56 protein-coding genes (1 of these 56 cut by a window edge) are annotated in these 55228 nt (G+C 69.0%); 33 read left to right on the top strand and 23 right to left on the bottom strand.

The annotated features are described in order from the left end of the window. From coaE to ACDP63_RS06685, 3 genes are all read right to left on the bottom strand, one after another. Positions 1–39, bottom strand: partial view of a dephospho-CoA kinase gene (gene coaE / locus ACDP63_RS06695; protein WP_024842803.1) — the 5' portion only. It extends 558 nt beyond the left edge of the window; only the first 39 of its 597 coding nucleotides appear in the window; its start codon is at positions 37–39; the stop codon falls past the left edge of the window. Next, complete coding sequence (locus ACDP63_RS06690) at positions 36–884, bottom strand: shikimate dehydrogenase (RefSeq protein ID WP_024842802.1); 849 nt, start codon at positions 882–884, stop codon at positions 36–38. Before ACDP63_RS06690 ends, coaE begins: the two co-directional genes overlap by 4 nt. Positions 885–1036: 152 nt before the next feature. Then, the gene (locus ACDP63_RS06685) at positions 1037–1483 is read right to left on the bottom strand and encodes an RrF2 family transcriptional regulator (RefSeq protein ID WP_024842801.1); all 447 of its coding nucleotides are present in this window, start codon (positions 1481–1483) and stop codon (positions 1037–1039) included. 154 nt (positions 1484–1637) lie between these two features. Between ACDP63_RS06685 and ACDP63_RS06680 the strand changes: the two genes are divergently transcribed. The 9 genes from ACDP63_RS06680 (at position 1638) to ACDP63_RS06640 (ending at position 8842) form a co-directional block, all read left to right on the top strand. Beyond that, entirely contained in the window at positions 1638–2855 is a 1218-nt protein-coding gene (locus tag ACDP63_RS06680; RefSeq protein WP_024842800.1) for an NAD-dependent epimerase/dehydratase family protein, read from the top strand. Continuing rightward, positions 2852–3706, top strand: coding sequence for a glycosyltransferase (locus tag ACDP63_RS06675; protein WP_409927872.1), 855 nt, complete (start codon positions 2852–2854; stop codon positions 3704–3706). Before ACDP63_RS06680 ends, ACDP63_RS06675 begins: the two co-directional genes overlap by 4 nt. Next, positions 3703–4524: an NAD-dependent epimerase/dehydratase family protein gene (locus ACDP63_RS06670; protein ID WP_147427433.1), complete on the top strand. Its 822-nt coding sequence runs from the start codon at positions 3703–3705 to the stop codon at positions 4522–4524. The genes ACDP63_RS06675 and ACDP63_RS06670 overlap by 4 nt, the downstream gene beginning before the upstream one ends. A 242-nt stretch (positions 4525–4766) precedes the next feature. After that, positions 4767–5219, top strand: a complete 453-nt coding sequence (locus tag ACDP63_RS06665) for a GAF domain-containing protein (RefSeq protein WP_024842797.1) — start codon at positions 4767–4769, stop codon at positions 5217–5219. After that, complete coding sequence (locus ACDP63_RS06660) at positions 5197–5592, top strand: GFA family protein (protein WP_024842796.1); 396 nt, start codon at positions 5197–5199, stop codon at positions 5590–5592. The genes ACDP63_RS06665 and ACDP63_RS06660 overlap by 23 nt, the downstream gene beginning before the upstream one ends. A 49-nt stretch (positions 5593–5641) precedes the next feature. After that, on the top strand, positions 5642–6268 hold the full coding sequence (locus ACDP63_RS06655) for a LysE family translocator (protein ID WP_024842795.1): 627 nt from the start codon (positions 5642–5644) through the stop codon (positions 6266–6268). Then, on the top strand, positions 6265–6912 hold the full coding sequence (locus tag ACDP63_RS06650) for an RluA family pseudouridine synthase (protein ID WP_024842794.1): 648 nt from the start codon (positions 6265–6267) through the stop codon (positions 6910–6912). The genes ACDP63_RS06655 and ACDP63_RS06650 overlap by 4 nt, the downstream gene beginning before the upstream one ends. Positions 6913–6986: 74 nt before the next feature. After that, positions 6987–7919 carry an MBL fold metallo-hydrolase gene (locus ACDP63_RS06645; protein WP_024842793.1) on the top strand — a complete coding sequence of 311 codons (933 nt, stop codon included), beginning with the start codon at positions 6987–6989 and terminating at the stop codon, positions 7917–7919. 86 nt (positions 7920–8005) lie between these two features. After that, positions 8006–8842, top strand: a complete 837-nt coding sequence (locus ACDP63_RS06640) for an oxaloacetate decarboxylase (RefSeq protein ID WP_024842792.1) — start codon at positions 8006–8008, stop codon at positions 8840–8842. On the opposite strand, the gene truB is transcribed toward ACDP63_RS06640, so the two are convergent. The 3 genes from truB to rbfA are packed head-to-tail and all read right to left on the bottom strand — an operon-like array spanning position 8839 to position 10898. Beyond that, the gene (gene truB, locus ACDP63_RS06635) at positions 8839–9735 is read right to left on the bottom strand and encodes a tRNA pseudouridine(55) synthase TruB (RefSeq protein ID WP_028709791.1); all 897 of its coding nucleotides are present in this window, start codon (positions 9733–9735) and stop codon (positions 8839–8841) included. The two genes, ACDP63_RS06640 and truB, sit on opposite strands and share 4 nt — an antisense overlap. Position 9736: 1 nt before the next feature. After that, positions 9737–10492 (bottom strand): phosphodiester glycosidase family protein, encoded by a 756-nt coding sequence (locus ACDP63_RS06630; RefSeq protein ID WP_024842790.1) that lies wholly within the window; start codon positions 10490–10492, stop codon positions 9737–9739. Beyond that, positions 10482–10898: a 30S ribosome-binding factor RbfA gene (gene rbfA / locus ACDP63_RS06625; RefSeq protein ID WP_024842789.1), complete on the bottom strand. Its 417-nt coding sequence runs from the start codon at positions 10896–10898 to the stop codon at positions 10482–10484. The genes ACDP63_RS06630 and rbfA overlap by 11 nt, the downstream gene beginning before the upstream one ends. Positions 10899–10967: 69 nt before the next feature. On the opposite strand from rbfA, the gene dapB reads away from it, so the two are divergent. Genes dapB through trxA form a run of 6 tightly spaced genes read left to right on the top strand, consistent with a single transcriptional unit; the run spans position 10968 to position 20560 of the window. Further along, positions 10968–11774, top strand: a complete 807-nt coding sequence (gene dapB, locus ACDP63_RS06620; protein ID WP_024842788.1) for a 4-hydroxy-tetrahydrodipicolinate reductase — start codon at positions 10968–10970, stop codon at positions 11772–11774. Between the two features lie 24 nt (positions 11775–11798). After that, on the top strand, positions 11799–13217 hold the full coding sequence (tsaE, locus tag ACDP63_RS06615) for a tRNA (adenosine(37)-N6)-threonylcarbamoyltransferase complex ATPase subunit type 1 TsaE (protein ID WP_024842787.1): 1419 nt from the start codon (positions 11799–11801) through the stop codon (positions 13215–13217). Then, positions 13214–13885 carry a nucleotidyltransferase family protein gene (locus ACDP63_RS06610; RefSeq protein ID WP_024842786.1) on the top strand — a complete coding sequence of 224 codons (672 nt, stop codon included), beginning with the start codon at positions 13214–13216 and terminating at the stop codon, positions 13883–13885. The genes tsaE and ACDP63_RS06610 overlap by 4 nt, the downstream gene beginning before the upstream one ends. After that, a complete protein-coding gene (gene addB, locus ACDP63_RS06605; RefSeq protein WP_409927871.1) occupies positions 13878–16820 on the top strand; it encodes a double-strand break repair protein AddB in 2943 nt (980 codons plus the stop codon). Before ACDP63_RS06610 ends, addB begins: the two co-directional genes overlap by 8 nt. Further along, complete coding sequence (gene addA, locus ACDP63_RS06600) at positions 16810–20184, top strand: double-strand break repair helicase AddA (RefSeq protein ID WP_409927870.1); 3375 nt, start codon at positions 16810–16812, stop codon at positions 20182–20184. The genes addB and addA overlap by 11 nt, the downstream gene beginning before the upstream one ends. Positions 20185–20236: 52 nt before the next feature. Beyond that, positions 20237–20560, top strand: coding sequence for a thioredoxin (gene trxA / locus ACDP63_RS06595; protein WP_011749068.1), 324 nt, complete (start codon positions 20237–20239; stop codon positions 20558–20560). 3 nt (positions 20561–20563) lie between these two features. Here the strand turns inward: trxA and ACDP63_RS06590 are convergent, their stop codons facing one another. Then, entirely contained in the window at positions 20564–21484 is a 921-nt protein-coding gene (locus tag ACDP63_RS06590) for a hypothetical protein (RefSeq protein WP_024842783.1), read from the bottom strand. Between the two features lie 102 nt (positions 21485–21586). Here ACDP63_RS06590 and hslV point away from each other — a divergent pair, with 102 nt between their 5' ends. From hslV to ACDP63_RS06570, 4 genes are all read left to right on the top strand, one after another. Next, complete coding sequence (hslV, locus tag ACDP63_RS06585; protein WP_024842782.1) at positions 21587–22141, top strand: ATP-dependent protease subunit HslV; 555 nt, start codon at positions 21587–21589, stop codon at positions 22139–22141. A 168-nt stretch (positions 22142–22309) separates the two neighbouring features. Continuing rightward, positions 22310–23614, top strand: coding sequence for an ATP-dependent protease ATPase subunit HslU (hslU, locus tag ACDP63_RS06580; RefSeq protein WP_024842781.1), 1305 nt, complete (start codon positions 22310–22312; stop codon positions 23612–23614). Between the two features lie 54 nt (positions 23615–23668). Then, a complete protein-coding gene (locus ACDP63_RS06575) occupies positions 23669–23845 on the top strand; it encodes a PLD nuclease N-terminal domain-containing protein (RefSeq protein WP_074990552.1) in 177 nt (58 codons plus the stop codon). Between the two features lie 60 nt (positions 23846–23905). Beyond that, positions 23906–24979, top strand: a complete 1074-nt coding sequence (locus ACDP63_RS06570) for an alpha/beta hydrolase (RefSeq protein ID WP_024842780.1) — start codon at positions 23906–23908, stop codon at positions 24977–24979. Here the strand turns inward: ACDP63_RS06570 and ACDP63_RS06565 are convergent. Together ACDP63_RS06565 and ACDP63_RS06560 are read right to left on the bottom strand one after the other, a co-directional pair. Then, the gene (locus ACDP63_RS06565) at positions 24976–25572 is read right to left on the bottom strand and encodes a Smr/MutS family protein (protein ID WP_024842779.1); all 597 of its coding nucleotides are present in this window, start codon (positions 25570–25572) and stop codon (positions 24976–24978) included. The two genes, ACDP63_RS06570 and ACDP63_RS06565, sit on opposite strands and share 4 nt — an antisense overlap. A gap of 3 nt (positions 25573–25575) precedes the next feature. Then, positions 25576–26232, bottom strand: coding sequence for a Tim44/TimA family putative adaptor protein (locus ACDP63_RS06560; RefSeq protein ID WP_409927869.1), 657 nt, complete (start codon positions 26230–26232; stop codon positions 25576–25578). A gap of 112 nt (positions 26233–26344) precedes the next feature. Here ACDP63_RS06560 and ACDP63_RS06555 point away from each other — a divergent pair, with 112 nt between their 5' ends. From ACDP63_RS06555 to ACDP63_RS06545, 3 genes are all read left to right on the top strand, one after another. Continuing rightward, positions 26345–26920 (top strand): FxsA family protein, encoded by a 576-nt coding sequence (locus ACDP63_RS06555; protein WP_024842777.1) that lies wholly within the window; start codon positions 26345–26347, stop codon positions 26918–26920. A 49-nt stretch (positions 26921–26969) separates the two neighbouring features. Beyond that, positions 26970–27491 (top strand): protein-export chaperone SecB, encoded by a 522-nt coding sequence (gene secB, locus ACDP63_RS06550; protein ID WP_024842776.1) that lies wholly within the window; start codon positions 26970–26972, stop codon positions 27489–27491. Between the two features lie 147 nt (positions 27492–27638). Next, positions 27639–28247, top strand: a complete 609-nt coding sequence (locus tag ACDP63_RS06545) for an HD domain-containing protein (protein WP_409927868.1) — start codon at positions 27639–27641, stop codon at positions 28245–28247. 44 nt (positions 28248–28291) lie between these two features. Here ACDP63_RS06545 and ACDP63_RS06540 read toward each other — a convergent pair whose 3' ends face one another. From ACDP63_RS06540 to ACDP63_RS06530, 3 genes are all read right to left on the bottom strand, one after another. After that, positions 28292–28600 (bottom strand): H-NS family nucleoid-associated regulatory protein, encoded by a 309-nt coding sequence (locus ACDP63_RS06540; protein WP_024842774.1) that lies wholly within the window; start codon positions 28598–28600, stop codon positions 28292–28294. Positions 28601–28683: 83 nt separating this feature from the next. After that, positions 28684–29232 (bottom strand): ActR/PrrA/RegA family redox response regulator transcription factor, encoded by a 549-nt coding sequence (locus ACDP63_RS06535; RefSeq protein WP_024842773.1) that lies wholly within the window; start codon positions 29230–29232, stop codon positions 28684–28686. A gap of 52 nt (positions 29233–29284) precedes the next feature. Beyond that, a complete protein-coding gene (locus ACDP63_RS06530; RefSeq protein ID WP_024842772.1) occupies positions 29285–29926 on the bottom strand; it encodes an SCO family protein in 642 nt (213 codons plus the stop codon). Positions 29927–30017: 91 nt separating this feature from the next. On the opposite strand from ACDP63_RS06530, the gene ACDP63_RS06525 reads away from it, so the two are divergent. The 3 genes from ACDP63_RS06525 to ACDP63_RS06515 all read left to right on the top strand — a co-directional run bounded on the left by ACDP63_RS06525 (position 30018) and on the right by ACDP63_RS06515 (position 33773). Beyond that, on the top strand, positions 30018–31361 hold the full coding sequence (locus ACDP63_RS06525; RefSeq protein ID WP_024842771.1) for an ActS/PrrB/RegB family redox-sensitive histidine kinase: 1344 nt from the start codon (positions 30018–30020) through the stop codon (positions 31359–31361). A 75-nt stretch (positions 31362–31436) separates the two neighbouring features. Further along, the gene (locus ACDP63_RS06520) at positions 31437–33032 is read left to right on the top strand and encodes a PAS-domain containing protein (protein WP_024842770.1); all 1596 of its coding nucleotides are present in this window, start codon (positions 31437–31439) and stop codon (positions 33030–33032) included. A 102-nt stretch (positions 33033–33134) separates the two neighbouring features. Beyond that, complete coding sequence (locus ACDP63_RS06515) at positions 33135–33773, top strand: 5'-methylthioadenosine/S-adenosylhomocysteine nucleosidase (RefSeq protein ID WP_147427419.1); 639 nt, start codon at positions 33135–33137, stop codon at positions 33771–33773. 275 nt (positions 33774–34048) lie between these two features. Here ACDP63_RS06515 and ACDP63_RS06510 read toward each other — a convergent pair whose 3' ends face one another. The 6 genes from ACDP63_RS06510 to ACDP63_RS06485 all read right to left on the bottom strand — a co-directional run bounded on the left by ACDP63_RS06510 (position 34049) and on the right by ACDP63_RS06485 (position 41082). Then, positions 34049–35674, bottom strand: a complete 1626-nt coding sequence (locus ACDP63_RS06510; protein WP_409927867.1) for a mucoidy inhibitor MuiA family protein — start codon at positions 35672–35674, stop codon at positions 34049–34051. Between the two features lie 107 nt (positions 35675–35781). Continuing rightward, positions 35782–36804: an aspartate-semialdehyde dehydrogenase gene (locus ACDP63_RS06505; protein WP_024842767.1), complete on the bottom strand. Its 1023-nt coding sequence runs from the start codon at positions 36802–36804 to the stop codon at positions 35782–35784. Positions 36805–36905: 101 nt separating this feature from the next. Beyond that, complete coding sequence (locus tag ACDP63_RS06500; RefSeq protein WP_409927866.1) at positions 36906–37520, bottom strand: glycosyltransferase family 29 protein; 615 nt, start codon at positions 37518–37520, stop codon at positions 36906–36908. Continuing rightward, positions 37517–38563, bottom strand: a complete 1047-nt coding sequence (locus tag ACDP63_RS06495) for a glycosyltransferase family 4 protein (RefSeq protein WP_024842765.1) — start codon at positions 38561–38563, stop codon at positions 37517–37519. The genes ACDP63_RS06500 and ACDP63_RS06495 overlap by 4 nt, the downstream gene beginning before the upstream one ends. Then, on the bottom strand, positions 38556–39749 hold the full coding sequence (locus ACDP63_RS06490; protein ID WP_036747083.1) for an MFS transporter: 1194 nt from the start codon (positions 39747–39749) through the stop codon (positions 38556–38558). The genes ACDP63_RS06495 and ACDP63_RS06490 overlap by 8 nt, the downstream gene beginning before the upstream one ends. 76 nt (positions 39750–39825) lie before the next feature. Continuing rightward, positions 39826–41082, bottom strand: coding sequence for an MFS transporter (locus tag ACDP63_RS06485; RefSeq protein WP_147427417.1), 1257 nt, complete (start codon positions 41080–41082; stop codon positions 39826–39828). A 121-nt stretch (positions 41083–41203) separates the two neighbouring features. On the opposite strand from ACDP63_RS06485, the gene ACDP63_RS06480 reads away from it, so the two are divergent. Next, positions 41204–41791: a glutathione S-transferase family protein gene (locus ACDP63_RS06480; RefSeq protein WP_024842762.1), complete on the top strand. Its 588-nt coding sequence runs from the start codon at positions 41204–41206 to the stop codon at positions 41789–41791. Here the strand turns inward: ACDP63_RS06480 and ACDP63_RS06475 are convergent. From ACDP63_RS06475 to ACDP63_RS06455, 5 genes are all read right to left on the bottom strand, one after another. Beyond that, entirely contained in the window at positions 41767–42975 is a 1209-nt protein-coding gene (locus tag ACDP63_RS06475; RefSeq protein ID WP_167521801.1) for an NAD(P)/FAD-dependent oxidoreductase, read from the bottom strand. The two genes, ACDP63_RS06480 and ACDP63_RS06475, sit on opposite strands and share 25 nt — an antisense overlap. After that, on the bottom strand, positions 42972–44000 hold the full coding sequence (gene holA, locus ACDP63_RS06470) for a DNA polymerase III subunit delta (RefSeq protein WP_024842760.1): 1029 nt from the start codon (positions 43998–44000) through the stop codon (positions 42972–42974). The genes ACDP63_RS06475 and holA overlap by 4 nt, the downstream gene beginning before the upstream one ends. Further along, positions 43997–44482 (bottom strand): LPS assembly lipoprotein LptE, encoded by a 486-nt coding sequence (lptE, locus tag ACDP63_RS06465; RefSeq protein ID WP_409927865.1) that lies wholly within the window; start codon positions 44480–44482, stop codon positions 43997–43999. Before lptE ends, holA begins: the two co-directional genes overlap by 4 nt. Continuing rightward, the gene (gene leuS / locus ACDP63_RS06460) at positions 44469–47003 is read right to left on the bottom strand and encodes a leucine--tRNA ligase (RefSeq protein WP_409927864.1); all 2535 of its coding nucleotides are present in this window, start codon (positions 47001–47003) and stop codon (positions 44469–44471) included. The genes lptE and leuS overlap by 14 nt, the downstream gene beginning before the upstream one ends. Positions 47004–47078: 75 nt before the next feature. After that, entirely contained in the window at positions 47079–47594 is a 516-nt protein-coding gene (locus ACDP63_RS06455) for a DUF3576 domain-containing protein (RefSeq protein ID WP_024842757.1), read from the bottom strand. Positions 47595–47897: 303 nt separating this feature from the next. Between ACDP63_RS06455 and ACDP63_RS06450 the strand changes: the two genes are divergently transcribed. The 7 genes from ACDP63_RS06450 (at position 47898) to ACDP63_RS06420 (ending at position 54831) form a co-directional block, all read left to right on the top strand. Beyond that, complete coding sequence (locus tag ACDP63_RS06450; RefSeq protein WP_409927863.1) at positions 47898–48842, top strand: porin; 945 nt, start codon at positions 47898–47900, stop codon at positions 48840–48842. Between the two features lie 70 nt (positions 48843–48912). Then, the gene (locus tag ACDP63_RS06445; RefSeq protein ID WP_409927862.1) at positions 48913–49566 is read left to right on the top strand and encodes a YggS family pyridoxal phosphate-dependent enzyme; all 654 of its coding nucleotides are present in this window, start codon (positions 48913–48915) and stop codon (positions 49564–49566) included. A 110-nt stretch (positions 49567–49676) separates the two neighbouring features. Then, complete coding sequence (locus ACDP63_RS06440; protein ID WP_409927861.1) at positions 49677–50585, top strand: calcium-binding protein; 909 nt, start codon at positions 49677–49679, stop codon at positions 50583–50585. Positions 50586–50728: 143 nt separating this feature from the next. Beyond that, complete coding sequence (rpsO, locus tag ACDP63_RS06435; protein ID WP_024842753.1) at positions 50729–50998, top strand: 30S ribosomal protein S15; 270 nt, start codon at positions 50729–50731, stop codon at positions 50996–50998. A gap of 182 nt (positions 50999–51180) precedes the next feature. Continuing rightward, positions 51181–51624: a hypothetical protein gene (locus tag ACDP63_RS06430; RefSeq protein WP_409927860.1), complete on the top strand. Its 444-nt coding sequence runs from the start codon at positions 51181–51183 to the stop codon at positions 51622–51624. A 237-nt stretch (positions 51625–51861) separates the two neighbouring features. Beyond that, complete coding sequence (gene pnp, locus ACDP63_RS06425; RefSeq protein ID WP_024842751.1) at positions 51862–54006, top strand: polyribonucleotide nucleotidyltransferase; 2145 nt, start codon at positions 51862–51864, stop codon at positions 54004–54006. A 78-nt stretch (positions 54007–54084) separates the two neighbouring features. Then, positions 54085–54831, top strand: coding sequence for a glycosyltransferase family 25 protein (locus tag ACDP63_RS06420; protein WP_167521758.1), 747 nt, complete (start codon positions 54085–54087; stop codon positions 54829–54831). The last annotated feature ends 397 nt before the right edge of the window (positions 54832–55228 follow it).

Below are 55228 nucleotides of genomic sequence, written 5' to 3'. Positions count from 1 at the left end.
CATGCCGATGCCGCCGGTCAGGCCCAGCCGGTAGGTCATGCCAGCACGATCCGGCGCAATTCGTCATCGACCTCGGGGCGCTGGCCGAACCAGCGCTCGAAGCCGGGCGTGGCCTGGTGCAAGAGCATGCCCAGCCCGTCCACGATTTCGCAGCCGCGCGCCTGGGCCTCGGTCAGGAAGGGGGTCATCAGCGGCGTATAGACCAGGTCCGTGACCAGCGTGCCCGGCGCCAGCGCGTCCAGCGGCACCCGCAGCGGCGGCTTGCCCTGCATGCCCATCGAGGTGGCGTTGACCACGGTCATCGCGCCTTCCAGCATGTTGCCGGCCTGCGCCCAGTCATAGACCACGACCTTGGCGCCGAACTCGGACCGGATCTGTTCGGCCCGGATGCGGGTGCGGTTGGCGATACGCAGCTCGGGCACCCCGCTTTCCAAGAGCGAGGCGACCACGGCCCGCGCCGCGCCGCCCGCGCCGATCACTGCGGCGGGGCCCAGGCCGGGGATCCAGTCCGGCGCGTGCTGGCGGATATTGGCGATGAAGCCGTAGCCGTCGGTATTGTCGGCATGGATCTTGCCGTCGGCGCGGAAGATCAGCGTGTTCGCCGCCCCGATCAGCGCGGCGCGGTCGGTGACGACATCGGCCAAGGCCAGCACGCTTTCCTTGTGCGGGATGGTGACATTGGCGCCGACGAAACCCATGTGTGGCATGGCGCGCAGCACCTCGGCCAGATGTTCGGGCATCACCGGCAGCGGCACGTAATGCCCGGCGATGCCATAGCGTTTCAGCCAGTGCCCGTGCAGCCGGGGCGAGCGGGAATGGGCAATGGGCCAGCCGATGACCGCGGCAAGGGGCGCGTGCTTGGGGGCGGGCGTACTGTCAACCATGGCAGACCTGCGGTGCTTTCTCAGGGGCATCGCCCCGGCATCGGGATGGATCGAATGTCGCGTCACAACTGCTATCGGGCTGCCCTGGGGTCAAGCCGTATCGCCCTTCGCGACCTGGGCCATGGCAAGAATGCAACCCCCGTGGGCCGGGTTCAGACCACGCTCATCTCGGGCAGGCCGCCCTCGGCCACCAGATCCTCCAGCGTCAGCGACTCGATCAGCAGCAGATAGGACCAGAACACCTGGCCGAACATGCGGCGCAGCCGGCAGGTGGCCTCGTCCGTGCAATCCTCGCAGCGTTGATAGGAGCGGCGCGACAGGCAGGGCAGCGGCGCGATGGGCCCGTCCACCTGGCGCAGCAATTCGCCGATGGAAATCTCGTTGGGCCGCTTGATCAGCACATAGCCGCCCGCCCGGCCGCGGCGCGAGCCGACATAGCCGGCGTTGCGCAGCTCCAGCATGATATGCTCCAGAAAACGCTTGGGCGCGCCGGACCGCTGCGCGATCTCCTCGATCGTCAGGGCATTGCCGCCGGCGGCGACCTCGTCTGCCAGGGCCATCAGCGCCTTGATGGCATATTTCGTCTTCTGCGAGATCATAAAGGGAATCCTTAGTGTTCGCCGTGCCGTCATGCAACGATTTCGGCAAGAAATCGCAGGGCACCGCGCCTTCTGTTCAGGAACCATCGCCAAAACGCCATCGTTTTGTCACATTGACCGCGCATTTCTGCGGGGCAACATCAAGGAGTAGCTCATGCGCATCGCAGTTCTTGGCGGCGACGGGTTCGTCGGCTGGCCGACCGCCCTGCACCTGTCCAACCTGGGCCATGACATTCATATCCTGGACAACCTGTCGCGGCGCTGGATCGACACCGAACTGGGCGTGCAGTCGCTGACGCCGATGGATTCGATCCAGGAACGCTGCCGGATCTGGCACCAGCAGACCGGGCGGCGGATCCATTTCCACCTGCTGAACCTGGCCACGGAATACGAGCGGCTGAAGGCCTGGCTGGCCGAGCATCGCCCCGACGCAGTGATCCATTTCGCCGAGCAGCGTGCCGCGCCCTATTCGATGAAGACCGACCGCCACAAGGTCTATACGGTCAACAACAACATCAACGCGACGCATAACCTGCTGGCGGCGCTGGTGGAAACCGGCATCGACGCGCATCTGGTGCATCTGGGCACCATGGGGGTCTATGGCTATTCCACCATCGGCGCCCCGATCCCCGAGGGCTATCTGGACGTGTCCATCGACACGCCCGCCGGCCCGCGCGCGCAGCAGATCCTGTATCCGACCCGACCCGGCTCGGTCTATCACATGACCAAGAGCCTCGATCAGATCCTGTTCCAGTTCTATGCCCAGAACGACGGGCTGCGCATCACCGACCTGCACCAGGGCATCGTCTGGGGCACCCATACCGACCAGACCCGGCGGCACGAGCAGCTCATCAACCGCTTCGACTACGACGGCGACTATGGCACGGTGCTGAACCGTTTCCTGATCCAGGCCGCCATCGGCTATCCGCTGACCGTGCATGGCACCGGCGGCCAGACCCGCGCCTTCATCCACATCCAGGATTCGGTGCGCTGCATCGCGCTGGCGCTGCAAGACGCGCCGCAATCGGGCGAGCGGGTGCGCATCTTCAACCAGATGACCGAGACGCATCGCGTCCGCGACCTGGCCGAGCTGGTCGCGCGCATGACCGGGGCCGAGGTCGCCTATCTGCCCAACCCGCGGAAAGAGGCCGACGAGAACGAGCTGGTGGTCAGGAACGACCAGTTCCTCGCCCTGGGCCTCAAGCCGATCACCCTGGCCGAGGGGCTTCTGTCCGAGGTGGTGGACGTGGCGCGCAGATATGCCCATCGCATCGACCGCTCGCGCGTGCCCGCCGTTTCGGCCTGGACCCGCGACATCGCCCAGCGGATCGAGCATGATCCCGAAGGCAAGAGGCTGCGTTCGGTATCGTGACCGCGGAAGGCATCCACCCGACAGGCAAGGCGCGGTCCGACCGCGCCTTTGTCACCTTGGCGACCAATCGCGACTATGCGACCGGGGCGGCGGCGCTGTTCCGGTCGCTGCGCCGGACCGGCACGACTGCCGACCTGGTCCTGCTTTACACCGACCTGCCCCCCGACGCGGTCGAGGGGCTGCGGGCGCTGGGCGTGCGCCCGGTGCGGGTGGACCTGCTGCCCACATCGGACGGGTTCAACGCCCTGCATGCCCGCGACCGGCTGCACGGCGCCGCGCCCTTCACCAAGGGCGAAAAGCCGCCCTTTCACACGCCCTTGGACAATTTCGCCAAGCTGCGGCTGTGGCAGCTGGATTACGACCGCGTGGTGTTCATCGACGCCGATGCCATCGTGCTGCAGAATATCGACCGGCTGTTCGACTACCCGGAATTTTCCGCCGCACCGAACGTCTATGAAAGCCTGGCCGATTTCCACCGGCTGAACTCGGGCGTCTTTACCGCCCGGCCCTCGGCGGCGACATTCGAGGCCATGCTGGCCCGGCTGGACCAGCCCGGCCGGTTCTGGCGCCGCACCGACCAGACCTTTCTGGAAAGCCACTTCCCGAACTGGCACGGGCTGCCGGTCTTTGACAACATGCTGCAATATGTCTGGCTGAACCTGCCTCAGCTGTGGCGCTGGCAGGACATCCGCGTGCTGCATTACCAATATGAAAAGCCCTGGCAGGATCACGCCAAGGCCGAGGCCCTGCGCCCGCTGGTCGAACTGTGGCGCGCCCATGCCGGCGACGGGCCGGTGCCCGATCCGCGCGACCTGCCGCCTCCGCCCGGCAGCGCATCCGGTGCGGCATGAGGATCGCGCTGACCGGCGCCTCGGGGCTCGTCGGGCGCTGGATCCACCGCGTCGCGGTGCAGGCGGGACATGAGGTCGCCACCCTGCCCGGCTGGCGCCTGGGCGATATCCCGGACCTGGGCGGCTGCGACGCGCTGGTCCACGCCGCCTTCCAGCACGTCCCCGGCCGCTATCGCGGCGGCGAGGGCGAGGATGCGCAGGGCTTCATCCGCGCCAACCTGGACGGCTCGCTGCTGCTGTTCCGGGCGGCGCGGGACCGGGGCGTCGGGCGGGTGGTCTTCCTGTCCTCGCGCGCCGTCCATGACGGCCATCCCCAGGGCATGGCGCTGCCCGACGGGCTTTCTCCGGCCCCGACCAGCCTTTACGGCCAGGTCAAGGCCGAGGCCGAGGCGGCGCTGGCCGCCATGGCCGCGCCGGATTTCCGGGCCGCCAGCCTGCGCCCGACCGGGGTCTATGGGCCGGGCCTGCCGCAGAAATGGGCCGGGCTGATCGGGGATTTCCTGCGCGGCACCACGCCGCCGCCGCGCGTCGCGACCGAGCTGCATGGCGCCGACCTGGCCCGCGCCGTGTTGCTGGTGCTGGAGGATGCGGCCATGGCCGGCAGCTACAATGCCAGCGACCTGGTGCTGGACCGTCGCGTGTTGCTGGCCGAGGTTTCCCGCCTGACCGGCTGCACGACGCCCCTGCCCGCCCGCGCCGATGCCGCCGCGCTGCGCCGCCCGATCTGCGCGCGGTTGCAGGCGCTGGGCTGGCAGCCGGGCGGCATGGCGCTGCTGCGCCGGGATCTGCCGGCGATCCTGGATGACTTGCAGCCATAGGCAGACCTTCCCCGATCCGGTTCCGCCGGTTGCGGCAGGACGCGCCCTTGCGCAAAAGCGCGGCCTGTCATGGGCGTCCTGTGGTTCCGGTCGGTCTTTGCGGTGATGGCCGGCATCATCCTGGCCTGCCAGGGCGCCATGCCGGCGGGGCTGGGCGGCCCGGCGATACCGGGGCGGCTGGTGCATATGCCCAACCACTATGGGCCCGTGACAGGCCCGTCGCGCCCGGCTAGTCTGGCGCCATGCCCGATTACGACGACCTTGCCGCCCGCATCCGCGCCCTGACCCATGGCGAGACCGACGAGGTCGCGCTGATGGCGACGCTGGCCTGCGAAATCCACCACTCGGACGCGCGTTTCGACTGGACCGGATTCTATCGCGTCACCGCGCCCGAACTGCTGAAGATCGGCCCCTACCAGGGTGGCCACGGCTGCCTGGTGATTCCCTTCTCGCGCGGGGTCTGCGGCGCGGCGGCGCGGACGCGGCAGACCCAGCTGGTGCCGGATGTCGAGGCTTTCCCGGGCCATATCGCCTGTGCCAGCTCGACCCGCTCGGAACTGGTGATCCCGGTGATCGGCAAGGGCGGGCGGCTGATCGGCGTGCTCGACATCGACAGCGACCGGCCCGACGCCTTCACGCAAGAGGATGCAGACCGCTTGCAGGAGATCCTGGATGACACATTCGGACGCGACTGAATTCACCGGCCATTGCCTGTGCGGCGCCATCCGCTTCCGCGGCACCTATGACGCCGGCAACGACCTGAAGGCCTGCCATTGCAGCCAGTGCCGGCGCTGGTCGGGGCATTACTGGGCGGCGATCCTGCCGAAATCGCTGGAAATCCAGGGGCAGCCGAGATGGTATCGCGCCTCGGAGATCGCCCGGCGTGGCTTCTGCCCGGACTGCGGCAGCTCGCTGTTCTGGCAGCGCGACGGGTCCGAGATCATCGACGTGGCGGCCGGCGCCATCGACAGCCCGACCGGGTTGCGCCTGCTGGGCCATATCTTCGTCGCCGACAAGGGCGACTATTACGATATTGCCGACGGGCTGCCGCAGGATCCGCGCGAATAGTTGACGCCGCGCGCCGCCCGGCCTAGGCGGCAGGAAAAGGGGGCGCGCGATGATCTGGGACACGCTGGCGAATTTTCCGTTGCAACAGCTTCTGGCCTTCATGGCCGGAGCCCTGGTGCTGAACCTGGCGCCGGGGCAGGACGTGTTCTTCGCCAGCGCCTGCGGCATCCAGAACGGGCCGCGTGCGGGTGCGCTGGCCGGCTTCGGCGTCGGGCTGGGCGTGATCTGCCATGTGACGATGGCGACGGTCGGCCTGGGCGCGCTGGTCGCCGCCCATCCCGGCGCGCTGGTCGCGATCAAATATGCCGGCGCCGCCTATCTGCTGTTCCTGGCCTGGAAAAGCTGGAACGCGGGCGAGGTCGATCCCCGCGCCCGCGCCGCCAGCCGGCCCTGGAACATCATCCGGCGCGGCGCGCTGTCCAACCTGCTCAATCCCAAGCCGGTGCTGTTTCTGCTGGCCTTCCTGCCGCAATTCACCAAGCCGGAATACGGCCCGGTCTGGCAGCAGATCCTGGGGCTGGGGCTGATGTTCACCCTGTCGGGCACGCTGGTCACCATGGGCTATGGCGTGGTCGGCGGCCTGGCCGGCCAGGTGATCGGCAAGCGGCTGGGCATCGTGAACCGCATCGCGGCGGTGATGTTCGCGGGCCTGGCGCTGCGGCTGGTCTGGAAATGAGCTTTCTCTACCAGCCCACCGACGAACAGCCGCGGGTGATCCATGCCGATCACGAGATCCTGGTGGTCGAGAAGCCGGCCGGCCTGCTTTCGGTCCCCGGCCGGGGCGAGGACCGCGCCGATTGCCTGATCGAGCGGCTGCGGGGCGCCTTTCCGACGATCCTGCTGGTGCATCGGCTGGACATGGATACCTCGGGCGTCATGGTCTTTGCCCTGACGCCGCATGCGCAGCGCCACCTGTCCCGGCAATTCGAGGACCGGCGCACGAAAAAGACCTATGTCGCGCGGCTCTGGGGCCGGCTGGAGCCCAAGACCGGCACGGTGGACCTGCCGCTGATCGTCGACTGGCCGAACCGGCCGCGGCAAAAGGTCGATCACGAACAGGGCCGGCCGGCGCAGACCGATTGGCGGGTGGTCAAGGCCAGCGATGCCGAGACGCGGGTGCGGCTGATGCCCGTCACCGGCCGCAGCCATCAGCTGCGCGTGCATATGGCCGAGCTGGGCCACCCGATCCTGGGCGATCCGCTTTATGCGACCGGGGCGGCGGCGGATTTTCCCCGGCTGATGCTGCATGCCGAAAGCCTGCGCTTCAAGCATCCCGAAACCGGGGTCATGCAGGGCTTTACCGCCCCGGCGCCGTTCTGAGCGGTCACGCAGGTTTCATGCCGGAACCCGCCCTCCTCGCGTAAGGTTGCAAAAGAACCAAGCAGGAGGGAGAGATGTTCAGGACCGATATCAGCCGCCGCCAAGCCATGCTCATCGGCGGCGCATTGCCCATGACGCTGGTGCTGCCGGCGCATGCGCAGACCGCCGCCCAGCCCGCGGGCGAGGCGCCCGCCTTTCCGGGCCGTGCCCATACCATCCAGCTGGGCGGTTTCGAGGTGACGACGCTGCTGGGCGGCGGCGGCATGAGCGACAATCCGATCGAGACCTTCGGCCTCAATGCCGACCCGGCCGAGTTCGAAAGCCTCAGCGCCGAGAATTTCATCCCCGCCGACCGCAGCGCCGGTTCGTTCACCCTGACCTTGGTGCGCACGCCCGATGCGCTGGTGCTGTTCGATACCGGCATGGTTCCGGCCAACAACGCCGCCTCGATGGCGCAGGCCGGGCTGACGCCCGAGGACGTGACCCATGTCGTGCTGACCCACATGCATCCCGACCATATCAGCGGCCTGATGGATGGCGAGACCCCGGCCTTTCCCAACGCCCAGCTGATCCTGCCCCGGCCCGAGAACGATTACTGGGCCGCCAATCCCAGCGAGGCCTATACTGCCAAGGTGGTGCCCCTGCTGGAGCAGGCGCAGCAGATCGAGGGGACCGAGGAAATCCTGCCCGGCATCCAGGCCGAGCAGGCGCATGGCCACACGCCCGGCCACACCACCTATCTGCTGGAAAGCGAGGGGCAGCGGCTGCTGATCTCGGGCGACAGCTTCAACCACTATGTCTATTCGGTGCAGCGCCCGGCCTGGCATGTGCGCTTCGACGTGGACAAGGAACAGGGCGCGGCCACGCGCCAGGCGGTGCTGGCCCGGCTGGCCGAAGAGAAGATCCCCTTCATCGGCTATCACATGCCCTTCCCGGCGCTCGGCTTCATCGCCCCGAACGGCGAAGGGTCGTATCGCTTCGTGCCGGCGACCTATCAGTTCGGCTGAGAGCCGAAGCCTGGGGCCGAGAAAATCGTTCACAATTTGTTCCGGCCTGCTAGAGTCGCGCGGGAGTTCCTTGCAGGAGAGGCGCGATGCCGGACCAACAGGCGAAGTTCGAGGCGCTGAAGGCGCTGCACGAGGCGGAGGGCGCCTTCGTCATGCCCAATCCCTGGGATGCGGGCTCGGCCCGGCTGCTGGCCAGCCTGGGGTTCCAGGCGCTGGCGACCACCAGCGCCGGCTATGCCTTTTCCAAGGGCAAGCCGGATTCCATCGCCGGGCTCGGGCGCGAGGAGATCCTGGACAATGCCGCCGAGATCGTCGGCGCGACCGAGCTGCCGGTCTCGGCCGATCTGCAGGATGGTTTCGGCGCAGCGCCGGAAAGCTGCGCCGAAACCATCCGGCTGGCCTGTCGGGTGGGGCTGGTCGGCGGCTCGATCGAGGATGCGACGGGGGATGCCGCCGATCCGATCCACGACCTGTCCCTGGCGGTCGAGCGCATCCGGGCCGCGGCAGGGGCGGCGCAGGGCCTGCCCTTCCTGCTGACCGCGCGGGCCGAGAACTTCCTTTGGGGCCGGCCGGATCTGGATGACACGATCCGGCGGCTGCAAGCCTTTTCCGAAGCCGGGGCGGATGTGCTTTATGCGCCGGGCCTGCCGGACCTGCAGGCGATCCGCACGGTCTGCGCCGCGCTGGACAAGCCCGTCAACGTGGTCATGGGGCTGTCGGGTCCGACCTGGTCGGTGGCCGAGCTGGTGCAGGCCGGGGTGCGGCGGATCAGCGTCGGCGGCTCTTTCGCGCGGGCGGCGCTCGGCGCGCTGATGCGCGCCGCCGAGGAGGTCCGATCCGCCGGCACCTTCACCTATGCCGCCGAGGCCCTGCCCGGCGCAACCGTCGCCCGGATCATGGCGCCCGGCGGCGAGGAGGTTTAGCCCAGGTTGAACACCCGCGAGGGCTGCACCTCTCCGCCCATGTAGCGGCCGATGCACAGCGCCCGGCCGTTGCGGCTGACCCAGACCTCCTCGCCGAATTCGGCATGGCCCAGCACCTGGCCGGGATTGCCGTTCAGGATGCGGGTGGCGCCCATCTCGGTCGCCTGCATCTCGGGCAGGTCGGCCAGCGCCGCCTGCAGGGGCAGCAGCGCCGCCTCGATCTCGGCCTGGTTGGCGCGGTCGATGCGGTCGAAGGCAAAGCCGTCCCCGGCCTCGAACGGCCCCGACCAGATGCGGCGCAGCTGCGCGACATGGCCAAGGCAGCCCAGCTTGCGGCCCAGGTCGCGGGCGATGGCGCGGACATAGCCGCCCTTGCCGCAGACCATGCGCAGCTCGGCGCTGTCCTGCGCCGCGCCCAGCAGTTCCAGCGAGTCCACCCAGAGCGGCCGGGCGGCAAGCTCGACCACCTCGCCCTCGCGCGCCAGGTCATAGGCCCGCGCGCCATCGACGCGCACGGCCGAGACGGCGGGCGGAACCTGCATGATCTCGCCGGTGAACTCCGGCAGCGCGGCGCGGATCGCCGCCTCGTCCGGGCGCGCGTCGCTGGTCTTCACCACCGCGCCCGAAGCGTCGTCGGTGGTGGTCTCGGCGCCCCAGTTCACCGTGAAGTCATAGGCTTTCAGCGCCTCGGCCAGGATCGGCACGGTCTTGGTCGCCTCTCCCAGCGCCACGGCCAGCACGCCGGTCGCGTCCGGGTCCAGCGTCCCGGCATGGCCGGCCTTCTTCGCGTCCAGCGCCCAGCGGACCTTGCTGACCACATCGGTCGAGCCGATGCCCGCCGGCTTGTCCACGATCAGCCAACCGTGGATCTCGCGTCCCTTTTTTCGCGCCATTCTAGTTCTGTCCTACATATCCGATGATCGGCCCCAGCCGCCGCCCGAAATCGGCGCGGCCCAGGCTTGGGGCGTATAGCCGCGAAATCGAGCCGTCGAAATACAGCGCATCCCGCGCCCCCAGCCCGTCGCGGAACAGCCGGCCGAACTGGTGAAAGGTCACCGCCCGGTCCGAGATGGCGAACCATGCCGTCTGCCCGTCCGGAGAGACGCCGACGCCGTTCCTGATATAGCGGCTGTCGCTGTCCACCAGGAAACGCGGATGCAGCGCGCCGTCGATCACCAGCATCGGCCCCGATTGCGTGGCGATCCGGCATTCCGGCGCGGCCCTGGCAAAGGCCCGGCTTTCGATCACCTGATAGGGCCGGGCGCCGCCGGTGCAGAACACGCCGTTCGGCAGCATGCCGAAATTGCCGCCGCCGGCGGCCGTCACCAGCTCGTGCTGGCTGACGCCGTCGCTGACGTAAAGCCCGACCGGGGTGAAATCCGGGTGATACATGCCAGCATTCATGGCAAAGCCCAGCACCTCGCCCTCGGCCAGCATGCGGCGCACGGCGGTGAAATCGCCCAAGACCCGGCCGTCCGGGCCGTTCAGCCACAGCCGCAGCCCCGGCTCCTGCCCGGCATCCAGCGTGCAGATCACATAGCCCTGCCCGTCGAAGTCGCGCTTTTCGCAGATCCCGGCCATGGCGGGCAGGGTCATGGCGACCAATGCGCCGATGGCCAGCCCCAGCCGGCGCCTAAGGTCAATCTTCATCGTCTTCCGGATGCGATTCGACGTCGCGGCGCACCCGGTCCTCGGACAAGAGGCGGCGGGTGTCGTCCATGCGGTCGAAGGTCTCGTCGAGGACAAAGCGCAGTTGCGGCGCGTATTTCAGCGTCATCGCCTTGGCGACCAGGTGGCGCAGCTCGCCCGCGTTGCGGCGCAACGCGGCCAGCGCCTCTTCTGCACCCTGCCCGCCCAAGGGCAGCACATAGGCGGTCGCGACCTTGAGGTCGGGCGAGGTCCGCACCTCTCCGACCGTGATCGAATGCCGGTTCAGGTCGGGATCGTGGACATCCCCCCGCAGGAGGACGTCGGAAAGCGTGCGGCGGATCAACTCGCCCACGCGAAGCTGGCGCTGCGAGGGGCCGGTGCCGGAATGAAAGCGGTTCTGTGCCATGCGCGCAGATGTAGGGGGTCGCGGCCCGCGCCGCAACGGGATAGACATGCCGGAAACGGGGGATCGAGCATGGAAAAACCGGGAATCGTCATCACGGGCGCGTCGGGCCGCATGGGGCAGATGCTGGTGCGCACCGTTCTGGGGTCGGATCAGGCCCGCCTTGTCGGCGCCATCGAGCGCGAGGGCAACCCCTGGGTCGGCCGCGACCTGGGCGAGGCGATGGGCGGCGCGGCGCTGGGAATCACCGTCACCGACGATCCGGTCGAGGCCATCGCCAAGGCGCAGGCAGTGATCGACTTTACCGCCCCGGCGGCGACGGTGGCCTTCGCGGAACTGACCGCGCAGGCCCGCGCCGTGCATGTGATCGGCACCACCGGCTTCGAGCCCGCCCATCTGGACAAGCTGAAGGCCGCCGCCCGCCACGCGCCGATCATCCGCGCCGGCAACATGAGCCTGGGCGTCAACCTGCTGGTCGGGCTGACCCGCAAGGTCGCCGCCGCCCTGGGCGAGGACTGGGACATCGAGGTGGTCGAGGCGCATCACAACCGCAAGGTCGATGCGCCCTCGGGCACCGCCCTGATGCTGGGCGAGGCCGCCGCCGCGGGGCGCGGCCACAGCCTGGACGAGTTGCGCACCCCGGCGCGCGAGGGCATCACCGGCACCCGCGCCCCCGGCTCGATCGGGTTCAGCGCCATCCGCGGCGGCGATATCGTGGGCGAGCATGACGTGATCTTTGCCACGGCGGGCGAGCGGGTGGTGCTGCGCCATGTCGCCACCGACCGGGCGATCTTCGCCCGCGGCGCTCTGCGGGCGGCGCTGTGGGGCCAGGACAAGGGGCCGGGCGAATATGACATGGCGGATGTGCTTGGTCTTTGAGCCTCTAGCGTCTAGGTTCACGCCATGACCCTGCTTGCGACGCTTGACGATGCCGATGCCGACCTGACCGCCTGCCTGGCGCGGGTGATGGCGGCCGTGCTGAAGCCTGGCGACGTGGTGGCGCTTCAGGGGCCGGTCGGCGCCGGCAAGACTCATTTCGCCCGCGCCTTCATCCGCGCCCGCCAGGGCGAGGCGGCCGAAGAGGTGCCCAGCCCCACCTATACCCTGGTCCAGACCTATGCCGACCCCCTGGGGACCGAGATCTGGCACGCCGACCTATACCGCCTGACCCATCCCGAGGAACTGGCCGAGCTTGGCCTCGACGAGGCCATGCGCGAGGCCATCGTGCTGGTCGAATGGCCCGAGCATGGCAGCCCGCTGGAGGGTGCGCTGACCGTGGGGCTGGAGCCGCTGGCCGATGCGCCCGAGCTGCGCCGCATCACCCTGGCAGGGTCCGAGCCGCATTGGGGCCTGATGACCCGCCTGCCCGCCATCGCCCGGCTGATCCACCGCGCCGGCTGGGCCGGGGCGCGGCTGGTCCCGCTGGCCGGCGACGCCTCGTCGCGGCGCTATTTCCGGCTGGTCGAGGATGACGGGCGCAGCGCGGTGCTGATGGATGCCTCGCCCGGCGTGACCGCGCCCTATGTCGCCATGACGCAATGGCTGCGGGCGCTGGACCTGCACGCGCCCGAGATCCTGGCCACCGACCAGGCGCAGGGCCTGCTGCTGATCGAGGATCTGGGCGACGACCTGGTGGCCCGCGTGCTGGAACAGCAGCCCGAACTGGCGCCGCGCATCTATGACCGCATGACCGACCTCTTGGTGCGGCTGCACGGCCACGAGCCGCCGGATTTTGTCTTGCGCCTCGACGGGCCGGAACTGGCGCATCAGGTCGGGCTTTTCGCCGAATACTATCCCGCTGCCGCCGGTGCGCCCGGCAAGGGCGCCGAGGTCGCCGCGGTGATCGAGCGGCTGCATGCCGAACTGGCCGCCGACATGCCCCCGGTTCTGGGCCTGCGCGATTTCCATGCCGAGAATGTCGTCTGGCGGGACGAGGCGCCGCTGGGCCTTCTGGATTTCCAGGACGCGGTGGCGGTGCATCCGGCCTATGACCTGGTCTCGGCGTTGCAGGACGCGCGCCGCGACGTCGCGCCCGAGATCGAAGAGGCGCAGATGGCCCGCTACATCGCCGCGACCGGGGTGGACGAGGCGCGGTTTCGCGCCGCCTACGCGCTCTTGGGCGCGCAGCGCAACCTGCGCATCATGGGCATCTTTACCCGGCTGGCGCAGCGCGAGGGCAAGCGGCGCTATCTGGCGATGATGCCGCGCGTCTGGGCGGCGATCCGGCGCGACCTGGCGCATCCGGCGCTGGCGCCGCTGGCCAAGGCGCTGGAAGGCGTCCCCGCTCCCACGCCCGAGGTGATCGAGGGCATCGCCGGATGAGCCTGCCGCTGATGATCTTCGCCGCGGGCAAGGGCACCCGCATGGCGCCGCTGACCGATACGCTGCCGAAACCGCTGATCCCGGTCGGAGGCCGGACGCTGCTGGACCGGGCGCTGGCCTTGGGGCGGCAGGCGGGCGCCGGGCCGGTGGTGCTGAACATCCACCATCTGGGCGGCCAGATCCGCGATCACCTCGCCGGGCAGGGCATTGCCATTTCCGATGAAACCGACCTGCTGCTGGAAACCGGCGGCGGCCTGCGCAAGGCGCTGCCGCTGCTTGGCCCCGGCCCTGTAATCACGATGAACCCGGATGTGGTCTGGACCGGCCCGAACCCGGTCCGCGCCCTGCTGGAAGGCTGGCGCGACGATATGGACGCGCTGCTGATGCTGGTGCCGCTGGACCGGACCCATGGCCGGCAGGGCGGCGGCGATTTCAGCCTCGGCCCGGCGGGCCGGCTGATCCGCAAGGGCGACCTGGTCTATGGCGGCGTGCAGATCATCCGCCCCGAGCGTCTGGCCGAGATCCCCGAACAGGTGTTCTCGCTCAACCGGCTCTGGGATCTGATGATCGCCGGGGGCCGTGCCTATGGTCTGATCCATCCCGGCGCATGGTGCGATGTCGGCCGCCCCGACTGCATCCCGCTGGCCGAGGCGCTGCTCGATGCCTGACTGGCAGAGCGGTGTCTTCGCCCTGCCCTGCGGCGCCGACTTTCCCGGCGCCTTCGCCGACGGGCTGATCCGGCGCATGGTCCACCGTCCGCCGCAGGACATGGCGCGGGTCACGGTCTATGCCAATTCCGGCCAGTCGCTGATGGCGCTGCGCCAGGCCTTCATCCGGCGCGGGCCGCTGCTTTTGCCGCAATTGCGGCTGATCGCCGACCTGGGCGGCGGCGCGGCCACGGCGCCGCTGGCGCGCCGGCTGGAGCTGGGCCGGCTGATCGACGCCGCGCTGCGCGCCGATCCCGACCTGGCGCAGGGGCAATCGGTGCCGGAACTGGCTGCCTCGCTGGCGGCGCTGATGGCCGAGATGCAGCTGGAGGGGCTGGACGCGCAGGCGCTGGACCGCATCGACGCCAGCGAACACGCCCAGCATTGGGGCCGGGCGCTGGCCTTCCTGAAGATCGCCGCCGGCTATTACCTGTCCGACCCGCCGCAGGACCGCGAATCGCGCCAGCGCGCCGCGGCAGAGGCGCTGGCCGCCGCCTGGGTGCGGGGCGAGATGCTGCCGCAGGGCCCGGTGGTCGTTGCCGGCTCGACCGGCTCGCATGGCGCGACGCGGGACTTCATGCGCGCCGTCGCCCGGTTGCCGATGGGCGCGGTGGTGCTGCCCGGCTTCGATGCCGACCTGCCGCAGGCGGTCTGGGACGGGCTCGACGCGCTGTCCGAGGATCACCCGCAGGCGCGCTATGCGCCGCTGCTGGCCGAGTTCGGCGCGCCGGCGGAATGGCTGCCCGGAACGGCGCCCGACCCGGCGCGCAACCGGCTGATCTCGCTGGCGCTACGCCCGGCGCCCGTCACCGACCAATGGATCGAGGAAGGCCCGCGCCTTGGCCCGCTGGTCCCCGCGACCGAACGCCTGACCCTGATCGAGGCCGAGCAGCCGGGGCAGGAGGCCGAGGCCGTGGCGCTGGTCATCCGCGAGGCGCTGGAGCGCGGCCAGCCGGTGACGCTGATCGCCGCCGACCGGATGCTGACCCGCCGCGTGCAATCGGCGCTGGACCGCTGGGGCATCATCCCCGACGATTCCGCCGGCCAGCCCTTGCCGCTGACCGCGCCCGGCCTGTTTTTGCGCCATGTCGCCGACCTTTTCGGGGCCGAGATGATGCTGGACGCGCTCTTGGTGCTGCTCAAGCATCCGGTCACCGCCACCGGCCTTGGCCCCGATTACCGGCGCGAACACAACCGCCATAGCCGCGACCTGGAGCTGCACCTGCGCCGCAACGGACCGGCCTTTCCCGACGGCGCGGCGCTGCGGGAATGGGCGGATCGTGGCGACGCCTCCAGCAAGCCCTGGGCGCTGTGGCTGGCCGGGCTGCTCGACCGCATCGTGCCGCTGGCGCAGGACCGCGCGCCGCGGCCCTTGGCGGATCGGCTGCGCGAGTTGCGCGCCCTGGCCGAGGATCTGGCCGCCGGTCCGGGCGGCGATGCCGATGCCTCGGAGCTTTGGGCCAAGAGCTCGGGCGGGCTGGCGCGGTCGGTGCTGGACCACCTGGCCGCCCATGCGCATCTGGGCCACGACCTGCGGCCGGGCGAGTTCTGCGACCTGCTTTACGACGAATTGCAGGGCCAGGCCGTGCGTCAGGACGTGGCTGCGCATCCGCTGGTCCGCTTCCGCGGCCCGCGCGAGGCGCGCACCGAGGCGGTGGGCAAGGATGCCGGGCTGGTGATCCTGTCGGGCCTGAACGAGGGCGGCTGGCCGCAGGCGCTGCCGCCCGATCCGTGGTTGTCGCGGCCGATGCGGCTGGCCGCCGGGCTGACCCTGCCCGAGCGCCGGGTGGGCCTGGCCGCGCATGACTTCCAGCAGGCCGTGGCGGCGGCGCAGGTGGTGCTGACCCGCGCCCGCCGCGACGCCGAGGCCGAGACCATCCCCTCGCGCTGGCTGAACCGGCTGGTGAACCTGCTGGGCGGATTGCCCGATCAGCAGGGGCCGCAGGCGCTGGCGGCGATGCGGGATCGCGGCCGGCGCTGGCTGGACCTGGCCGAATTGCAGGCCCGGCCGCGCATGCGGCTGGCGCCGGCGCCGCGGCCCTCGCCCCTCCCGCCGCCGCCGGCGCTGCGCGAGCTGTCGGTGACCGAGGTCAGGACGCTGATCCGCGACCCCTATGCTGTCTATGCCCGCCGGGTGCTGGGCCTGCGGGCGCTGGACCCCTTGCGCCCCGAACCCGACGCGGCCGAGCGCGGCAATGTCCTGCATCACATCATGGACCGCTTCCTGCGCGGCCTGCCCGATCTGCCCGAGACGCCGCCGGTCATGAAGGCGCGGCTGCTGGCGATTACCGACGCGGTGCTGGAAGCCGAGGTGCCCTGGCCTTCGGCCCGGCTGTTCTGGCGGGCGCGGATCGCCGGCATCGCCGACCGGCTGATGGCGGACGAGGCCGAAAGGCTGGCGCACGGCCGGCCCGTCCTGGTCGAGGAATATGGCGCAGAGGCCGTCCCCGGCCTGGATTTCCGCCTGATCGCCCGGCCCGACCGGCTGGACCTGCTGCATGACGGCCGGGTGCATGTCTATGACTACAAGTCCGGCAAGCCGCCGACCGACAAGCAGATCGCGCATTTCGACAAGCAATTGCCGCTGGAGGCCGCGATGGTCCGGCACGGCGCCTTCAAGGCGCTGGGACCGGCCGAGGTCGAGGGCATCAGCTATATCCAGCTGGGCGGCGAGGGGAAAACCGAAAGCCGCGAGTTCAGCCCCGGCTTCGCCGAGGAAAGCTGGGCCGGCTTCGTCACCCTGATCCGCCGCTATCTGGACGGCGAGCGCGGCTTTACCGCCCGGCTGGCCATGGAACGCAGCGACCATGCCAGCGATTACGACCACCTGTCGCGGCATGGTGAATGGGACACGACCGAGGTCGCGGCCCCGCAGAGGTTCGGCGATGATGGATGAGGCGACGCTGGCGCAGGTGCGGGCGGCGGACCCGCATCGCTCGACCTGGCTGACGGCCAATGCCGGTTCGGGCAAGACGCGGGTGCTGACCGACCGGGTGGCGCGGCTGCTCTTGGCCGGGACCGCGCCCGAGCGCATCCTGTGCCTGACCTATACCAAGGCCGCGGCGACCGAGATGCAGAACCGCCTGCTGGCGCGGCTGGGCCAATGGGCCATGCTGCCCGAGGCGGAACTGCGCGCCGAACTGGCGCGGCTGGGCGAGGCGGGCGCCCCCGACCTGCCCGCCGCGCGCCGGCTGTTTGCCCGCGCCATCGAGACGCCGGGCGGCCTCAAGGTCCAGACCATCCACAGCTTCTGCGCCGGCGTCCTGCGCCGCTTCCCGATCGAGGCCGGGGTGCCGCATGGCTTCACCGAGCTCGACGACCGCAGCGCGGCGCTGATCCGGGCCGAGATCATCGAGGACATGGCCCGCGAGCGCGCGCCCGAGCTGGAGGATCTGCTGGCGCTGCATTCCGGCGAAAGACTCGACGCTTTCCTCGCCGGTCTGCGCGGGTTCGAGGCCCCCGCCGACCGGGATGCGCTCTGGACCGCCTGCGGGCTGGCGCCGGGCGAGGACATGCAGGCGCTGCTGGCGGAATGCTTTGCCGACGGGGCCACGGTCATTGCCGCGCTGATCCCGCATCTGCTGAAAAGCGGCGCGAACGACCAGAAGGCGGCGGCGAAGCTGGCGCCCGGCAACTGGGCGCAGCCGGGCATGGCGGAACTGGCGATCCTGGAATCCGTGCTGCTGACCGGGGCAGGCGCCAAGGCGCCGTTCACCGCGAAATACGACAGCTTCCCGACCAGGGCGCTGCGCAGCGGCCCCTGCGCGGAACTGATCGATGACCTGGCGATCCTGATGGAGCGGGTCGAATCCGCCCGCCCGCGCCGCATCGCGCTGGCCCATGCCGAGCGCACGCTGGCGCTGCATCGTTTCGGCCATGCCTTCCTGACCCGCTACCGGGCGCAGAAGGCCGCGCATGGCCATCTGGATTTCGACGACCTGATCGACCGCACCGCGCGGCTCTTGTCGGAAAGCAGCATGGCGCAATGGGTGCTGTTCCGGCTGGACGGCGGCATCGACCATATCCTGGTCGATGAGGCGCAGGACACCAGCCCGGCGCAATGGCAGGTGATCGAGCGGCTGACCGACGAGTTCACCTCGGGGCAAGGGGCGCGCGACCAGACGCGCAGCCTGTTCGTGGTGGGCGACCCGAAACAGTCGATCTATTCCTTCCAGGGTGCCGATATCGCGGTGTTCGAGGCCCGCCGCACCGGCTTTGCCCAGGCCTTCGAGGCGGTGCAGAATCCCATGCAGGTGCTGGAGCTGCGGCATTCCTTCCGCAGCTCGACCGCGATCCTGTCGCTGGTCGATCAGGTCTTTGCCGGCGATGCGGCGCGCGGCCTGGGCGATCCGCCGCAGCACCGCGCCTTTCGCACCGCGATGCCGGGCCGGGTGGACCTGTGGCCGGCGATCCCGAAGCCCGAAAAGCCCGAGCCGGGCGACTGGACCGATCCGGTGGACCAGCCGGCCGAAAATTCGGAAACCGTGCAACTGGCCCGCGCCGTCGCCGACGCCATCGGCAAGATGCTGGGCCAGCCGATCCATGACCCCAAGACCGGCGCGGTGCGCCGCATCCGCGCCGGCGACGTGCTGATCCTGGTGCAGCGCCGCTCGGACCTGTTCGCCGAGATCATCGCGGCGCTGAAATCGGCGAACCTGCCCGTCGCCGGCGCCGACCGGCTGAAGCTGGCCGGAGAGATGGCGGTGCAGGATATCCGCGCCCTCTTGTCGGTGCTGGCCACGCCCGAGGACGACCTGTCGCTGGCCGCCTGCCTGCGCTCGCCGCTGTTCGGCCTGACCGAGGAGGAGCTTTACCGCCTCGCTGCCGGGCGCAGGCGCGGCGAATACCTGTGGCGGCGGCTGCGCGAATCGTCGCATCGCCATGCGGTCGAGCTGCTGGCCGACCTGATGGGCCAGACCGGCTTCATGCGCCCCTATGACCTGATCCAGCGCCTGCTGATCCGCCACGGCGGGCGCGAGCGGCTGATCGCCCGGCTGGGCCCCGAGGCGCAGGACGGCATCGACGAACTCTTGTCGCAGGCGCTGGCCTATGAAAGCTCGGAGACGCCCTCGCTGACCGGCTTCCTGGTCTGGCTGACCGGCGATGATGTCGAGGTGCGCCGCCAGCCCGGCTCGGCCGGCGATGGCGAGGGGCTGATCCGGGTGATGACCGTGCACGGCTCGAAGGGCCTGGAAAGTCCCATCGTCATCATGCCCGACTGCGCGCAGCGCCGCTCCCCGCGCGAGGCGCCGGTGCTGCCCGGCCCGGACGGGCTGTCCCTGTGGCGCGGCCGCAAGGGCGAGCGGCCCGATCCGGTCGAGGAACTGGCCGCGCTCCAGACCGAGCGGCAGCTGCAGGAACGCAAGCGGCTGCTCTATGTCGGTCTGACCCGCGCCGAAAGCTGGCTGATCGTCGCCGCGGCGGGCGAGACCGGCGCGGCCGAGGACAGCTGGCACGCCATGGTCGAGGCCGGCATGGGCCGTGCCGACCTGGCCGAGACACGCTTGCCCGCGCCCTGGGGCGGCGAGATCCGGCGGCTGTCCTTTGGCGACTGGCCCGAGGACGCGCCGCGGCCGGTGCTGTCGCAAAGGCCCGCGCTGGCCGAGCCGGACTGGCTGCGCGCCCCGCCGCCGCCCGCCCCCGCAAAGGTCCGGCCCGTTGCCGCGACGGCGCTGGGCGGGGCCAAGGTGATCGGTGCGCCCGGCGAGGGCGATGCGGCGGCGGCGATGCTGTTCGGCACCCGCCTGCATCTGCTGCTGGAGCATCTGCCGGGCCGCGATCCGGCCGGTTGGCCCGCCCTGGCCCGCGACGTTCTGGCCGATGCCGAGGGCGGCCTGCCCGGCCCCGAGGAACTGGCGGCGCTGCTGGCCGAGGCGCGCGCGGTGATCGAGGCGCCGGACCTGGCGCAGGTCTTCGCGCTGTCCGACGCAGCCGAGCTGCTGTCCGAGGTGGCGCTGGCCGCGCCGCTGCCGGGCATCGGCACCCTGACCGGTGCGGTGGACCGGCTGGTGGTGGAACCGGGCCGCATCCTGGCGGTGGACTACAAGTCGAACCGTGAAGTGCCGGATGCGCCCGAGGCGGTGCCGCTGGGCATCCTGCGCCAGATGGCCGCCTATCGCGCGGCGCTGCGGCTGATCTGGCCGGGGCGGCGGGTCGAGGTCGCGGTGCTCTGGACCGCCTCGCGCAGCCTGATGGCGCTGCCCGACGCCTTGCTGGATCGGGTGATGGCGGGCCTTGACCACAACCGCCCCGGTGCCTAGCTGTTGACGGATACGCCCTGCCGGCCCGGCCGGCACATTGCAGGAGAGCCCGATGGCCAATACCCAAGCCGTTTCCGACGCCGAGTTCGACAGCGAAGTCCGCCAGTCCCCGACCCCGGTCGTGGTCGACTTCTGGGCCGAATGGTGCGGTCCCTGCCGCCAGATCGGCCCCTCGCTGGAGGAACTCGCCGCCGAATACGAGGGCCGCGTCAAGATCGTGAAGGTCAATGTGGACGAGAACCCGGAAAGCCCCGCCGCGCTTGGCGTCCGCGGCATCCCGGCGCTGTTCCTGTTCAAGGACGGCCAGGTCGTGTCGAACAAGATCGGCGCCGCCCCCAAGGCCGCGCTGAAGGCCTGGATCGACGAATCCATCTGATCCCTAAGTGCCGGGGGCGGCGCCGATCGGCCAGCCGCCCCGGCGCATCGCCGCCAGGATCCGCGCCTCGGCATCGGGCAGCGTGGCGTTGATGGCGTTCTGCTGAAGAAACCAGAACAGGTAGCGGTCGAAATCCGGCGCATGGCTTTCGGCGCGCGCCAGGGCTTGCGCTGCGCCCAGCTCGGCGACGTTCAGGCCGATATGGTGAAAGTCGATCTGCCCGAACAGCACCGCCGGCTTGCCCAGCAGGTAGCCGTCGAAGGCCACCGCGCTGTTCTGCGTGGCGACGAAGGCGCAGTCGCGCAGCAGCTGCGCGGTGTCGCCGCCGATCCGCAGGTTCGGGTGGCGCGCCGCCAGTTCGGCCAGCGCCGCGCGGTCGGCCTCGTCATAGCTTTCCCTGGGATGCAGCGTGGCGACAGTGGGCCGGCCGGTGGCGGCGATGGCCTTCAGCATCTCGACCGGGCTCATGGTCTGGAACGAGCGGCAGCGGCGGATATGGCCTTGCAGCGGCACCAGGATCGTGTCGCCGCGCCGGGGCGGCGGACCGGGCAGGACGCGGGCGCGCAGCCGCTCGGCAAACGCGCGGGCCGGTTCGGGATCGACCGCCGTGGGGTCGTAGTGTCTCTGTGCCACGGCAAAGCGCCAGCGCTGCGGCACCGGCTCGATCTGCCAGAACGGATAGTGATAGGCGCGGCGAAAGGTCAGGGCGCGCGCATGCGTCGGCGCCTCCATGTGAAACAGCGCATAGCCGTCCCGCAGGGGCGCGGCCATGCGGGCCAAGGTGCCGGTCTGGTGCCATTCGACGCGCCAGCCCCTGGCCTCGACCGCCCGGCGCAGCACGGTCAGGAAATTGAAGCTGCCCGCGCGCGCGGTTTCCAGCATCGAGCCTTCCAGGTAGACGCGCAGGACGGGGGCATGGGTCATGGCCGGCACGCTAGCGGCTGGGACGGCGCGGCGGAAGGGGCGGGTTGCGAAAGCCGCACCCGGCCCATATCTGACGCGACAGGCGAGAGATCGGAGAGAGGCATGTCCGAAGACAAATTTCCCGGCTGGCACGGCACCACCATCCTGGCGGTTCGGCGCGGCGGCCGCGTGGTCGTCGCCGGGGACGGCCAGGTCAGCGTCGGCCAGACGGTGATGAAGGGCACGGCGCGCAAGGTGCGCCGGCTGAGCCCCGGCGGGCATGACGTGGTGGTGGGCTTTGCCGGCTCGACCGCCGATGCCTTCACCCTGCTGGAACGGCTGGAGAAGAAGCTGGAGGCGGCGCCCGGCCAGTTGGCGCGGGCCTGCGTCGATCTGGCCAAGGACTGGCGCATGGACAAGTATCTGCGCAACCTGGAGGCCATGCTGATCGTGACCGACGGGCGCGAGATCTTCGTCGTCACCGGCGCCGGCGACGTGCTGGAGCCCGAGCATGACGTGGCCGCCATCGGCTCGGGCGGCAATTTCGCCCTGGCCGCGGCGCGCGGGCTGATGGAGAGCGACCTGGACGCCGAGGCGGTGGCGCGCAAGGCCATGGCGATCGCGGCGGATATCTGCGTCTATACCAACGGCAATCTGACCGTCGAGATTCTGGGGTAAAGGGGGCTCTGCCCCCCGCCCTTGCAGGGCGTCCCCCGGGAGTATTTGGAAAACGGAGAAAGCCGGGATGGCGTGCGTTCCGTCGCGGTTTGCGGTCCTTGCCGGCGGCTTGGTTGAAACACCGGCGAGCCGGCTTTAAGTGATGCCGGAATGAGACAGGAGCCCCGAATGTCCGACCTGACCCCGCGCGAAATCGTGTCCGAACTGGATCGCTTCATCATCGGGCAAAGGGATGCCAAGCGCGCCGTGGCCGTGGCCTTGCGCAACCGCTGGCGGCGCCGGCAGCTGGGCGACGACCTGCGCGACGAGGTCTATCCCAAGAACATCCTGATGATCGGCCCCACCGGCGTCGGCAAGACCGAGATCAGCCGGCGCCTGGCCAGGCTGGCCCGCGCGCCCTTCCTGAAGGTCGAGGCCACCAAGTTCACCGAGGTCGGCTATGTCGGCCGCGACGTCGAGCAGATCATCCGCGACCTGGCCGATGCCGCCGTCATCGAGACCCGCGAGCGCATGCGCGAGGAGGTCAAGGCGCGGGCGCATAAATCGGCCGAGGACCGCGTGGTCGCCGCCCTGGCCGGCGAGGGCGCGCGCGAGCAGACCCGCGAGATGTTCCGCGACAAGCTCAAGCGCGGCGAGCTGGACGACACGGTGATCGAGCTGGAGGTGCAGGACAATTCCAATCCGCTCGGCATGATGGAGATCCCCGGCCAGCCCGGCGCCATGGGCGGCATGATGGACCTGTCGGGGCTGATGAAGGCCTTTGGCGGCCGCCGGGTGCGGCGCAAGGTGACGGTGGCGGAAAGCTATGAGCTGCTGATCGCCGAGGAGGCCGACAAGCTTCTGGACGACGAGGCCGTCAAGGCTGCCGCGCTGGAGGCGGTGCAGGAAAACGGCATCGTCTTCATCGACGAGATCGACAAGGTGGCCGCGCGGACCGACGCCCGCGGCGGCGATGTCTCGCGCGAGGGGGTGCAGCGCGACCTCTTGCCGCTGATCGAGGGCACCACGGTTTCCACGAAATACGGACCGGTCAGGACCGATCATATCCTGTTCATCGCCTCGGGCGCGTTCCACATCGCCAAGCCATCGGACCTCTTGCCGGAATTGCAGGGCCGGCTGCCGATCCGGGTCGAACTGCGCGCGCTGACCGAAGAGGACTTCGTCCGCATCCTGACCGAGACAGACAACGCTCTGACCCGGCAATATACCGCGCTGATGGCGACCGAGGGGGTGATGGTCCAGTTCACCGAGGACGGCATCCGGGCCTTGGCGCGCATCGCGGCCGAGGTGAACGGCTCGGTCGAGAATATCGGCGCGCGGCGGCTTTACACGGTGATGGAGCGGGTGTTCGAGGAGCTGTCCTTCAGCGCGCCGGACCGTTCTGGCGAGACGGTGGTGGTGGACGGGGCCTTTGTCGAGAAGCACCTGGGCGACCTGGCGCGCTCGACCGACCTGTCGCGCTATGTGCTGTAGGGAACCCCGCCGCCTTCCCGCCGTTGTGGAATGACGCAACGGCGGGGGACGCGCATGAACTATCTTTTCGGCATCATCATCTTCGTGCTGGATGTCTGGGCCATCGCCTCGATCATCAACACCAACGAGACCATGACCACCAAGCTGATCTGGATCGCGCTGGTGGCGATCCTGCCGATCCTGGGCTTCATCATCTGGTGGTTCGCGGGGCCCAAGGCGAATTACGGCTGAGGGCTTTTCCCGCGCCTGCCGCGGTGGCATTGTCGCCCGCAAGACGAAGGGGCGGGGGACATGCCGGCGCGGATCCTTGTTTCGCTGTTGCTGCTGCTGGCGGCCTGCGCGCCGCGGGGCGAGATCACCATCGCCCCCGAGGCGGCGCGGCTTGGCCATGTCGAGCGCATCTATATCGCCACCAACCGCACCCCCGCGGGCAGCCGGCAGGAGGGGGTCAGCTTCGGCCGCGTCGATGTCTCGGTCCCGCCCGAGCGGCGGCCCGGCACCATCACCTATCCCCGCCAGGGCGCGGCACCCGATCCGCAGCGGGATTTCCTGGTCTCGGACTATGCCCGCTTCGCCCGGCCCGAGGATTTCCAGGCCGAGCTGCGCCGCGCCATTGCCGCCCGCCCGCCGGGCGACCGTGACGTGGTGCTGTTCGTGCATGGCTATAACAACACCTTCGCCGAGGGCTTGTATCGCTTTGCCCAGATCGAGCGCGACCTGCGCCTGCCCGGCGTGCCGCTGCATTTCTCGTGGCCGTCGCGCGGGCAGCCGCTGGCCTATGCCGCGGATCGCGACAGCGTGCTCTATTCCCGCGACGGGCTGGCGCGCAGCATCGAGATCGCCGCGCAGGCGGGGGGCGGCAGGGCGATCCTGGTCGCGCATTCCATGGGCGCGCTGCTGCTGATGGAAAGCCTGCGCCAGATGGCCATCGCCGGCGAGCGCCGCACCCTGGACCGGATCGGCGCGGTGGTGCTGCTGTCGCCCGACATCGACGTGGGCGTGTTTCGCACCCAGGTCCGGGCCATCGGCAGGCTGCCGCAGCCCTTCGTCATCTTCACATCGGGGCGGGACCGGGCGCTGAACCTGTCGGCGCTGATCTCGGCCGAGCCGGTGCGGCTGGGCAGCCTGACCGATGCCGGGCCGGTGGCGGACCTGCCGGTGATGCTGGTCGATGTCGGCGCCTTCTCGACCGGGGACGGGCATTTCAACGTGGCGACCTCGCCGGCGCTCTTGCGCATCCTGTCGCAGGCGCAGGAGCTGAACAGCGTGTTTTCCTCGGATGTGGGCGGCGGGGTCGGGCCGCTGACCCGCGCGGCCCTGCATGCCGAGCGGGCGGCGCAGATCGTGATCTCGCCGGCCTTCTAGCGGCGCAGGTAGACGTAATAGGCGCCCTCGCCGCCATGGCGGCGATGTGCGGGGCGGACCTGCAGCACCACGGCGTTCAGGGGCGGCATGTGCAGCCAATGCGGCACGTTGTGGCGCAGCGCGCCGGACCGGACCGGCAGCGGCGCGTCGGGCCCGCCCTCGCGTCCCTTGCCGGTGATGACCAGCACCAGCCGCCGCCCCTCGGCCTTGGCTTGCAGGATGAAGCGGGTCAGCACCGGCTGGGCCACGGCTAGGGTCATGCCGTGCAGGTCGATGCGCGCCTCGGGCGCCAGCTTGCCGCGCGTCATCTGGCGATGCGTCTTGTGGTCCATGCGCAGGGGCTGGGCATGCAGCGCCTCGCGCGGGGGCGGAGACAGGTCCAGGCGGGTCGAGCCCGAGCCGGGCTGCCCGCCGATGCGCAGCCCGGCCAAGGGCAGGGGCGCGGCCTGCGGCATGGCGGGCGGCTTTTTCAGCGGCTGGGGCGCAGGCGCGGGCTCGGCCTGCTTGCGGGCCGGGTGCATCGGCACCGCGGTCGCGGCGACGCGGGACCACAGGGCCTTGTCCTCGGCCGAGAGTCCCCGCCGCCGTGCCATGGTTCAGGCCGTGGCGACCAGCTGCCAGTTCGGGTCGTCCTGACCCATGCGGCGGGCGAAGGTCCAGGTGTCGCGCTGCTTGCGGGCGGCCTTGGGATCGCCCTCGACCACGTTGCCGTCAGCGTCGCGGGTGGCGATGATCATCTCGCCGACGAAGCGCACCGAAAGTTCGGCCATGCCGGTCGCCGGGGTGAACTCGGCGCCGGCCAGCGTGGTCTCGCGCGTGCCCAGGAACTGCGCCTCGGTGGTCAGGTTGCGGGCCTTGCGATCCTCGATCACCGATTCGAAGGCCTCGGCCACCGGCGGCGCCAGGAAGCCGCGCACCTCGGACAGGTCGCCGCGCTCGAAGGCCATCAGGATCATCTCATAGGCGGATTTCGCGCCGGACAGGAACGGGCCCACGGCGAAATCCGGCTCGACCCGCTTCATCTCGGCCAGGGCCTTGGCGGCGGGGCTGCCCGGTTCGGCATGGTCGGCGATGTCGCTGTCGCCCGCCTCGGCGGTGCCGTCGATCACGTCGAAGCGGCGGCGCTGCACCGGCTCCTCGGGGAGGCGCGGCGATTCGAAGCCGTCGCGGGTGCCAAGAACCCCGCGCAGGCGCAGGATCAGGAACACGGCGATCGCAGCGAGGACGAGCAGTTGCAGCAGGGGGTTGGACATCAACGGACCTAACGAGCTTTGTAACGGCGCTTTCGCATGCTTATGTAGGGTGGGGACCGGCCCAAGTCCAGTTTGGGTGCCGGAAATAGAAGTGCCGGAGGAAAAAGGCGTTATGTGGCTGTTGTTGCCCTTCGTGATCCTGCCGATCGTCGAGATCGCGCTGTTCATCCAGGTGGGGGGCGCGATCGGCGTTTTGCCCACCATCGCGCTGGTCCTGGCCTCGGCCGTGGCCGGCGTTGCGGTGATGCGCCACCAGGGTGCGCGGGCGGCGCTGGACGTGCAGCGCGCCATGCAGGATTTTCGCGATCCCGGCCGGCCGATGGCGCATGGCGCGCTGGTGATGATCGCCGGGCTGCTGATGGTGGTGCCGGGCCTGTTCACCAGCACGCTGGGCCTGTTGCTGCTGATCCCGGCGGTGCGCGGCCTGATCCTGCGGCAGATGGCCTCGCGCATGCGGGTGACGGGCACCGGCTTCAGCTATCGCCAAAGCTATGGTGCCGAGGGCGATTTCGGCGCCGATCCGGCGGGCTTTCGCCGCGGTCCGGGCTGGCGCCAAGGCGAGGACGGGGTGATCGACGGCGAATATTCGGTGCAGGACGACCCGCCCGGCCCGGTGCGCGAAGGGCTGACGGACCAGGGCGACACGACGCCTCCTCGGCGCGGCAATTCCGGCTGGACCCGGCATTGAGCGCCGGGCGGCGGGGTGCTAGAACCCCCTCAGATCCGAGGAGATTTCCATGAGCGACGAGAATAACAGCGACGCAGCCGCGCCCGAGGCCCAGAACGCCGCGCAGCCGGCCGTACGGATGCAGATCCTGACGCAATATATCCGCGACCTGTCCTTTGAGAACGCGGTGGCGCAAAAGGGCCTGCCCTCGGGCGAGGTGCAGCCGGAAATCAGCGTGCAGGTCAGCCTGGATGCCCGCAAGCGCCCGACCGAGCACCAATACGAGGTGATCAGCAAGTTCCGCGTGCAATCCGCGAACGCCGCCGACAAGGCCCCCCTGTTCCTGTGCGAGCTGGATTACGGCGGCATCTTCCATGTCGAGGGCGTGCCCGAAGACCAGCTGCACCCCTTCCTGATGATCGAATGCCCGCGCATGATGTTCCCCTTCGTGCGGCGCATCGTGTCGGACATGACCCGCGACGGCGGCTTCCCGCCCTTCAACATGGACCCGGTGGATTTCGTGGCGCTGTACCGCCAGGAGATCGCGCGCCGGGCGCAGGCCCAGCGGCCGGCCGACCAGCCGCTGTCCTGAGCCGATCACTTCTGCGTGAGGCAGGCCGGTTTCGGCCCGCGGTCCCCCGGCCGCGGGCCTTTCGCTTGCCCGGCACTGTCGCCCGTGCGGTGCTGGCGCGGCCGCCGGGATGGCGCTAGTTTCGCGCGGCACAAGACGGAGAGCGGCATGGCGAAAGGCGCGAAACGGGCCTGGCAGAGGATGCTGTCGGGGCGCAGGCTGGATCTTCTGGACCCGACGCCGATGGATGTCGAGATCGGCGACATCGCCCATGGGCTGGCCTTCGTCGCGCGCTGGAACGGCCAGACCCGCGGCGACTGGGCCTATAGCGTGGCCGAGCATTCGCTGCTGGTCGAGGAGATCCACGCCCGCAGCAACCCCGATTGCGCGCCGCGCTGGCGGCTGGCGGCGCTGCTGCACGACGCGCCGGAATATGTCATTGGCGACATGATCTCTCCGGTGAAGGCGGCGCTTGGGCGGGAATACGGGGAAATGGATGCGCGGCTGGCGGCGGCGATCCACCGCCGCTTCGGCCTGCCCGCGCAATTGCCGGCGGCGGTCAAGCGCGCGATCAAGCGGGCCGACCGGATCTCGGCCTGGCTGGAGGCCGTGCAGATCGCCGGGTTTTCCAGGGCCGAGGCGGATCGCCTGTTTCCTGCGCCGCGGCCCGAATTGCTGCAGGGGCTGGAAATACGCCTGCGCCGGCCCCTGGAAACGCGCAATGCGTTTTTATCGCGCTTTTCCGAACTTATTGCGGAAATCGACCGCAAGCCGTGATCGCGATGGAAAAAGCCCCGCATCCGGGATACGGGGCTTTGGGTTCAGATTTCCATGGCGTCCAGTTTCTTGCCGGCATCCAGTGCCTCTTGCACCCAGCGCGGCTTGCGGCCGCGGCCGGTCCAGGTCTGCGAGGGATCGGCAGGATTGGCGTATTTCGGCGCCACCTTGCCGCGCGCCTGCTTGGCGACGGTCAGATCGGCAAGGTTGAAGCCATATTCGCGCGCCGCACTTTCGGCAGCCGCCAGCGCCTCGCGCTTGCGACGATCCTCGAAGGTGGAAATGGCGCGGTCGAGCTTGTTGCGCAGATCCCGAAGTTCCCGCAAGGACATTGCGTCCAGATCAATGCTCATATCGTTATCCCTGGTTTTGGCAGTATGTATTCTCACTATTTGCATTCCAATATGGATTGCAATCTTTTTTGAGAACCGGATTATTAACGCGGGCTGCGTTTGGCCAAAATCCGCTGGAGAGTCCGCCTGTGCATATGCAGGCGGCGCGCCGTTTCACTGACATTGCGGTCGCATTGCTCATAGACGCGCTGGATATGTTCCCAGCGTACCCGGTCGGCCGACATCGGCGTTTCGGGCGGAGGGGGCAAGGTCTCGCCCCGCGCCAGGAGCGCGTGGGTCACGTCGTCGGCATCCGCGGGTTTCGACAGGTAATCCGTCGCCCCCATCTTGACCGCAGCCACCGCCGTCGCGATGGCGCCATAGCCGGTCAGCACGACGATCCGGGCATCCGCGCGCGCCTCGCGCAGGGCATCCACCACATCAAGCCCGTTGCCATCCTCAAGCCGCAGATCGACCACCGCATAGGCCGGCGGGTGTTCGGCCACCGCCGTCCGCGCCTCGGCGACCGAGACGGCGCGGGCGACCGAGAAACCGCGTTTTTCCATCGCACGGGCCAAACGGTTCAGAAAGATCTCGTCGTCGTCGACCAGAAGCAGGCTGGGGTCGGGACCGATTTGGTAATCCTCTGCCATATTCACTTGCCCTTGAAAGTTCACTGTTGATTAGAGTGTTTTGTCCAGTCGGTCAAACCCCGTTGCCTGACGCTGCGTCAATGAAACAGGCGGTGCGTTCCGCCAGTTTCTGCGCGGAAAGCTCGCGGCCGAAGAGTTCGACAGTGCCGATACCGGGAATCACAAGATAGGTATTGGTCATGTGATCCACCAGATAGTTCTGCGGATCCTCCTGGTCATTCACCTTGTAATAGTTGCGCCAGGCTTTCGCGACCGCATCGATCTCGGCCGGGGTTCCGGTCAATCCGATCATGCGTTCATGCATGGTTTCGGCAAAATCGCCCAGAACCTCGGGGGTGTCGCGTTTGGGATCCACGGAAATGAAGACCGGCGTGACCATTATGCCCCGTTCCTCCAGCATCGCCACGGCCTCGGCATTGCGGGCGCTGTCCAGGGGGCAGACATCCGGGCAATAGGTATAGCCGAAATAAACCAGCGCCGGCTGCGCCAGCACCTGCCGGTCGCTGACCCGCCGCCCGTCCTGATCGGTCAACTCGAAAGGCGCGCCCAGGCTGTCCAGCCCGCTCTGGACGCCGCTCTGGCGGCAGGGGGCAAAGGGATCGGCCCCGCCGCGCGACAGCCACAGCCCGCCCGTCACCAGCACCAGGACTGCGGCCAGGCTGCCGAGGATCAGGATCGTTCCGTCTTTGCCCATCAGGCGCGTCTCCGTCCGCTTGGACGCATTGATCGCCCATCCGGCCATGGGTATCAATGCCAAAGCCCGTCCCCATCAGAAAGACCCCCGCGTGCCCTTCGGTCTTGTTTTCCGCCGCATCCACCCGCTGCCCGGCCAGCCCGCGCCCGAGCCGATCCGCCTGCGCACCCTGATCCTGCTGCGCTGGGTGGCGATCACCGGCCAGCTGGCCGCCGTGGGCGCGGCGCTGGCGATCGGGGCGGATTTCCCGCTGGCGGCGGTGCTGGCGGTGATCGGCCTGGCGGTGGCGCTGAACCTGGCGCTGACGACGCGGCCGGACCGGCGCATCTCGGCCCACGAGGCGGCCTGGCAGCTGGGCTTCGACCTGGGGCAGGTGGCGGCGCTGCTGGCGCTGACCGGCGGGCTTGCCAATCCCTTCGCGCTGCTTTTGCTGGCGCCGGTGACGGTCGCGGCCACCGCCCTGCCGCCGCGGCAGCTGCTGGCGCTGGGGGCCGCCACCTTCCTGATGGTCACGCTGTCGGCGATCTGTGCGCAGCCGCTGACCTTCGGCCCGGAGGGGCTGGTGGCGCTGCGCGAGCCGCTGCTGGTCGGGCATTGGTTCGCCATCGTGATCGGCGCGGTGTTCTTTGCCGGCTATGCCCGGCTGGTGGCGGCCCAGGTCAATGCCACCTCGGACGCGCTGTTCGCCGCCCGCCTTGCGCTTGAGCGCGAACAAAGGCTGCAACATCTGGGCGGGGTGGTCGCCGCCGCCGCGCATGAGCTGGGCACGCCGCTGGCCACGATCAAGCTGGTCGGCGCCGAGCTGGCCGACGAGCTGGCCGAGGCCCTGCCCGAACGCGAGGATCTGGCCGAGGATGTCGCCCTGCTGCGCCAATCCGCCGACCGCTGCCGCGACATCCTGAAATCCATGGGCAGCGCCGGGCGAGACGACCTGCTGATCCGCTCGGCCCCGCTGACCGAGGTGCTGGCCGAGGCCGCCGCCCCGCATCATGGCCGCGGCGCCGAGATCGTGGTCCAGCCCGCACCCGAGCCGCTGATCGTCCAGCGCGACGCCGCGGTGATCCACGGGCTGCGCAACCTGATCCAGAATGCCGTCGATTTCGCCGCCCGGCGCGTGACCATCGAAACCGGCGCGGACCGCCGCGACCTGTGGGTGCGGATCGCCGATGACGGGCCGGGCTTTCCGCCCGCGCTGCTGCCGCGCATCGGCAGCCCCTTCCTGACCACCCGCCCGCGGGCCGAGGATGGCCGCAGCTACGAAGGCATGGGGCTGGGCCTGTTCATCGCCAAGGCGCTGTTGGAACGCTCGGGCGCGCGGCTGCGCTTTGCCAATGGCGCCAAGGGCGGCGCCGAGATCCTGGTGACATGGCCGCGCGACATGATCGAGACCGGCAATCGCGCCGCCCTGGGGCCCAACCCCGAGATTCTGGCCTGATCCCCGGTTGCGTTAACCACTTCTTAAAACATCCCGTTATAGTTGTATCTGGCTGTATCGTTCGGGGATGCTTCGATGGTTGCGCAATTCCTTATCGCCTTTGCGGCGGCGGGGCTGGCGATCCTGCTGGCGCTGGCGGCGCTGCGCCTGGCGGACCGGCGTCTTGCCGCAGCGCCGGCGGCGCGCGGATTGGAGCGCGCGCTTGAACCCATCGCCTTCCTGTTCCGCAACGGGACGCTGGTCGATGCGACCGCGCCGGCGCGCACCCTGCTGGCCAGCCTGCCGGGCGACAGCGAATGGCAACGGCTCAGCGCATGGCTGGGCATGCGCCTGCCGGAGTTCGGTGCGCTGCTGCCCGACCTGGGCGGAGCCGCGCGGGTCGAATTGCAAGAGCGCGGAGGCCACAGCCCGCTGCGGCTTCTGGCCGAGGATCTGGGCGAGGGGCTGCTGCGGCTGACGCTTGCCGACCCGGCGGCCGAGGATGCCGGCATCCTGGTCGATTCGCTGTCCCTGCATGCCATGGAGCAGGAGCTGGAAATCCTGCGCAGCGCCATGGACCATTCGCCGATGCTGGCCTGGCGGCAGGATGTGCAGGGCCAGGTCACCTGGGCCAATTCCGCCTATCTGAACCTGGCCGAGGCCAAGGCCCAGGGACAGACGGTCTGGCCCCTGCCGCGGATCATCGACCTCGCGGCCCGGCCGGCCCAGCCTGCCGCTCCCGGCGGGGCGCGGCGGATGCAGATCGAACATGACGGGCAGAGCCGCTGGTATGATTGCCACCTGCACGAGATCGGCGGGCAGACCGTCGCCATCGCCCTGCCCGCCGATGCGGCGGTGCGGGCCGAACGCTCGCTGCGCGAATTCGTCCAGACCCTGACCAAGACCTTTGCCGACCTGCCCATCGGGCTGGCGATCTTTGACCGCGAGCGCAACCTGCAGCTGTTCAACCCGGCGCTGATCGACCTGACCGGGCTTGCCACCGGCTTCCTGACCGCGCGGCCGACGCTTTACGCCTTCCTGGACCGGTTGCGCGAGGCGCGGATGGTGCCCGAGCCCAAGGACTATCGCAGCTGGCGCAACCAGATGAGCACGCTGGAGGCCGCGGCCTCCTCGGGGCACCATGTCGAGATGTGGTCGCTGCCCGGCGGGCAGACCTATCGCGTGACCGGCCGGCCGCATCCCGACGGCGCGGTGGCCTTCCTGTTCGAGGACATCACCTCGGAAATCTCGCTGACCCGCAAGTTCCGTGCCGACCTGTCGCTGGGCGCCGAGGTGCTGGACGCGCTTGAGGATGCGGTGGCGGTCTTTGCCGCCAATGGCGAGCTGCTGATCTCGAACCGCCGCTATGCCGAGCTTTGGGGCGCCGCCGCCCCCGGCACGCTGGAGGGCCATGTCCAGGTCTGGACCCAGGCCTGCGGTGCCAGCCCCGGCCTGGTCGCCCTGCGCGAGGCGCTGAACGCGGCGCTGCCGGAGGAACCGCTGCGCGGCGCCATGGCCGGGCCGGCGGGCGGGCTGTTGTCCTGGGGGCTGCGCGGACTGTCCGGCGCCCGCCTGCTGCTCAGCTTTGCCGCCCCGGTGCCCAGCCTGCCGGTCGGGCGCGAACTGCCCGGCGCGGCCGAGAAGCCCGAGCCGGCCGGAAATACGGCGATGCAGCGCGCCCTGACCGGCTGATCGGGTCTTGCCCCGCGGGCGCGGCTGCGCTTCTTTGGCCGAAACCTGTCGGAGAGGGGTCATGGCGGCAAGCGGGCGGATGGCGAATGCGGGGGAACGGCGGTGACTGCGGGGCCCGATCTTCTGGCCGGGCGGCGGGTGCTGTTCGTCATGGCCGTGGATGCCGAATACGGCCCGCAGCTGCGGGCGCGGATCTCGCCGCTGATGACCGGCGTCGGCCCGGTCGAGGCGGCGGTGGCGCTGACCGCGGCGCTCTCGGGCCTGGAGGCGCGGGGCGCGTTGCCGGATCTGGTGGTCTCGCTGGGCTCTGCCGGTTCGCGCCGGCTTGCGCAGCTGGGCGTCTACCAGGTCGCCTCGCTGGAATATCGCGACATGGATGCCTCGGCCCTGGGTTTCGCCAGGGGCGAGACGCCGCTTTCGGGCCTGCCGGTGCGCGTGGATTTGCCCTTGCAGATCCCCGGCCTCGCCTCGGCCAGCCTGGCGACCGGGGCCAGCATCGTCAGCGGTGCCGCCTATGACGCCATTGCCGCCGATATGGTCGATATGGAAAGCTTTGCGGTGCTGCGCGCCTGCCAGCGTTACGGCCTGCCGATGATCGGGTTGCGCGGCATTTCGGACGGGGCCGAGGAACTGGCGCAGCTCTCGGACTGGACACGCTATCTGCACCTGGTCGACGAGCGGCTGGCCGAAGCCGTGGACCGGCTGGCCGAGGCGCTGGAGCGGGGCGAACTGGCGCTGTAAGGCGCGCAGGCAGCCGTCGCATCGCGCCCCCGACATCCTCGCCGCGTCGCGGGGGCAATCATGGCGGGCGTCATCGGGGCAGGCCGGCTTGGGCCAAGATGCGCCGGCCGCCGCCCTGCAGGATGTCGCCATCGCCCGGCACCGGCGCGGCGATAGGGGCTATGGCATCGTCGCCGGCGATCCCGATCCCCGCCGGGCTGCGCATCATCGACCCGTCGACCGAAAGCGTGAAGGGTCTGAACAGCCTTCGCTGCCCCTGCCGGCGGGCAAGGCGCCTAGTCGCCGCCGATCAGCACCTGCCCCTCGGGCCAGCGCATCGTGGTGGTCAGGGTGATGTTGCGCTCCTCCCCCGCGCCGATCCGGCCGTTCCAGACCAGGAGCCCGCGCTTGCCGTCCGGGTCGGTTTCGTCGGGGTTGGGATCGGCGGACCAGTCGATGCGCAGGTTTTCCTGGGTCGAGACCGGCACGCGGTCGATCACCCGCAGCGGCCATTCTTCGCCCGTCAGGTTGCGCACCATCAGGATCGCGGTTTCCCGCCGCTCCGAGGATTTCGAGATCAGCCCGCGATTACCCTCGATCTCGTCGGGGACGCGGCGTTCCAGCTGGATGCCGGTCAGCGGGCCGAAACCCAGCTTCATGTCGTCCCCGGCGGCGGTCAGGTCCAGCGCGCCGCGCCCGACCATGGCGCCATCGGCATAGAAGCTCGCGTCGCCCGGCAGGATCACCGCCCCGGTGGAGTTCACCGTATCCGCCACCAGATAGGCGGTGTCGTCGCGTCGCGGCACCGCCTCGGCGACGATCTCGGGCGCCAGTTCGTGCCGATCCAGCGGCAGGCGCAGCGCATCGGCGCCGGTGCGCATATCCACCGGCGTCGGATAGTCATAGACCACGGTTTCGCCCATCAGGCCGGTCAGGGCCGCGCCGGCCACGGGCGCCGGCGCGGCGGCGACGCGTTCCATCGAATCCATGGCGGCTTCGGCCATGGGCGCGGCCGAGCGGCTGTAAAGCTTGGCCTCGGGGTCGCCGATGCGCGGGAAATCCGGCTGCAACTCGCTGGGCGCCGACTGGTCCATCGGCCGGGCGGTGGACAGGACCAGATGCACGCCGCGCCAGTCCTCGCCGGTATCCTGCCGCACCAGCAAGCCGCGATCCAGCCGCAGCCTGCCCTCCTTGCGCTGCAGGGTGAGGTCGTAGACCGGCCTCCAGCTCGCCGCGCCGGTCAGGCTGGTGATGCGGATGCGGGCCGGCTGGCCCTGCCCCTGCACGGCGATCACCAGCGCGCCGCGATTCGCATCCGGGCCGCGCAGCGCCTCGAGCCGGGCCTCGGCGCGGGCCAGCTCCTCGGCCAGTTCCTCGCGCCCCGCATCGGCGGCCTCGGCCTCGAGCCTGGCGCGGATGGCGGTCCGGCGCGCTTGCAGCAACTGCTCGCCCACCATGCGGGTCAGGGCGGCGATGTCGGTGGTGCTGGCGGCGTCGGATTCGGCCAGCTTCATCAGGAACGCGATGCTGTCCTCGGCCGCCTCGGCCCGTGCCTTGATCTCGGCCACGCCGGCATCGCGCTCGGCCAGCGCGGCCTTCAGGCGGCGGACCTCGTCCTCGGCGGCGCGCAGTTCGGGGGATTTCGCCGGGGTTTCCGGCAGGGCGCGTTCCTGCTGGAAGCCGGTTGCGCCGATCACCGCGCCCTCGGCCGAAATGCGCAGGCTGGCGGGGTCGAGACCCGCGGGCATGCCGGGGATCACCAGCTCATGCGCGCCGGCGGGCAGGTCCAGGTCGGCCTCGCGGGTGACGCCGGCGCCCCAGGGATAGACGGTGACCTCGGTGACGCGGGCCGTTGTCTCGATCCGGTCGGCCAGGGCGGGGCCGGCCAGCAGGATGGCGGTGGAAATCAGCAGATGGCGCATCGGACCCCCCTTGGCATGACCCGGCCAAGCTCTGCGAGGGGGCGCCGAAATGCAAGAGGGCGCCCCCGCGAAACCCGCGGGGGCGCCCTTGCATACTCCCTATCGGATCAGCCCTTCTTCAGGCAGCGATTGCCCAGCAGCTCGGCGATTTGCACCGCGTTCAGCGCCGCGCCCTTGCGCAGGTTGTCGCTGACGATCCACATGTTCAGGCCGTTTTCCACCGTCACGTCTTGGCGGATGCGGCTGACGAAGGTGGCGAAATCGCCCACGCATTCCACCGGGGTCGAGTAGCCGCCCGGCTCGCGCTTGTCGATGACCAGCACGCCCGGCGCCTCGCGCAGGATGTCGCGGGCCTCGTCCTCGTCCAGGAAATCCTCGAACTCGATATTCACCGATTCCGAATGGCCGACGAAGACCGGCACGCGCACGCAGGTCGCCGTGACCTTGATCGCCGGATCAACGATCTTCTTGGTCTCGACCACCATCTTCCATTCTTCCTTGGTGTCGCCGCTGTCCATGAACACGTCGATCTGCGGGATCACGTTGAAGGCGATCTGCTTCTGGAACTTTTTCGGCTCGACCTCCTGACCCGGGACATAGACGCCCTTGGTCTGGTTCCACAGCTCGTCCATGCCCTCTTTGCCGGCGCCCGAGACCGACTGGTAGGTCGAGACGACGACGCGCTTGATCCGCGCCCGGTCATGCAGCGGCTTCAGCGCCACCACCATCTGCGCGGTCGAGCAGTTGGGATTGGCGATGATCATCTTGTTGCGGTAATCCTCGACCGCGTCGGGGTTCACTTCCGGCACGACCAGCGGGATCTCGGGGTCATAGCGGTAAAGCGACGAGTTGTCGATCACCACGCAGCCCTGCGAGGCGGCGATCGGCGCATAGGTCTTGGTCGCGTCCGAGCCGATGGCAAACAGCGCGATGTCGTAGCCGGTGAAGTCGAACCCCTCGATGTCCTTGCATTTCAGGGTCTTGTCGCCATAGCTGACCTCGGTGCCAATGCTCCGGCGCGAAGCCAGAGCGACAACCTCATCAGCAGGAAACTGGCGCTCGGCCAGGATGTTCAGCATTTCACGGCCCACGTTCCCCGTGGCGCCGGCGACAACGACCTTGTAGCCCATTGGGGTCTCCTTCAACAAAGGACGCCGCGATATAGGGGGTATCGCGGAAAAGGGAAAGCGAGATTTCGTCAAAACGCCTGCTGATCTGGCAGAATTTCGGCTTAATGCCGGAATATCCGGCGATCTGCCAGCATGATTTCCCGCACCCATGCGGATTCCCCTTGGAAATCATGGGGAACCTGCTCGGCGGTCCGCCGGCCGGAAAGCGAGAGCGAGGCGAAGAAATCGAAGCCGTAAAGGTCGAGCCGTGCCATTTTCGACCGCGCGATCAGGTCGATCATCATGGCGCCGGTGGTGGGCGGGGCGCCCAGCCGGGCCATCAGCGCCCGGTAATCCGCCAGCGGGTGCAGGTAGAAGCCGGGGCTGGTCACGGTCCGCCAGTCCAGCCGCTTGCGCTTGGGCGACATCCACAGGATGCGATCCGGCGCGATGCGGGCGCGGTCGGCCTGCGAAAGCCGCACGGCCAGCGCCAGCCAGTCGGTGCGTCCGCCATGGCTTTCGGCCGAGGGCATCGGCGCGCGGTTGATGCGGATCACCAGGTCGGCCGCGTCGATCCGCGCGCCGTGATCGGTCTCGGCCAGCGCGCGGGCATTGCCGACCAGCGCGACGCGCATGCCGGCCAGATCGTCCAGAACCGCGGATTGCGGCGCCGAGAGGCGTTGCAGCGCGGATTCGTCCCGCAGGGTGCGGGCGACCAGGAAGCCCAGCCGGTTCACGAAAGCAGCCTGCGATAGACCTCGGTGATGGCGCGGGCCTCGGTCTCGATGGCGTGGTTGGCCTCGACATGGGCGCGGGCCGCCTGCCCCGCCGCCTGCCGCGCGGCATCGTCGTCCAGCCAGCGCGCCAGCGCCGCGGCCAGTGCCTCGGCATCCTCGCGCGGGACCAGGCTGCCGGTCTCGCCGTCGCGGATCAGCGTCTCGTAGGCGCCGACACGGGCGGCGACGGTCGGCACGCCGCAGGCCGCGGCCTCCAGCGGGGTCAGGCCGAACCCTTCCCAGCGGGCCGGGGCCGCGAAAAGGTCGATGGCCTGATAGTTGCGCACCACCTGCTCCCAGGGCACTTCGCCAAGGAAGCGGATGCGGTCGGACAGGCCGGCGGCCTCGATCCGGGCCTTCAGGGCGTCGGCGAATGCCTGGTTGTCGGCGGTGATGCGGCCCGACAGGATCAGCCGGGCCCGCGGGCGCGAGGGAAACAGCCGCAGCGCCGCCTCGACCAGCAGGTCGATGCCTTTTTGCGCCCGGATGCGGCCGAAGCAGCCGATGACGATGTCGTCCGGGGCAAAGCCCAGTTCTGCCCGCAGCGCCGCGCGGTCGGATGCGGGGTGAAAGACCGACAGGTCCACGCCATGCAGGATCACGGTAGCGGGACGTTCCAGATAGCTGGCGGCCTGGGGCGAGGTCGCGATCAGCGCGTCCTGGCGACGGATCAGCCAGCGGGTAAAGCCGGTATGCCGCCGCTGCGCGGCCGAGGTGAAGAGCAGCCGATAGCGCCGCTGCAGCACATGCCGCAGGATCAGCCCCAGCGCCATCTCGGTATTGCGCCGGGCGTGCCAGACCCGCCAGCGGTCGCGCGGCAGGCTGGCGGCGCGGGCCAGCGAAATATGCGGCAGGCCGGGCGGCAGGCCGGGGCCGGTGGCGACGATGCCGATCATCCTGGCCTGCACCGGGATCAGCCGCACCACGGTCGCCGTCACGCCCGACAGGCGGCGTTTCAGGTTCGGGGCGACCACGTCGATCCGGTCGGGGGGTATCTCAGGCATCGGGCGTCTCGGGTGTCAGGAAATACAAAAGGAACCCCACCGTAAGCGGAATCAGGAAGAACAGGAACAGGGTCGAATAGGCCTCGGCCGGGCTGCCATGGGCACTGGCCCAACGATAGACCGGGCGCGAGGCGAATTGCAGCACCCCTGCCCCGCCGATCGAGAACAGGTTGAGGAAGGTGACGCCCCGCCCCACCAGATGCGGCGGCAGGAAGGCCCGGCCATGCGCCATCAGCACGGTATAGGTCGCGCCCGAGAGCCCGACCAGCGCCAGCAGCGCCACCGACAGCCCGATACCCTCGGCGGGAAACAGCCACAGCCCGGTCATCACCGCGACGCCCGCGCCATTGGCGATCAGCGCCAGCCGCCGGATCGAGCCGGCCAGCCGCGTCGCCGGTCCGACCAGGAAGCTGCCCACCACCATGGCCACCCCCATGGCCAGCGTCGCCCATCCGATCAGCTGGTCCGAGGCGCCATGCACCTCGGCCATGTAGGGTCCGGCCCACAGCCCGCGGATCGCGGCCGAGGCGGCATAGTTCACGGAAAACAGCGGCAGGATGAACCACAGCGGCCGCAGCCGCAGGATTTCGGCCAGCGATCCGCGCGGCGCCGTGGCGGCCAGCCGCTCGGGGTCGCGGGTAAAGGCCAGGATCGCCAGCGCCACCGCCAGCGTGACCCCGGCCAGCGCCCAGAGCGTCTCGCGCCAGCCGAAGGCCTCGGTCGCCCAGACCAGCGGCGCGGCGCCCAGGATGTTGCCCATCGAGCCGAAACCGACCACCGCGCCCGCCAGGGTGCCGAACAGCGCCGCGGGATAGTTGCGGGCAAAGATGTAATAGCTGCCCATCAGCGCCGGCGCGCAGCCGACCCCCATCAGCGCCAGTGCGACATGCAGATGCCAGGGCGCCTGCGCCAGGGCAAAGACCGCCGCCCCGCCCGCGCCTCCCAGCGCCAGCAGCACGGCCACCGTGCGGCGCGGCCCGGCACGGTCCAGCGCCCCCCCGATGGGGATCTGCATCAGCGCGAAGGTCAGGAACCACATCCCCGAGGAGATCGCCAGATCCTCGGGCCCCGCCCCCAGTTCGGCCTGCAGCACCGGTGACAGCACCGCCAGGAAGGCGCGATAGAACTGGCTGAGCGTATAGGCCAGGATCAGGCTGATGATCCCCGCCGACAGCAATGCGCGCATGAACCGTCCCCCTCCGCTGCACCGGGCCGAGATTTGTCGATTGCCCGGCCGGAGGCAATGGCCCCCGCGGGCCGGATCAGGCGGTTTTCGCGGCGCTTTCCAGCCGGGCCGGCGCCTCGCGCACCGGCAGGTGGATCAGCGCACTGAAGGCGCCGACGCCGACGCCGACCCACCACACCATCGTGTAGTCGCCATAGATGTCATAGAGCTTGCCGCCCAGCCACACGCCCAGGAACGAGCCGATCTGGTGGCTCAGGAACACGAAGCCGTAAAGCGTGCCCATGTAGCGCAGCCCGTAGATATAGGCGACGAGGCCGGAGGTCAGCGGCACCGTGGCCAGCCACAGCCCGCCCATCACCAGCGAGAAGATGATGACGCTGGCCGGCGTGATCGGCAGCAGGATGAAGGCGGCGGCGGCGATGGTGCGCAGCGTATAGATCCCGGCCAGCAGGTATTTCTTGGTATAGCGCTTGCCCAGCCAGCCGGCAAAGATCGAGCCGGCGATATTGGCCAGCCCGATCAGCGAGATGGCGGCCGCGCCCAGCGTCGAGGTGGTGGTGATGCCGATGCTGGCCAGCGTGCCCATCGGGCTGATCGGCCCGCACATCTCGGTCACCATGGCGGGGAAATGCGCGGTGATGAAGGCCAGTTGGTAGCCGCAGGAAAAGAAGCCGGCAAAGATCATCAGATAGGACGGGTCGGTGAAAGCGCGCTTGAGCACCGAGCCCATGCTCTCCTCCAGCTCGCTGCGGCTGGCGGGCTTGCCGCCGCCCAGCATGGGCAGGAAGAACAGGCAGGCCAGCACGATCACGCCGAAGATGACGAACACGCTCTGCCACGGGTAATGCATCAGCAGCACCTCGGCCAGGGGCGCGCCGAAGACCTGCCCGGCCGAGCCGGCGGCGGTGCCGATCCCCAGCGCCAGGCTGCGGTTCTCGTCGCTGGCGGCGCGGCCGATCACCGCCAGGATGACGCCGAAGCCGGTGCCGGCGATGCCGAAGCCGACCATGACCTCCAGAAGCTGCATGGCCAGCGGGTCGGTGGCATAGGCCGTCAGGATCAGCCCGGCGGAATAGAGCAAGGCGCCGATGATGACCGACCAGCGGTCGCCCCAGCGTTCGGCCAGGGCGCCGAAGATCGGCTGGCCGATGCCCCAGGCCAGGTTCTGGATGGCGATGGCCATGCTGAACTCGGCCCGCGGCCAGTCGAATTCCTGCGCGATCGGGATCTGGAAGACGCCGAAGCTGGCCCGCAGGGCAAAGTTGATCAGCAGGATGATCGAGCCGCCGATCAGCACCGGCGTGAACAGCGGCGCGCGCATTGCCTTGGTCATGTTGCCCTCCCTCTCGCGGCCCGCAATTCCTGCGCCCGGCCGGCGGCGGCGTCAATGGCGTCGATTGCCTGAATCGGGCGGCGGCGCTAGCCTTGGGTTTCAACGCCATGCGGGGAACTGGATGTATCAGGTGATCGGAACCGGCAAGAGCCGCGCCCTGCGCGTGCTCTGGATGCTCGAGGAACTCGGCCAGCCCTATGAACATGTCGCCGTCAACCCGCATAGCGAGGGCGTCCGGCCCTTCAACCCCGCGGGCAAGGTGCCGGTCCTGGTGGTGGACGGCGTGCCCATCACCGATTCCACCGCCATCCTGACCTATCTGGCCGACAAGCACGGCGCGCTGACCCATCCGGCCGGCACGCTGGACCGGGCGCGCCAGGACAGCCTGACCCAATTCGTGCTGGACGAATTCGACGCGGCGCTGTGGCTGGCGGCACGCCACAGCTTCGTGCTGCCCGAGGAGATGCGGCTGGCGGCGATCAAGAACACGCTGCGCTGGGAATTCGAGCGCAGCCAGCGCACCCTGGTGCATCGCATCGCCGAGGGCGGCTTCCTGATGGGCGACCGCATGACGGTGCCCGACATCATCCTGGCGCATTGCCTGACCTGGGCGCTGACGGCGCGCTTCCCGATCACCGAGCACCGGCTGACCGACTATCTCGAGATGATGCGCGCCCGCCCCGCCTATCTGCGCGCCGCGGCCAGATAGGCGGCGGCCCCCCGCCCGGCCAGCCGCCCGGTGGCCAGGCAGCCGGTCAGCAGGTAGCCGCCGGTCGGCGCCTCCCAGTCCAGCATCTCGCCGGCGGCAAAGACGCCGGGCAGCGCCTTCAGCTCCAGCGTATCGGCCAGGCCTTCGGCGGCGATCCCCCCGGCCGAGGAAATCGCCCGCTCGATGCCCATCGCGCCCTGGTGCTGCAGGTGCAGCGCCTTGGCGCGCGCGGCCAGCCGCTCGGGCTCGGCGGGCAGCGGCCGGCCCCATTCCATCAGCAGCGCCGCGCGGACCGGATCGCCCAGCACCCGCCGCAGCCGGTTGCCGACCGACAGCTTCGCCGGGGCCCTGGCAAAGCGCCGCGCCAGTTCCTCGGCGTCCAGGTCCGGCGCCAGGTCGACGAAAGCCTCGGCCCCGTCGCGTATCGCGGCCGAAACCTCGTAGATGCCGCCGCCCTCGACGCCTTCGGCGGTGACGACCCATTCGCCCCGGCTGACGCGGCCGGCGACATGCAGCGCGACGCCCTTGACCGCCTGGCCGAAATGCCGCGCCATCTGCGCCGACCAGGCGATGCGGAAGCCCATGTTCGCCGGCCGGAACGGCACCACCGCCACCCCGCGCCCGGCCAGCCAGGGCACCCAGGCCGCGTCCGAACCCAGCCGCGGCCAGCTCGCCCCACCCAGCGCCAGCACGGCCGCGCGAGGCGCCAGCACTTCGACCCCGCCCGGCATCTCGAAGCGCCAGCCTTCGCCCTGGAAACCCGTCCAGCGCCAGCGCGTCCGCAGCTCGATCCCCATTGCCGCAAGCCGCGCCAGCCAGGCCCGCAGCAGCGGCGAGGCCTTCATGCCGACCGGAAACACCCGCCCGGTCGAGCCGGTGAACAGCTCCACCCCCAGCCCGCGCGCCCAGGCCATCACCGCCTCGGGCCCGATTTCTTCGTTCTGCAAATACCCCGGGGGAGTCCGCAGGACGGGGGCAGAGCCCCCATAATGCGCGGCAAACTGCGTGAAGGGTTCGTCTTTGGTCAGGTTCAGCCCGGATTTCCCGGCCATAAGGAACTTGCGTGCCGGGGTCGGCATGGCCTCGGCCACCACCACCCGCGCGCCCTGCCCGGCCAGCACCTCGGCCGCCATCAGCCCGGCCGGCCCGGCGCCGATCACCAGGGCCTCGACCCTTTCGCTCACCGCCCGCCCCGCGGCATCATGCACAGCCGCAAGAGCATCCGCTCCATCAGCGCCATGGCCGGCGCGCGCGAGGAGGAGCGCAGCACCAGGTCGGTGTCGATCAGTTGGTGGATCGCATCCTCCAGCGCCCGCATGCCCCAGTCCTGCGCCTGCCGGATCATGCGGTCGCGGCGCGGGCCGAAGACCGGCGGCCGCAACCGCGAGAAACCCGCCCCGGGCCCGCCGGGGTCCGAGGCGCCGGCATGCAGCGCCCGGAAATGCCGCAGCGCCGCGATGCACAGCGTCACCGGGGCGATGCCCTGCCCCTCGATCCGCCGCATCAGCGCGCCGAATTCGCGCGCCCGGCCCTCGGCGACGCAGTCGATCAACTCATCGACCTCGGCCTCGATGGTGGCCGGCGCCAGCGCGGCGATCTCGGCGGGCGTCAGCGGTTCGGGGTCGCCATGCTTGTAAAGCCCGATCTTTTCCACCGTCTGCCGGAAATCGCCGGGATCCAGCGCGCGCGCCAGCGCCATCAGGTCGCGCATGGCGTCACGCGGCACCTCGCGCAGCCCGGCCTCATGCAGCCAGCGCCCGACCTCGTCCTCGCCCGGCGGGTCGTCATAGATCGGCGCGGTCACGGCGGCGGGGTGCGGTTCGAAAAGCTTGCGCAGCGCCGAGGACTTGCCCAGGCTCCCCGCCGCGACCACGATCACCGCGTCGCCGGCCTTCCATTCCGCGATGGCCGCGGCGACGGCGGGTGTCGCCGCATCCGGCGCGTCATCGACCAGCACCACGCGCTGGCCGGGAAAGAACCCCACCGCCTTCACGGCATCCAGCAGCGCCGCCGGATCCTTGCGCAGATCGGCGCCGGGAATGCGGGTCAGGCGCATCTCCTCCTCGGCGCCGGGGCCGACCAGCGCCTTGACCGCCTCGGCCCGCTTCAACGCCACCCGCATCGCGTCCTGGCCATGGATCAGCAGCGCCGGGCGCGTCGGATCGGGCCGCGCCAGGTAGCGTCCGATCTCGGCACCCTTCAGGATCATGGCACCGCGTCGGGCTGGACGGCCAGGAGCCGCGTCACCACCTGGTCGGCCAGCATCCGCGCCAGCCGCTCATGCGCGTCCTGCTCGGCGGCCATGGTGGCGATGGTGGTGCCGGTGGTGGAATAGGAGGTGAAGCTGCTGACCTGCCCGCGCGTGACCTCGCGGCCGGTGCCGGCCTCGGTCAGGGTGAAATCGGCAGTGCCGTTCAACGCATAACGCGTCGTCACCTCGTCGGGGGTGATCGCCTGCGGCACCACGGCGATGCGCAGCCGGTAGTCGAGCAGGAAGCGCCCCCCGGCCTCGGAACCCAGCCGCTCGGCGATGCGGCCGGCAAAGGCGAAATCGTCGGGCGTGCGCGGATCGGCGGCGCGGACCTGGCCGAAGAGCTTGCCGCCGGTGCCGCCCGGCCCGTAGACCGGGGAAAAGCCGCAGGCGGCCAGCGCCAGCGCGGCCAGGATCACGCTGCGCCTAGACCACGACATTGACGATCCGCCCCGGCACCACGATCAGCTTCTTGGGCGCCGCGCCTTCCATGAAACGCCGCACGGTCTCGTCGGCCAGCACGATGGCCTCGATCTGGTCCTTGGGCATGTCCTTGGGCACCTCGATCTCGGCCCGGCGCTTGCCGTTGATCTGGATCGGCAGCACCACGCTGTCGGAAACCAGCAGCGCCGGGTCCGCCTTGGGCCAGGCGGCATCGACCACCATGCCCTGCCCGCCGGCCTTCGCCCAGACCTCCTCGGCAAGATGCGGCACCATCGGCGCCATCAGCTGCGCCATGATGCGCAGCGCCTCGCGCCGGCTTTCGCCGCCAGCCTTCGATTTGCCGATGGCATTGGCCAGCTCATAGATATTGGCCACCGCCTTGTTGAAGGCGAAGCCCTCGATGGATTTCGTCACCTCGTCGATGGCGCGATGCGCGGCGCGGGCCAGCTCGGGATCGGCCCCGCCCTCGGGGATCTCGTCGGCCAGCCGCCAGACGCGCGACAGGAAGCGGTTCGCGGCCTCGGCCCCGGCGGCGGTCCATTCCACGTCCCGCTCGGGCGGGCTGTCGGACAGCATGAACCAGCGCGCGGTATCGGCGCCGAAGCTTTCGACGATGTTCACCGGATCGACGACGTTCTTCTTGGATTTCGACATCTTGGCCGAGGGGATGATCTCGACCTCGGTGCCGTCGGCCAGTTTGCCGTCGGTGACATCCTCGGGCAGGTGATAGACCGGGCGGCCGCGCTCGTCGCGGGTCATGTAGATCTCATGCGTGACCATGCCCTGGGTGAAGAGCGCGTCGAACGGCTCCCTGGCGCTTTCCGGCAGATGGCCGGTCTTGACCATCGCCCGGGCGAAGAAGCGCGAATAGAGCAGGTGCAGGATCGCATGCTCGATGCCGCCGATATACTGGTCCACGTTCATCCAGTAGTCGGTCTCGGCGCGCTCGGTCGGCGTCGTCGCGTGCGGCGCGGTGAAGCGGGCGTAATACCAGGACGAATCGACGAAGGTGTCCATGGTGTCCGTCTCGCGCCGGGCCGGGCCGCCGCATTGCGGGCAGGCGGCGTCGCGCCAGGTCGGGTGCCGGTCCAGCGGGTTGCCGGGCACGTCGAATGTCACATCCTGCGGCAGCAGCACCGGCAGGTTCGCCTTGGCCTCGGGCACGGTGCCGCATGTCTCGCAATGCACCACCGGGATCGGGCAGCCCCAATACCGTTGGCGCGAGATGCCCCAGTCGCGCAGGCGGAACTTGGTCACGCCCTCGCCATAGCCGTTGGCCTCGGCGTGCAGGATGGCGGCATCCACCGCCGCCTCGCCGGTCTGGTCGGTCTCGCCGGCGAAGCCGCGCACATAGGTCACGGTTTCGGATTTCAGCGGCACATAGGGCGCTTTCGCCACCAGCGCGTCGGCCTGTTCCAGCGTCATGCCCTTTTCGCCGAAGGTGGCGCGGATCGGCAGGCCATATTTGCTGGCAAACTCGTGGTCGCGCTCGTCATGCGCCGGAGAGCCGAAGATCGCGCCGGTGCCGTAATCCATCAGCACGAAATTCGCGATCCAGATCGGCAGTCGCCAATCCGGGTCCAACGGGTGCCGCACGGTCAGCCCGGTGTCGAGGCCCATCTTGGGCGCGGTCTCGATCGCTTCCTCGGTGGTGCCGATCTTGCGGCATTCCTCGACGAAAGCCGCGACCTTGGGGTCCGACGCGGCCAGCGCCTTGACCAGCGGGTGATCCGGCGACAGCGCCACGAAGCTGGCGCCCATCAGCGTGTCGGGGCGGGTGGTATAGACCTCGATCTGCGGGAAATCGGGCCGGTCGACGGTGTCGAAGCGGAATTGCAGCCCGCGCGACTTGCCGATCCAGTTGGCCTGCATCAGCCGCACCTTTTCCGGCCAGCCCTCCAGCCGGTCCAGCGCCGACAAAAGCTCGTCCGAATAGTCCGAGATCCTGAAGAACCACTGCGTCAGTTCCTTGCGCTCGACCACAGCGCCGGATCGCCAGCCCTTGCCGTCGATCACCTGCTCGTTGGCCAGCACCGTCATGTCGACCGGGTCCCAGTTCACCTGCGCCGACTTGCGGGTGATCAGCCCGGCTTCCAGCATGTCCAGGAACAGCGCCTGCTGCTGGGCGACATAGGCGTCGTCGCAGGTGGCGAATTCGCGGCTCCAGTCGATGGACAGGCCCAAGGGCTTCAGCTGGCCGCGCATGGTGGCGATATTGCCATAGGTCCAGTCGCGCGGATGGCCGCCCTGCTCCATCGCCGCATTCTCGGCCGGCATGCCGAAGGCGTCCCAGCCCATCGGATGCAGCACGGAAAAGCCCTGCGCCCGCTTGAAGCGGGCCACCACGTCGCCCATCGTGTAGTTGCGCACATGGCCCATGTGGATGCGCCCCGAGGGATAGGGGAACATCTCCAGCACGTAATACTTGGGCCGCTCGTCCCGCACGGCGCGGAACGTGTCGGCCTGCTCCCACGCCTCTTGCCAGCGCGGTTCGCTGATTGCGGGATCATAGGGCATGGAAACCTCCGGGCGACAGATTGCCCGCAGGGTATTAGCCGCTTGCCCGATGCAGGTCCAGCGGGGTCGGGGGGATCAGAGGTTGCGGTCCTGCACCCGCAGCTGGCGGGCCCGCGTCAGGATCGCATCCTCGACCGCGCGCACGGTGTCGGGCGCCACGGCCGCCCCGCCCGCCCCCTGCAACGAGACCTTGAGCGCGCGCGCATCCAGCGCCGGGTCGCTGACCTTGATCGTGGCGCGATAGGACCGCCCGCCGCCCGGCGGCGTGCCGTAGCCGGTGACGATGACGCCGGTGAAGGGGTCGATGGACTGGATCGGCAGGAAGTTCAGCACGTCCAGGCTGGCGTTCCACAGGTATTTGTTCACCGCCACCGTGTCGTTCGGGTTGCGGCGGTCCGAGAACACGTCCCAGATCGTCTCGCGCCGTTCGGCGGCCTGCGGCTGGGCCTGGCGGTTCCCGCCGCCGCCCGGCAGCGAGGTGGCCGAACCGGCCGAGCCTGCCGAGCCCAAGCCCGAACCGCCCCCCGAACAGGCGGCAAGCCCGGCCGAGATCAGCAGGGCGGCGGTCAGCCGTGCGGCGCGTCTGGTCATCTGATGTCCCCCGGATCGTCCTTGCCGCGAGCCATAGCGCAATTCCGCCCCTTGCGACAAGAGAGGCCGCGCCCATGGCCCGCGATCCCCGTCGGGGTGATATGGCTCGCGCGCGCAAGGGCGCCTGCGCCGGGGGGTGCGGGCCGTTGCAACGGGGTGTGGCCCATGTGCATCACAGCAGGTCGGAATCGGGCTAAGCCGATGCGATTCCGTTGCAATGAGGGGGGGAAAGCGCGACACAACTGGCATACCCCAAACCGGCCCGCCGGGTGGGGCATACGAGAGAGACAAGAGGGAAACATCATGAAAAAGGCTCTTATCGCCTCCACCGCGCTGCTCCTGACCGCGGGCGTGGCCGCCGCCGAGGTTAGCATCTCGGGCTACGGCCGGACCGGTGTCGTGTACATCGAAGACCGTCCTGGCAACGAGACCCGCGTCGACTCGCGTCTGCGGATGAACATCGACGCCTCGACCTCGACCGATTCGGGTGTCGACTTCGGTGCCCGTTTCCGCCTCCAGTGGGATCAGGACGCCACCAATGGCCAGGGTGAAAGCGCTGCCACCAACGCGGGTAAGCTCTGGATCAGCGCCCAAGGCCTGACCGTCGAAGTGGGCAACGTCGATAACGCTTACGACAGCTCCACGCTGCTGTTCGCTCCCGAATTGGGCGTTTTTGATTTTAACGCCGGTGCGCGTAACGGCAGCTACTTCGCATACGAGTCGAACCCTTACGCTGACGTCAATCGTCAGGGCGTTGGCGTGCGGTACTCGTTCGACGCTCTGACCCTGCGCGCTTCGTACATCGATCCCGACCAGTCGGGCGTGAACGAAGTCCTGGAAGAAGAGTTCAGCATTCTGGCTCAGTACACCTGGAACGACCGTCTGGAACTGGAAGGCGCCTATACCGTCAATGGCGCAGGTGTGGACGAGAATGACATCTTCTTCGTCGGTGCCCGTTATGCCGTCATGGAGAATGCGCGTATCGGCCTGAACTATGTCGATGCCAGCAACGATTCCGCCGAAGATGATGGAAACACCATCACGCTCTACGGTGACTACACCCTGGCCGATGGCCGCACCAATCTGGAAGCCTTCATCGCCAACAACGATCATGACGCCAACGAAAGCGACAACGCTTTCGGTATCGGCGTGAACTACGATCTGGGCGGTGCCCGTCTGGGTGCGTCGATCCAGCGCGACTATGCAGAAAAGGTTCGCGCCGACTTTGGCGTGCGCTTCGAGTTCTGATCCTTCGGGATACGGAAATCAGGAAGAGCGGGCCTTGCGCCCGCTCTTTTCTTTTGGAAATCATGCCGCCATGGGACTGGATGACATCAGGCGCCGCATTGCTGCGGCCGAGAAAGCCGCGGGCCGTGCCGAGGGCGCGGTCACGCTGATCGCCGTCAGCAAGGTGCAGCCCCCCGAACGGGTGGAATCGGTGCTGGCGGCCGGCCACCGTGTCTTCGGCGAAAACTACGTGCAGGAGGCGGCGGGAAAATGGCCCGGCTGGCGCGAGCGTTTCTCCGGCGTCGAGCTGCATATGATCGGCCCCCTGCAGACCAACAAGCTGAAGCCGGCGCTGGAGCTTTTCGACGCCATCCACACGCTCGACCGCCCCTCGCTGGCCGGCAAGCTGGCGCGGCAGGTGCAGGCGCGCGGGGCCTGCCCGCAGCTTTTCGTGCAGGTGAACACCGGGGCCGAGCCGCAGAAGGCCGGCGTCCTGCCCGATGAGGCCGATGCCTTCATCGCCCAGTGCCGGGCGCTGGACCTGGCGATTGCCGGGCTGATGTGCATCCCGCCCGAGGATCTGGACCCGGTGCCGCATTTCCGCGCCCTGCGCGATATGGCCGCACGCAACGGCCTGGCCGGCCTGTCCATGGGCATGAGCGCGGATTTCGAAACCGCCATCGCCGAGGGCGCGACCCATGTCCGCATCGGCAGCGCCATCTTTGGCGCGCGCGACTACGGCTGACCGCCGGATCGGCCGGGCCGTTAAGCCTTTATTAGCAATAAGGATGCGGGGCGGGCGGCGGCGGGATAAGGTGCCTTCGTGGGTTGCGTGATTCGCGTTGGGTTCCCGTCATGTTGTTGATCAGCAGTTTGCTCAGTTTGGTATTCGCCGGCCTTGCCGTGGATGCGACCGGCACCAGCCGCACGCCCGGCGGCGAGCATGACCCCGACGACCCGCAGCGCGAACCCTCAGATTCCGACCGGCCCAGGGGCGTGGCGACCGGGGGCAGCGAGGGTTCGGACTGGCTGGCCGGCGGCGATGGTGACGACCTGCTGACCGGCCATGGCGGCAATGACGACCTGCATGGCGGGCTGGGCAACGACACGCTGCTGGGCGGCGACGGCGACGACTGGATCTATGGCGACGGCGATTACGGGCCGGGCGGCGACGATTCCATCGAGGGCGGCGCGGGCGACGATTACCTGGCGGGGCAGGGCGGCAACGACACCCTGCATGGCGGCCCCGGCGACGACACGATCTTCGGCGGCGAGGGCGACGATCTGCTGACCGCCGGCGACGGCGACGACCTGCTTTGGGCCGGCTTCGGCAACGACACGCTGATCGCCGGCGGGGGCGAGGACGATCTGGACGGCGGCGATGGCGACGATCTGCTGATCGGCTCGGCCGAGCCCGGGCGGGCCTGGCTGCATGGCGGCGCCGGCCGCGACACGCTGCATCCCGGACCGGGCGATTTCGCCGAGGGCGGCGAGGGCGAGGATCTGTTCCTGCTCGACGCGCCGGGCGGCGACCTGGACGATCCGGGCGAGACGCTGCCGGTCATCGCCGATTTCGACCGGCAGCTGGACCGTATCGAGCTGCGCTATCACGGCGACGGCGCCGATCCCGTGGTCGCGCTGGAACGCGAGGCCGACGGATCGGCGGTGATTCGCGTGGACGGGGTGGCCGTGGGCCGGGTGTTGCAGGCCGAAGGGCTGCGGGCGGCCGACATCGCCCTGACGCGGATCGCGCCGGGCGGCTGAGCCGCAGAAACCCCTTTCCTTTTCGGCCGATTTTGCCTATACGCCCGCATCCGACCGGGCGATTCCGGCGGATCTCTCCACGGGCCTGTGCTGGACGACATCCCGGCCTGCGCCATAACCCTTGATCCTGAAAGGAGACCCCGATGTCGATCACCGTCGAGGAAAAGAACCGCGTGATGACCGAATTCGCGACCAAGAAAGGCGACACCGGCTCGCCCGAAGTGCAGGTCGCCATCCTGTCGTCGCGCATCGCCACGCTGACCGAGCATTTCAAGACCCACAAGAAGGACAACCATTCGCGTCGGGGCCTGCTGAAGCTGGTCGCGCAGCGCCGCAAGCTGCTGGACTACCTGAAGCGCAAGGACGAAGCCCGCTATACCGACCTGATCGGCAAGCTGGGCCTGCGCCGCTGACCGTCCGGCTGCGACCCCGCGGCCCTTGGATTGCAGGAACGCCCGCGGCACAGGCCGCGGGCGTTTTGCGTTTCCCGCTTTCCGGCCGGCGCTGCGACAGCCATTAAAATCCAACGGATTGCTTTCTGGATTCCTAACGGACGGGCCTTATCCTGTGCCTGTCTTCAGACGGAGATCGCAAGATGGTAATCAGTTCACTTTTCAAGCCAATGTCCTCCTCTGCCCCTGCCGCCGCCCCGACGCCGGTGCGGGTTCCGGTGGCGGCCGATGCCGCGGATCCGGCCGCCGCGGCTGGCGCTTCTGCCGCCGCGGTGCTGGCCCCGGCCAAGGCCGCGGGCGCGTCCGGCGGAGCCGATCCGGCCGCCCTGGACGAGGTCGCTGCCCCTGCCGCGCGCGCAGCCAGAAGCGCGGCCCGGCCTGCCGACCCCGATGCCGAGGCGCAGGCCCGTGCCTGGGCGATCAAGGCCCAGGGCAGGGAAGGTGCGCAGACCATGGTCGAGCGCGTCGCGGCGCTCAGCAGCCGGCCCTGGCCGACCGATGCGGCCGCCGAAAGGACCGAGAAGGCCGTGCAGGCGCTCAAGACCGATCAGCAGGCCGCCGCGCCCAGGACGCTGGCCCTGGCCTGATCGCCGGATGCGCGGGACAGGACGGGCGGTTGCCGGCCGGCGCCGCCCGCCTTGTTTCGGGCAAGCGCGGGCGCCAAGCCACTTTCCATATGCCTTGATTTCCTGTATGGGGCGTCTCCATCTGTGACGTGACGCCAGGCCCCTGGGCACATGCGAAGGATAGGGGCGGCGGCAATGGGGCCGCCATTTGACACGGGACGCGACCGGAAGGGCCGGCGCGTCGCCAGAGGAAACCAGATGTTTGATGAAGTGAAGAAATCCATCCAGTGGGGCCAGGAAACGCTCACGCTGGAAACGGGCAAGGTTGCCCGTCAGGCCGACGGCTCGGTCATCGCCACCCTGGGCGAGACCAGCGTGATGGCCAACGTCACCTTCGCCAAGGAACCCAAGCCCGGCCAGGACTTCTTTCCCCTGACGGTGCATTACCAGGAAAAATACTATGCCGCCGGCAAGATTCCCGGCGGTTTCTTCAAGCGCGAGGCCCGGCCTTCGGAAAAGGAGACGCTGACCGCGCGCCTGATCGACCGCCCGATCCGCCCGCTTTTCGCCCCCGGCTTCAAGAACGAAGTGCTGGTCATGTGCACCGTGCTGTCGCATGATCTGGTCAACGATCCCGACATCGTTGCCATGATCGCCGCCTCGGCCGCGCTGACCATCTCGGGCGTGCCTTTCATGGGCCCGATCGGCGCCGCCCGCGTCGGCTTCGCCAATGGCGAATACGTGCTGAATCCCGAAGTGCAGGACATGGACCAGCTGCGCGGCAACCCCGAGCAGCGGCTGGACCTGGTCGTCGCCGGCACCCGCGACGCGGTGATGATGGTCGAATCGGAAGCCTATGAGCTGACCGAGGCCGAGATGCTGGGCGCGGTGAAATTCGGCCACGAGGCGATGCAGCCGGTGATCGACCTGATCATCGACCTGGCCGAGGCCGCCGCCAAGGAACCCTTCCAGTTCACCTCGCCCGATTACAGCGCGCTTTACGCCCGCGTGAAATCGCTGGGCGAGACCGAGATGCGCGCCGCTTATGCCATCCACGACAAGGGTGAGCGCCGCGATACCATCGAGGCCGTGAAGGTGAAGATCCTCGAAGGCCTGACCGAGGAAGAGCGGCTGGACCCGAACCTGGGCTCGGCGCTGAAGAAGCTGGAATCGGGTATCCTGCGCGGCGGCATCATCGACGGCCGCCCCCGCATCGATGGCCGCGACAACAAGACCGTGCGGCCCATCGACTGCGAAGTGGGCTTCCTGCCGCGCACCCACGGCTCGGCGCTGTTCACCCGCGGCGAGACGCAGGCGCTGGTCGTGACCACGCTGGGCACCGGCGACGACGAGCAGATCATCGACGCGCTGCACGGCAATTTCCGCTCGAACTTCCTGCTGCATTACAACTTCCCGCCCTATTCGGTGGGCGAGGTGGGCCGCGTCGGCAGTCCCGGCCGTCGCGAGATCGGCCATGGCAAGCTGGCCTGGCGGGCGCTGCAGGCGGTGCTGCCGGCGCCGACCGACTTCCCCTATACCATCCGCGTGGTCAGCGAGATCACCGAATCGAACGGCTCGTCCTCGATGGCCTCGGTCTGCGGCGGTTCGCTGTCGATGATGGATGCGGGCGTGCCGCTGAAGGCGCCGGTTGCCGGCGTCGCCATGGGCCTGATCCTGGAAGAGGACGGTCGCTGGGCGGTGCTGACCGACATCCTGGGTGACGAGGACCACCTGGGCGACATGGACTTCAAGGTCGCCGGGACGGAAAACGGCATCACCAGCCTGCAGATGGACATCAAGGTCGCGGGCATCACGCCCGAGATCATGGAACAGGCGCTGGCCCAGGCCAAGGACGGCCGGCTGCATATCCTGGGCGAGATGTCCAAGGCGCTGTCCGAGGGCCGGCGCGAGTTCAGCGCCCATGCTCCGCGCATCGAGACGATGACCATCCCGACCGACAAGATCCGCGAAGTGATCGGCTCGGGCGGCAAGGTGATCCGCGAGATCGTCGAGACCTCGGGTGCGAAAGTCGACATCAGCGACGACGGCACCATCAAGATCGCCTCGGCCAATGCCGATTCGATCAAGAAGGCCTATGACATGATCTATTCGATCGTGGCCGAGCCGGAAGAGGGCAAGGTCTATGTCGGCAAGGTGGTGAAGCTGGTCGATTTCGGCGCCTTCGTGAACTTCTTCGGCAAGCGCGACGGTCTGGTGCATGTCAGCCAGATCGCCAACAAGCGCCTGAACCACCCCAACGAGGTGCTGAAGGAGGGCCAGGAGGTCAAGGTCAAGCTGCTGGGCTTCGACGACCGCGGCAAGGTGCGCCTGGGCATGAAGATGGTCGACCAGGAAACCGGTGAAGAGATCACCGAGAAGAAAGAGGAATCGGCCGAGGGCTGAGGCCTTCGCTGCGATTCGACTGTTGGAGCCTCGGCGATGCCGGGGCTCTTCCATGTTCGGTGGAACGGGATATTAACGATGCGGGCAGATTGGCCGATTTTCATATTGACCCTGGAAGGCGATGAGGCGCGTCGTCAGCCATTGCTGGACCAACTTGCCGGAATGGGTTTGCAATGGCGCTTGATCTACGGAGTGGACGGGCGGCGGGGCTTGCCGGCTGAATATCTGTCGATGATCGACCGCGACGCCGCTCATGATCGACTGAAGCGGCCGATGACGGACTCGGAATTTGCCTGTGCCTTGTCGCATCGGCAGATTTACGAGACCATCATGGACGAAGGACTTGATGGGGCGCTCGTGCTTGAGGATGATGCAATTCTGACGCCGGACTTTCCCGACTTCATTCGCGCGGGGCATCATTTGACCGATACGTTGGCCTTGCTGGATCATTGTGGGGGTCGCGTACTGCCTTGGCAACGAAAGAAGGCCGGGCGGTGGTTAATGTATCGTCCGGCGCGACCGGCATGGCTTTGTACTGGTTACACGCTGTGCCGAAATACAGCGCAGGAACTCTTGCGTGCGACAATTCCGATCAATTTTGTGTCCGATTGGCCGGTGGATCTGTACCATCTGCGGGCTTGGCTAGTAGTCCCGCGCGTCGTGCATCACAATCCACAGGGGCAGGGACCGTCGCATTTAGCTCAGGATCGAGCCATCATGGAGATGCAGGTACCGTGCAAAAAGAAGAATTCAGCCCGCTTTCTCAAGGTAAACTATTACCGCGGACTTCTTCGGCGCAGGCTTGCGCGCCCCGTGGACTCTTAGCCTGACTTCTTCAGATTATATCATCGGTGCGAGCTTGCCCTTCCGGCCGGTGCCAGAGGCGCTGGCGGATACGCGGAGCAGGGTGATCCCCTCAAGGCGCGCCCTGGCATGAAGATGCTCGATCATGAAACCGATGACGAAATTACCAAGAAGAAAGAGGAATCAGCCGAGGCCTGAGATTTTCGTGCTCCTTTTCGAAACGCCCCCCAAAGGGGGGCTTCAGTTTCTGAGCCAATGCAGGATCGAGCGCAGCTGCCAGTCGAACTTGAGCAGTGCCCCGTGGCACGAGGCAAGTAGTCCGGCCTGAACAACCCTTAGCGCGTTGATTTTGTGTGCTGAAGCTGCGGTTTTGTTGGCTTTGAATTGCAGGGTTTCGTATGCTTTGGCCAGAAACCCT

This window comes from Paracoccus sp. P2 (assembly GCF_046335115.1).
In the GTDB taxonomy this organism is placed as follows: domain Bacteria; phylum Pseudomonadota; class Alphaproteobacteria; order Rhodobacterales; family Rhodobacteraceae; genus Paracoccus; species Paracoccus pantotrophus.
Note: the sequence above shows the minus strand (reverse complement) of the source record. Positions and strands in the feature narration are given on the sequence as shown.

Coding starts and splice junctions, on each gene's coding strand:
- truB (WP_028709791.1), bottom strand. CDS start 9,735: ATGGCGCGAAAAAAGGGACGCGAGATCCACGGTTGGCTGATCGTGGAC.
- ACDP63_RS06570 (WP_024842780.1), top strand. CDS start 23,906: ATGCCGGCGCGGATCCTTGTTTCGCTGTTGCTGCTGCTGGCGGCCTGC.
- pnp (WP_024842751.1), top strand. CDS start 51,862: ATGTTTGATGAAGTGAAGAAATCCATCCAGTGGGGCCAGGAAACGCTC.
- ACDP63_RS06545 (WP_409927868.1), top strand. CDS start 27,639: ATGGCGAAAGGCGCGAAACGGGCCTGGCAGAGGATGCTGTCGGGGCGC.
- ACDP63_RS06575 (WP_074990552.1), top strand. CDS start 23,669: ATGAACTATCTTTTCGGCATCATCATCTTCGTGCTGGATGTCTGGGCC.
- ACDP63_RS06485 (WP_147427417.1), bottom strand. CDS start 41,082: ATGACCAAGGCAATGCGCGCGCCGCTGTTCACGCCGGTGCTGATCGGC.
- ACDP63_RS06420 (WP_167521758.1), top strand. CDS start 54,085: ATGCGGGCAGATTGGCCGATTTTCATATTGACCCTGGAAGGCGATGAG.
- ACDP63_RS06590 (WP_024842783.1), bottom strand. CDS start 21,484: ATGACCCATGCCCCCGTCCTGCGCGTCTACCTGGAAGGCTCGATGCTG.
- rpsO (WP_024842753.1), top strand. CDS start 50,729: ATGTCGATCACCGTCGAGGAAAAGAACCGCGTGATGACCGAATTCGCG.
- ACDP63_RS06455 (WP_024842757.1), bottom strand. CDS start 47,594: ATGACCAGACGCGCCGCACGGCTGACCGCCGCCCTGCTGATCTCGGCC.
- ACDP63_RS06510 (WP_409927867.1), bottom strand. CDS start 35,674: ATGCGCCATCTGCTGATTTCCACCGCCATCCTGCTGGCCGGCCCCGCC.
- ACDP63_RS06540 (WP_024842774.1), bottom strand. CDS start 28,600: ATGAGCATTGATCTGGACGCAATGTCCTTGCGGGAACTTCGGGATCTG.
- dapB (WP_024842788.1), top strand. CDS start 10,968: ATGGAAAAACCGGGAATCGTCATCACGGGCGCGTCGGGCCGCATGGGG.
- rbfA (WP_024842789.1), bottom strand. CDS start 10,898: ATGGCACAGAACCGCTTTCATTCCGGCACCGGCCCCTCGCAGCGCCAG.
- hslV (WP_024842782.1), top strand. CDS start 21,587: ATGTCCGAAGACAAATTTCCCGGCTGGCACGGCACCACCATCCTGGCG.
- ACDP63_RS06430 (WP_409927860.1), top strand. CDS start 51,181: ATGGTAATCAGTTCACTTTTCAAGCCAATGTCCTCCTCTGCCCCTGCC.
- ACDP63_RS06560 (WP_409927869.1), bottom strand. CDS start 26,232: ATGTCCAACCCCCTGCTGCAACTGCTCGTCCTCGCTGCGATCGCCGTG.
- ACDP63_RS06685 (WP_024842801.1), bottom strand. CDS start 1,483: ATGATCTCGCAGAAGACGAAATATGCCATCAAGGCGCTGATGGCCCTG.
- ACDP63_RS06630 (WP_024842790.1), bottom strand. CDS start 10,492: ATGAAGATTGACCTTAGGCGCCGGCTGGGGCTGGCCATCGGCGCATTG.
- trxA (WP_011749068.1), top strand. CDS start 20,237: ATGGCCAATACCCAAGCCGTTTCCGACGCCGAGTTCGACAGCGAAGTC.
- ACDP63_RS06520 (WP_024842770.1), top strand. CDS start 31,437: ATGGTTGCGCAATTCCTTATCGCCTTTGCGGCGGCGGGGCTGGCGATC.
- ACDP63_RS06665 (WP_024842797.1), top strand. CDS start 4,767: ATGCCCGATTACGACGACCTTGCCGCCCGCATCCGCGCCCTGACCCAT.
- ACDP63_RS06495 (WP_024842765.1), bottom strand. CDS start 38,563: ATGCCTGAGATACCCCCCGACCGGATCGACGTGGTCGCCCCGAACCTG.
- addB (WP_409927871.1), top strand. CDS start 13,878: ATGCCTGACTGGCAGAGCGGTGTCTTCGCCCTGCCCTGCGGCGCCGAC.
- hslU (WP_024842781.1), top strand. CDS start 22,310: ATGTCCGACCTGACCCCGCGCGAAATCGTGTCCGAACTGGATCGCTTC.
- ACDP63_RS06565 (WP_024842779.1), bottom strand. CDS start 25,572: ATGGCACGGCGGCGGGGACTCTCGGCCGAGGACAAGGCCCTGTGGTCC.
- ACDP63_RS06555 (WP_024842777.1), top strand. CDS start 26,345: ATGTGGCTGTTGTTGCCCTTCGTGATCCTGCCGATCGTCGAGATCGCG.
- ACDP63_RS06655 (WP_024842795.1), top strand. CDS start 5,642: ATGATCTGGGACACGCTGGCGAATTTTCCGTTGCAACAGCTTCTGGCC.
- ACDP63_RS06640 (WP_024842792.1), top strand. CDS start 8,006: ATGCCGGACCAACAGGCGAAGTTCGAGGCGCTGAAGGCGCTGCACGAG.
- ACDP63_RS06690 (WP_024842802.1), bottom strand. CDS start 884: ATGGTTGACAGTACGCCCGCCCCCAAGCACGCGCCCCTTGCCGCGGTC.
- ACDP63_RS06480 (WP_024842762.1), top strand. CDS start 41,204: ATGTATCAGGTGATCGGAACCGGCAAGAGCCGCGCCCTGCGCGTGCTC.
- lptE (WP_409927865.1), bottom strand. CDS start 44,482: ATGTCGTGGTCTAGGCGCAGCGTGATCCTGGCCGCGCTGGCGCTGGCC.
- ACDP63_RS06490 (WP_036747083.1), bottom strand. CDS start 39,749: ATGCGCGCATTGCTGTCGGCGGGGATCATCAGCCTGATCCTGGCCTAT.
- ACDP63_RS06440 (WP_409927861.1), top strand. CDS start 49,677: ATGTTGTTGATCAGCAGTTTGCTCAGTTTGGTATTCGCCGGCCTTGCC.
- ACDP63_RS06505 (WP_024842767.1), bottom strand. CDS start 36,804: ATGGGCTACAAGGTCGTTGTCGCCGGCGCCACGGGGAACGTGGGCCGT.
- holA (WP_024842760.1), bottom strand. CDS start 44,000: ATGATCCTGAAGGGTGCCGAGATCGGACGCTACCTGGCGCGGCCCGAT.
- ACDP63_RS06660 (WP_024842796.1), top strand. CDS start 5,197: ATGACACATTCGGACGCGACTGAATTCACCGGCCATTGCCTGTGCGGC.
- ACDP63_RS06610 (WP_024842786.1), top strand. CDS start 13,214: ATGAGCCTGCCGCTGATGATCTTCGCCGCGGGCAAGGGCACCCGCATG.
- tsaE (WP_024842787.1), top strand. CDS start 11,799: ATGACCCTGCTTGCGACGCTTGACGATGCCGATGCCGACCTGACCGCC.
- addA (WP_409927870.1), top strand. CDS start 16,810: ATGATGGATGAGGCGACGCTGGCGCAGGTGCGGGCGGCGGACCCGCAT.
- ACDP63_RS06530 (WP_024842772.1), bottom strand. CDS start 29,926: ATGGGCAAAGACGGAACGATCCTGATCCTCGGCAGCCTGGCCGCAGTC.
- ACDP63_RS06680 (WP_024842800.1), top strand. CDS start 1,638: ATGCGCATCGCAGTTCTTGGCGGCGACGGGTTCGTCGGCTGGCCGACC.
- secB (WP_024842776.1), top strand. CDS start 26,970: ATGAGCGACGAGAATAACAGCGACGCAGCCGCGCCCGAGGCCCAGAAC.
- ACDP63_RS06670 (WP_147427433.1), top strand. CDS start 3,703: ATGAGGATCGCGCTGACCGGCGCCTCGGGGCTCGTCGGGCGCTGGATC.
- ACDP63_RS06450 (WP_409927863.1), top strand. CDS start 47,898: ATGAAAAAGGCTCTTATCGCCTCCACCGCGCTGCTCCTGACCGCGGGC.
- ACDP63_RS06535 (WP_024842773.1), bottom strand. CDS start 29,232: ATGGCAGAGGATTACCAAATCGGTCCCGACCCCAGCCTGCTTCTGGTC.
- ACDP63_RS06445 (WP_409927862.1), top strand. CDS start 48,913: ATGGGACTGGATGACATCAGGCGCCGCATTGCTGCGGCCGAGAAAGCC.
- ACDP63_RS06650 (WP_024842794.1), top strand. CDS start 6,265: ATGAGCTTTCTCTACCAGCCCACCGACGAACAGCCGCGGGTGATCCAT.
- ACDP63_RS06645 (WP_024842793.1), top strand. CDS start 6,987: ATGTTCAGGACCGATATCAGCCGCCGCCAAGCCATGCTCATCGGCGGC.
- leuS (WP_409927864.1), bottom strand. CDS start 47,003: ATGCCCTATGATCCCGCAATCAGCGAACCGCGCTGGCAAGAGGCGTGG.